This is a genomic window from Lactobacillus taiwanensis, assembly GCF_017894345.1.
Taxonomy (GTDB): domain Bacteria; phylum Bacillota; class Bacilli; order Lactobacillales; family Lactobacillaceae; genus Lactobacillus; species Lactobacillus taiwanensis.
This window is the reverse complement of the sequence record NZ_CP059276.1, coordinates 921,020-978,690: the sequence shown is the minus strand read 5'-3', so window position 1 is coordinate 978,690 and position 57,671 is coordinate 921,020. Positions and strand designations below refer to the sequence as shown.

The following is a 57,671-nucleotide window of genomic DNA, read 5'->3' as shown; positions in this document are numbered from 1 at the left end:
TTTTCCCATTAACACACCTGTAGGAAAGGACCCTATTAAGTATGCTAAAATAAAAATTAGTAAATAATTCAACGTAGACATTCACTTTTCAACCCCATTTAGAATCTAAAGCTATTTTAACAAAGATTATAATAGCTGTGGGGTTGATTTTGATTGTCTGTTAAAAATGGAGGCATTTATTTGGCTAAAACAAATAAAACTACCAGTTCATATGATGATTCTTCGATTCAGATTCTTCATGGACTAGAAGCAGTAAGAAAACGTCCAGGAATGTATATTGGTTCAACTGATCGTCATGGATTAAATCACTTGGTTTACGAAATCGTCGATAATTCAGTTGACGAAGCAATGGCTGGTTATGGTAAAGAAATCAATGTAACTATTCATAAAGACAATTCTGTTACAGTTCAAGATTTTGGACGTGGGATGCCAACAGGAATGCATGCATCAGGAATCCCCACTATTGAAGTTATTCTTACTGTTTTACACGCAGGTGGTAAATTTACTGAGAAAAATTATCAAACTTCAGGTGGATTACACGGCGTAGGCTCTTCTGTTGTAAATGCTTTATCCTCATATTTAAAAGTAAGAGTTGTTAGGGATGGTCAAGCATACGAAGAAGAATTTGAAAATGGTGGTCATCCAATTGGAACACTTAAGCATTTAGGCAAGACCAAAGATAAGAATGGGACAACCATTACGTTTAAACCTGATGCAACTATTTTTTCAACGACTACTTATAATTATGAAACAATTCAAGAAAGAATTCGTGAATCAGCATTTTTACTAAAGGGCGTTAAGTTTACTTTAACTGACGAACGTGATCCTGAACATCATGATGAATTTCTTTATGAAGATGGGATTAAGTCTTTTGTGTCCTACCTAAATGAAGATAAGGATACAATGGGGGATGTTTTCTACTTTTCTGGAAAACAAAATGGCATTGAAGTAGAATTTTCTGGTCAATATAATGATGGCTATTCAGAAAACTTTGTTTCATTTGTAAATAATGTTCGTACTGCTGACGGTGGTAGTCATGAGGCTGGTGCTAGAAGTGGATTTACCAAGGCTTTTAATGATTATGCTAAAAAGCAAGGACTTCTTAAGAATAAAGACAAAGGATTAGAAGGTAGCGACTATCGAGAAGGACTAAGTGCGGTTCTATCTGTTAAAATTCCTGAAGAATTACTAGAGTTTGAAGGACAGACTAAAGGTAAGCTAGGAACTCCTCAAGCTAGAAGTGTGGTAGATAGTATTGTTTATGAACAACTTTCTTACTACTTAATGGAAAACGGAGAATTTGCACAAAGTCTAGTTCAAAAAGCACAAAAAGCTAGGGATGCACGGGAGGCTGCTAAAAAAGCAAGAGATGAGAGTAGAACTGGAAAGAAGAGACGTAAGAAGGAAATCCTTTCTGGAAAATTAACTCCTGCTCAGTCACGTAATCCAAAGAAAAACGAATTATTCTTAGTCGAAGGGGACTCAGCCGGTGGTTCTGCCAAGCAAGGAAGAGATAGAAAATTCCAAGCTATCTTACCTTTACGTGGTAAAGTTTTGAATACGCAAAAAGCTAAGTTGCAGGACATCTTCAAAAATGAAGAAATTAATACTATGATTCATACAATTGGCGCTGGTGTTGGTTCAGATTTTCAAATTAAAGATGCCAATTATGACAAGATTATCATTATGACAGACGCAGATACCGATGGTGCCCATATCCAAATTTTACTTTTAACTTTCTTTTATAGATATATGCGTCCAATGGTTGAAGCAGGTCGGGTATATATTGCTCTACCTCCTTTATACAAATTACAAAAGGGTAATGGAGCAAAAGCTAAGATTAAGTATGCTTGGACTGATGAAGAATTGAGCGAAGACTCTAAAGACATGGGTAAAGGTTTTGCTCTGCAGCGTTTCAAAGGTTTGGGTGAAATGAATGCTGATCAATTGTGGGAAACAACCATGAATCCAGAAACTCGTACTTTAATTAGAGTTAAGATTGACGATGCTCAACTTGCTGAAAAGCGTGTAACAACCTTAATGGGAGATAAAGTGGCTCCTAGAAGAAAATGGATTGATGAAAATGTTAAGTTCCGTATGGGTGAAGACGGCTCCATTCTAGAAACAAGTAGAGATTAAGAGGTTAGATTTTTAAATGGCAAAAACAACAGAAAGAATTAGGGAATTACCTCTTGAAGAAGTTATGGGAGAACGTTTTGGACGATATTCGAAATATATCATTCAAGAACGTGCCCTTCCTGATATTCGAGACGGTTTAAAACCGGTTCAGCGTCGTATTCTTTATGCGATGTATAAAGATAATAATACATATGATAAACCATATAAAAAAGCTGCTAAAGCTGTCGGAAATGTCATGGGTAATTTTCACCCTCATGGTGATAGTTCTATTTATGGTGCTTTAGTTCACTTGTCTCAAGATTGGAAGATGCGTGAACCATTAATTGAAATGCATGGTAATAATGGATCAATGGATGGGGATGGTCCAGCAGCTATGCGTTATACAGAATCTCGATTAAGCAAAATTTCTAATTTGCTACTTCAAGATATTGATAAAGAAACAGTTCAAATGATCTTGAATTTCGATGATACTGAATACGAACCTACTGTTTTACCAGCGCATTTTCCTAATTTATTAGTTAATGGTTCAACTGGTATTTCCGCAGGATATGCTACTGAAATTCCGCCACATAATCTGGCTGAAGTAATTGATGCAGCAGTTTATTTGTTAAAGCATCCCGATGCTACAACAGATGAGCTAATGAAGTTTGTTAAGGGACCTGATTTTCCAACAGGTGGTATCGTCTTAGGAACTAAGGGTATTAAAGAGGCCTATGAAACTGGTCGTGGAAGAATTCAAGTTAGATCTAAGACTACAATTCAAGAAATTAAAGGTCATCGTCAGCAAATCGTTGTAACTGAAGTACCTTTCGGTGTAAACAAAGCAATGATGGTTAAGAAAATTGACGAAATTCGTTTAAATAAAGAAATTGACGGTATTTCAGAAGTAAGAGATGAAACTGATCGTCACGGTCTTTCAATTGTAATTGAACTTAAAAAGGGTGCAGATAGTCAAAACATTTTAAACTATCTATTTAAAAACACCGACTTACAGGTTTCATACAATTTCAATATGGTGGCTATTGACCGTATGACCCCCGTACAAGTTGGATTAAAGCGTATCTTATCTTCTTACTTAGCACATAAGAAAGATGTTGTAACTAAGAGAACAGAATTTGATCTAAAAAAGGCTAAACAACGTCTAGAAATAGTTGAAGGTCTTATTCATGCATTAGATATCCTAGACCAAGTAATTAAGACTATTAGATCTTCTAAAGATAAAAAAGATGCTAAAAAGAATTTAATTGCTAAGTATGATTTCACTCCTAACCAAGCGGAAGCTATAGTTTCTTTACAGTTATATCGCTTAACTAATACTGACGTTAACCAACTTAAAAAGGAACAAGCAGATTTAAATAAAAAAATCGAAAAGTTCAATGAAATATTAAGTGATAACAAGGTTCTTGAAAGAGTTGTAGTTAAAGAATTAAATGCGGTAAAGAAAGAATTTGGTTCACCAAGAAGAACAGAAATCACTGCTAAAGCAGCTAAAATTGAAATTAATAAAAAAGCTCTTGTAGCTGATGAAGATGTACGAGTACTAGTAAGCAAGGACGGGTATTTGAAGCGCTCATCTCTTCGCTCATTCCAATCAACTGATGATGAAGATAATGGATTGCCTGCTGGTGATAAGGTTGTTTTTGAAAAAACAATGTCTACTTTGGATAATCTTTATATTTTTACTAATAAAGGAAATCTAATTTATCGTCCCGTGCATGAATTAATCGAAACAAAATGGAAAGAAACAGGCCAGCACCTTTCTCAAGAAATTGGACTTGATAGTGATGAAGAAATTATTCGTGTATTTGAAGTTAATGATTTAAATGCAAGTTTGAACTTCTTGATTGCTACAAATGATGGATATATTAAACAAGTTACATTAGCTGATTTACAGCCTACGAGAACATATAAGTCTCGTGCCATTACTGCTATTAAGCTTAAGAGTAATGACAGTAAAGTTGTCCGTATTGATCAAGTTCAACCTGATAGTAAGCAAGAAATCACTTTAATTACTAACCAAGCATATGCAGTAAGATTTGATATTAATGAAATTCCTACTTCTGGTTCAAAAGCTGCAGGTGTTAGATCAGTTAATTTAAAAGATGATGACTATATCGTAAATTATGTGCTTGCTGATCCTAAATTTGTTGATTTAATTAATATTGGGATTATTACTCAACGTGGTGCATTTAAACAGCTAAAGCTTAAATTAATTAATAAAGTCACACGTGCGAAACGTGGAGTTTTAGTATTACGTGAACTTAAATCTAAACCTCATCGAATTATGGCAATTAGTAGTTATGGTGAAAATCATATTCTCAATCTAACTACGTCAAGTGATCGTCATATTGAAATTAATACTTCTGAATTTCCATTAGGGGATCGCTATTCAAATGGATCATTTGTATTAGACCCAATGACAGATGGAACACCAGTAACACTAAGTCTTGGTAGACCATTAGCAGATGGAAGAGATAAAACTGAAGAATTGTTTTAGATAACAAAACTATAAATAGTATTTTTAAGCTATTTATAGTTTTTTTGATAATACAAATAATTATAGGAAAATAGTTTGTGTTTTATGTAAATATTTTCATTATGTAGATACAGGTGTTATTATAAGAAGTATAGGATGAATAGTAAGCTTTTATACAGGGCTATCAGAGAATAATTATATACATTTTAAATTCTATTTATTAAATATTATTCCAAATTTATATAAGAGGCATTCAATCATGAAAACAAATACTGATGCAGTTTTATCCGCAAAATCATTACGTTATTTTCTACAATTAATTGATAGTATGAGCTATACTCAAGCTGCTCAAATATTAGGAATTACTCAGCCAGCTTTAACTCAACAAATTAAAAAACTAGAGCGAGCAGTTGGTTCACCCTTATTTGGTCAAATGGGAAAGAAATTATACTTAACTGATGCTGGACTAAAGATGGAAGAAACAGCCAAAGCATTATTTTCAACGGTAAATAATGCAGTTGATAGTATTCAGCAATATACTAAATCTGATACTGGCGCTATTTCTTTAGGTATATTATCAACTGTTGAAGCTAGAGTAATTGATCAGTTTTTAATTGAATTTAATCAAAAATATCCAGATATTACATTACATGTTGGCTTTTATAGTAGAACAGAACTTTGGGACAAGCTAGATAATAATCAGCTAGATTTAGCAGTTCTTTATCTGCCAGATCACAATGCGACAGTTAAGAATATGAAACAATATATGGCTAAACAAATCTATTCTGAATCGGTTGTCTTTTTAACACATGATCCTGAAGATAAATTCGATAAGATGACTCATCATAGATGGGTAGCATATCCTAAAGACTACTATTTACCACAAATTGTTCATCGTTTCTATGCTGGTCAGTTTGTAGATGGTAAGTTGAGCACGCCAGTAACGTTTACTTCTCCTTACCAATTAATAAAATTTGCTGAACAAACAGATTATGATACTTATGTTTCAAAGAGCTTCTACAAGGCTCATCAAGCTGAAATAGCGCTTTCACCGGTAGATATCAAAGATGAAACCAATTTTGAAAGTTGCTTCATTTATCGTAAAAACAAGAGTGAAATACCTCGATTAGCTAATTTCTTGAAAGAATGGGATAAATTTATTGACGAAAGAGACTACGATAGTCGTTTAAAAAATGTTAAAGTAAGTATCTAAATTAAGAAGCATTGCTTTTGTTAAAAAGGCAATGCTTTTAATGTGAGATTGATTTGCTTAAGTGTAACATTTAATCTAAAATATTAGATAGATATAATTTTTAAAGGAGCTCAATGTAAATGGCAAAAGAGTTAATTTTCGGTCATCAAAATCCAGATACCGATGCAATCGGAACTGCAATTGCATATTCATACTTACAAAACAAATTAGGCTACGATACTGAAGCAGTTGCTTTAGGTGAGGCTAATGATGAAACTAAATATGCTTTGAATAAATTTGGTTTTACAGCACCTCGTGTAATTAAAACTGCTTCTAATGAAGTTAATGCAGTTATGCTTGTTGACCACAACGAACCACAACAAAGTGTTTCTGATATTGACAAGGTTAAAGTTACTCACGTTGTGGATCATCACCGTATTATGAATTTTAATACTGCTGATCCTTTATACTACCGTGCTGCTCCAGTTGGTTGTACTAGCACAATTATGTGGCAAATGTACAACGAAAAAGAAATTGAAATTCCTCAAGATATTGCTGGAATTATGCTATCTGCTATTATTTCAGATACTTTGCTTTTAAAGTCACCAACTACTACTGACCAAGATAAAGAAGCTGTAGAAGCTTTGGCTAACATTGCTGGAGTAGACTACAAGGAATACGGTCTTAAGATGCTCAAAGCTGGTACTAACATTGCTGATAAGTCAGAAGAAGATTTAATTGACTTAGATGCTAAGAGTTTTGAATTAAATGGTAGTAATGTTCGCGTAGCTCAAATTAACGTTGTTGATTTACCAGAAGCTCTAGAACGTAAAGATGCTTTCTTAAAGGCTATGGATACTGCTTCTAAGAGTGAAGGCTATGACATGTTTATGCTTTTGATTACAAATATTCTTGATTCAGATTCTGAAGCTTTAGTAGTTGGTAGTGATGAATCAAAAGCTAAATTTGAAAAAGCATTCAATACTAAATTATCAGATTCAGAAGTTAAATTGCCAGGTGTTGTTTCAAGAAAGAAACAAGTTGTTCCGCCTTTAACTAACGCTTTTGAAGCTTAATAGCTATTAGTTGTGTTTTTAGAGAAGACAGGTATGATCTTTCATACTTGTTTTTTTATTTAGTAGGAAAAAATGAAATCATCACTAGAAGTATTAAAAGATGTATTTGGTTATACTTCATTTCGACCAGGGCAAGAAGAAGTTATTAATCAGGTTCTTAACAGAAAAAACATTCTAGCCGTAATGCCAACTGGTGCCGGGAAGTCAATGTGCTATCAAATCCCAGCTTTAGTTAATCCAGGTTTAACTTTAGTAATTTCACCTTTAATTTCGTTAATGAAGGATCAAATTGATTCATTAAAGCAAAATGGAATCAGCGCTGCTGCTCTAAATTCGGCTACACCTCAAGATGAGGTTAATCCTATCTTAAGACAAGCTTACGAAGGAAAAATAAAACTTTTATATGTTACTCCTGAACGTTTAGCTATGGAATATTTTCGCTACCAACTGAACTTTTTAGATATTTCATTAGTGGCAGTTGATGAAGCACACTGTATTTCTCAATGGGGACACGATTTTAGACCTGCCTATCGTCAAATAATGGAGGGCGTTAACTCCATTAAAAGTAAGCCTAATATTTTGGCTTTAACTGCGACAGCTACACCTTCAGTACAAAAAGACATTGCTGAACAACTACACATCCCACCAGAAAACTATGTTATTACTTCTTTTGCCAGACCAAATTTGAGTTTTAAAGTAGTTGATAATCCGGTAAATACAGAGCTATATCTCTTAGACTATATCAAAAAGCATTCCAAGCAGTCTGGGATTATTTATGCTAGTACAAGGAAAAAAGTAGAAGAATTAACAGATTATCTTGCACAAAATGGAATTTTAACTGCTAGTTATCATGCAGGTTTATCAAATAAAGAAAGGGCCGATGTACAAGATGCTTTTCAATTTGATAAAGTTCAAATAATCGTTGCTACAAATGCCTTTGGAATGGGAATTGATAAAAGTAATGTTCGTTTTGTTATTCATGCTAATAGTACACCAAACTTAGAATCATACTATCAAGAAGCGGGAAGAGCCGGGCGAGATGGAGAACCTTGTGAAGGAATACTGATTTATCATCCAAAGGATATTCGACTATATCGCTGGTTCATTGAACAATCTGATTTAGATGATGAATATAAGAAAATTCAATATCAGAAATTAGCTATGATAACTAGATATGTTAATACAACAGAATGCTTGCAACAGTTTATTGTTAGCTATTTTGGTCAAAATTGTAATCCGTGTGGTAAATGTTCAAACTGTTTAGGAACATTCATAGAGAAAGATATTACCAATGACAGTAAGAATATAATTTCAGCCATTTATGAACTAGATAGTCGCTTTGGTAAAACAGTGATTGCTGACGTAGTTACTGGGGCGAAGAATCAAAAAATGAATGAAATTCATGCTCAAAATTTGAAGCATTATGATAGTTTGAAGAGGAGTAAAAAGTCAGTAATTGATCTTATTAATTTTCTAATCAGTCATAATTATCTTACTCTAACTGATAGCCAATATCCTGTAGTACATGTAACTAATTCAGGCTGGGACGTACTAGATGATAAAAAGAAAGTAATACAAAAAACATCTAAGAATACTAAGACACCTAAAAGAATTACTAATTCCGCTGAAAAAGAAAATGACTTATTCATGCGCCTGAAAGAGATTCGTTTATCTCTTGCTAAAAAGCAAGGAATCCCAGCATTTTATATTTTTTCAGATAAATCTTTAAGGGAGATGTCACTACAGAAGCCACAAACACAATCAGAATTTTTAAATATTTCAGGAGTAGGTCAGGCCAAATTAAAAGCATATGGTCAAGTAATGATTATGGCTATAAGAAATTACTTAAAAGAAAAGATAGATTAATGAAGTATAGACAAATAAAGGGTAAAATAGATAAGGTAATATGGAATTAGGAGGATAAAAATGGAATATCCACAATTAAATTTAGAAAATGTACAAGATCCCAAAGCTCTTATTCAAACTAATCATGGAGATATTGAAGTCCAATTATTTGAAAAAGAAACTCCAATGACTGTTGAAAATTTCGTTCGTTTAGCAAAAAAGGGCTACTATAATGACACTACTTTTCATCGTGTAATCAGTGACTTCATGATCCAGGGTGGAGATCCTAAAGGTAATGGTACTGGTGGTGAAAGTATTTGGGGTCATCCATTTGAAGATGAATTTTCAAATAAATTATTCAACATGCGTGGAGCACTTTCAATGGCCAACTCTGGTCCAAATACTAATGGAAGTCAATTTTTTATTGTTCAAAATAAGAATGTACCTAAAAGAATGATCAAAGAAATGGATACAGCAGGCTATCAAAAAGAAGTCGTTAAAGCATATAAACAAGGCGGAACACCTTGGCTTGATGGCCGTCACACTGTTTTTGGACAAGTAATTAAAGGTATGGATGTTGTTGATGAAATTGCAAAAGTTCCGCGTGATAAGGCAACCGATAAGCCAAAGGAAGATGTGATTATTAAAGATATTCATATTGAAGATTAATTTAGATTCATTAACGTGGGAGAATTTAATTTTATGAATCTATTTTTTAATGATAAATATTGTCCATCCGAATCAAGAATTTTAGCAACTGCTTTAACCTTTTCAGCTGGATTTATTGATGCTTACACATATATTCAAAGGGGACATACTCTATCTGCGGGTCAGACAGGAAACGTTATCTTTTTTGCGTCAGCATTGGCTGATCATAATATCGCTGGCATGTTAAACCGTGCTACAACATTTATTGCATTTACGTTAGGTCTTTTATTAGTAGGTCTTTTCCATAAATACGTAAAAAGTAATTATTGGCGAGTATTTTGTCTATTTCCAATATTACTTATTTGTTTAGGAGTAGGATTTGTACCTAAAAGTGTTCCAAACTACTATGTGGTTCCAGTAATTGCTTTTGGCTTAGCTGTTCAAAATGCATCCTTTAGTAAAATTGAAGGTATGGGCTATAATAATGCATTTACAACCGGTAATTTAAAAAAATCTGTAGTTGCTTGGAGCGCATATTTCTTTGGTGAGGATAAATCTCAGCATAACGCAGCCGTTAACTATATGTTCTTAGTAATTGCTTTCGCCTTTGGAGCAATTGTATCTGCATTACTACAGAAGATTTTTGTTTTAAAAACGATTTGGTTTGCAGTTTTACTTTTGGGAGTAATTAATATTATTTATACATTTTCATTAAGTAAACGAAAGAAATTTAAATTTTTAGAAAATAAATAAATTTAATGAAGTTTTGAGTGAAAGTTTAACTCTCAAAACTTTTTTTATTATGAGCGAAGTATTATGAATTGAGAGGTTATGACTTCGCATATACTTCGTGTAATATATATTATGTAAAGTAATGTGCAAAAATGAAGAGAATAAACTACCAAGATACTTAACCATCATCAGTTTAACTTAAATACCGATATTATTAATTTTATTTCTTACAAACGGTTTGATCTATATTTATTTTTTAATACACTGAAGTATTTTTATAAATCATAATTTAAAATTTTGATTTTGTTCAGTCTAATTATTATAGATTATTTTTTAAATTTATTTTTACCGAGTATGATAATTTCTCTATCAATAATTACATGCTGAGACGGCCATTCTACAGCTTCCAAATCATTTATTGATTAATAATAGTTAATAATTAAACGACAATATCACATAATATTCCATAAGTTTATTATCACTAAATTTAGTTATCTAAATAGCTTATATAATTCCTGGACGTATTAAATCCATTTAACTTAACTAAAGTCAAAAAGCACAATAGCTAACAATTAATTACCTAGATTGATGATAAAATATCTTAGTAAACATCAGATAATCCTATTTTAGATAAAGGGTAAATGCTGATATTAATAAACCACCAATACAAACAAAGTCCATAAAATCTACATTTTACTACTAGAAATAAGAGTAATTCCATTAATAGTACCTTTCATTAAAACAATAATTTTACTGATAGGTATACACTTATACTATTGAAATTATAGCTTTTTAAGCTATATGTCTTTTACTTTTAAAAGTTAAATTTCATAAATAATTATATAAAATCAGAAATTTTACGTAAGCTATGATCTATCCTGAATAAATTTTTACCAATCTATTATTGCAATTTGCGAATTAATTTATTACAGCAAATTATTGTCAAATTGAAAAAATACACTTTTATTATGGCTCTCCTTCTCTGATAAGAGAATAAAAACAAGCTAAAGTCTTGTGTATAACCAAAACTAAACTAATTTTACTTTTTATATTCGCACAGTACATAAAAAAGTATTAAATCATCAATGATTATTATATATTGTTTAATTATATAGTTATTTAATACTTTTAAACTTATTTTTGAGAAATTTATCTTAAAATCTTCATAGACCAATGATAAAACCTTACTAAGAATCATTTTTCAGTATTTATCTACCGACGACACATACTCCGTCCCCCTCTCTCCTACTTTGCCAAGATTAGGGGATAATAGCAAAGAATTGGCAAATAAGATATAATATATACAAACCTACGTTCGAGGAGACCGAAAAATTGGAAACTAATAGATACCTATCTCTTATTAATCAAGAATTAGAAAATATGCCAAAATTTGTAAAAGAATATAATCTTGGTACTACTCATTCGTTAACTACAACATATCAATATTTAACTGAACTTCGACGTTTTTTTGATTGGTTAAGAGAAAGTAGGATTTCTACAGTTTCTTCCAACAAGGAAATAAGTGTGTCCACTTTAGAAAATTTACAGCGAAACGATGTTATGCTTTATATTCATCACCTAAAGCATATGAAAAATCAACAAGGAAGACTAAACTCTCCTACTACTATTAATAGATCTATCAATGCGTTGCGTTCTCTCTATAAGTTTTTGACAATTACGTCTGATAATAACCAGGGCGAGCCATATTTTGATCGTAATGTAATGTTAAAAATAAACTCACTAAATGATACTAAAACTCTAAACTATCGAGCTCATGTTCTAGAATCACATATGTATATGGGGGATTTAAAGTTTAAGTTTTTAGACTTTATCGAAAATGAGTATGAACACAAATGTAATAAACAATCATTACCTTCTTTTAAAAAAAATCATGAACGTGATATGGCAATAATTGCACTGATTCTAGGAACAGGTATTAGAGTTTCTGAATGTGTTGGCGTAAATATACGTAATATCAATCTTAAAGATGCTATGCTTGACGTAATACGAAAAGGCGGCCAAAAAGATAGTGTTCCTATTGCTGATTGGACTATTCCTTATTTGAAAAAATATAAAGAAATACGTGCTGATCGTTACCGCGCTGAAAAAGCGGATGTAGCTTTCTTTTTAACTAGATGGCATGGAAAAACTAGACGGATGACAACGAATGCCGTTGAAAAGATGGTCAATAAGTATTCAGCTGCTTTTGGAAAACCTCTTACTCCGCATAAACTGCGACACACACTAGCTAGTGAATTATACGAAGTAACCAAAGACCAAGTTTTAGTAGCACAGCAATTGGGGCAAAAAGGAACAACGGCTACCGACCTATATACTCATGTCGATCAGAAAAAACAGAAAGCTGCTCTAAATAAAATTAATAAGTATAACCTATCTGATTAATTTAACTATAATAATAGAAATAAATAGTTTAATTGAACGAAATCGAATATTGCTAATCTTTTCCTTAAATTAATGCGAAATTCTATAAAAAAAGAAAATTAAAAAAGCTTTGAAATTATCCAAAATGTAGTAACCCACAAAAATTGGAATTTCAAAGCCTTTTTATTACTAAATACTAATGACTCTGACTAGATGAAGCTTGTTGATTATTCTGTGCTTGTCCTTGGTGTTGGTTGTTATTGGTATGTGACTCATTATGTTGTGGTTGTTGGTTAGATTCTTTATTGTCTGATGACTGCGCTGGTGTACTACTTTGACTTTGACTCTGACTCTGAGATTCTTGTTTTTCATCTTTATGTTCTTCAGATTTACTGCTCTGCGTCGAACTAGATTGCTGACTACTTGAGCTTGAACTAGATGATTGACTAGACTGACTATTCTCTTTTGCTGTGTCAATATTAATATCAAAACTATCATCAGCTTTTGGATGATATACTCGATGACTCTTCTTTGAAGTCTTAGATTTTAATGCACTTGGGGTACTTACCTTTATAGCATTAATTTGAGTGTATGTACCTTCTTGAGAAATGTCGTAACCAGCGTAAGCAAAGTGAAGATAGAATGTAAAGCTGGTTAAGACTAAATGTCCACCTTTCTCTTTTAAGGTATACTCAACCTTTAATTGTTTAAGAGCACCTTCATTGTCTAAACCTGAAGCATTACCTTTAAGCTTTTTGATCAACTTACTATGTGTTTTATTCCAAAAGCGTAAACTATTGCCGCTGTAACTTACTTTGTAAATAGAGCCTGATTTTTTAAGCTTCATATCACTTTTAATAGCCTTACTACCGCTTAGAATAATAGCAGGATCAAACTGACTCACAACCTTATTAGGAGTCATAGTAGATGAAGCTTTCCATTTAGGACTACCAGTATTATCCCACATCTTTTGATATACTTTGTCATCATTAAGCCACATAGAGGTTTTATCAACTTTAGCTTGAGCTTTTAAGGGATCATTTTGATATTCTCCTGTCCAAGTTCGAGTTGCTTGAATACCAGGTGAGTTTTTAACTTTAAACCTATAGCTTTTAAAGTCTGTATTCAATGCTTCAGCAATTATCTCTTTATCACTACTATTACTTGTTGCTGAATTAACAGTTGCTGGACTTGAGTTTTTTATTGTATTTGTATTCATTGTTAGAATTACTTGAAAAACAATTACTAATCCCAATCCTACAGCTGCAACTAAGCCTAAAATTCTTAAAAATTTACTTTTCATTTATTTACAGTTCACTCTCATCTTTAACATTTTTTAGTGTATATCTTTATAAAAAAATAGGAAAGCAACTTTAGCCTTCCTATTTTTGATATGATTATTTTTTACTAAAGTCCATTTTATCTATATCTGCCATCCAAGTAATGCCTAGAGATTTTTCTCCTAAATATGTGGCAATTACAGAACTAAAGTTGAACATCTTAATGGTCATATTAGGAAAAGCGGCTTGGAAGTCATCTTTAACTTTAGTAGCTTGATCTAAATCGTTTGAATTGTAAACTGTTAATGCTAAGTTATCTTTAATTGGTGAATTGTTAATCCGTTCAATAGTTATATTTTCAGCCTTTTTAACAGCTCGCTTCATTGAACGAACCTTATCAAAACTTACAATTTGATAATCATCTTTTTTAAAGGTTAACAAAGGTTTAATTTGAAGCATGGTACCAATAAACGCACTAGCGTTACTCAAGCGACCACCGCGAACTAGATTATTTAAATCATCTACAACAAATAGAACATCAATTGTATCTCTAATTTTGTCTAATTTGGCTAAGATTTCCTTAGGTTCCCATCCATTTTTGATCATTTTAGCAGCTGCAAGTACTAAATTTCCCATAGAACGAACTGTCATTGCAGGATCATAAGGATATAAATTAAATTCAGGATGATTATGAGCCAAAGTAACTAAACTATTATAAAAACCAGAAATTCCAGATGTTAATGGAATAGCAATAATAGCTTCATATCCTTCATCTTTTAATTTTTGGCATAACTCAAGCATAGTACCTGGGCTAGGTTGAGAAGTCTTAGGAAAAGGTGCTCCATCGCGCTCCAACTCAAAAAGTTTCTCTGCAGTCATATCTACCCCATCCATATACTGTTTATCACCAATAATAACTGGAATAGGTACTACAGTAATATCGTTGGCCTTGGCTTCTTCTGGGCTTATATCACTAGTACTATCTGTAATAAGTGCTATCTTCACGTGTGAAAACCTACCTTAAAATTTAAAATGGCAGCATTAAGTTGCATGCTGCAATACTACTTATCAAAATGAAATTATATCATAAAAACGAATGATTTTTAAATATAATCGATGATTTATACTTCTTCTGCCGAAAGATTATTTACAATAACTTGCAATTTATTATCAAAATCCTGAATATCTTCATCGCTCCACGTAGAAAATATTTGTTCTTCGATCTGTTTTAAAACTTTTTTCAGTTCTTGTGCCTTAGCCAATCCATCATTATTTAAATTTAAAGACTTGCTAGAATCTTTTTTTGATCGTTCTACTGTAATCAAAGCTGCAGTTTTTTTCTGTTTAATTTGTCTACTAAGGGTAGAAAGCGATATACTTAATGCCTGTGCTAATTCTCCCATTGTTAAAGTTTCATTCTTATGACGATCGAAGAAGAGTAATAAACGAGTTTGCGATAGATTTAACCCACACTTTTTATTAATAACTCGCTTAATATTCTCACGAACGCTATTAAATATTAAGACATTCATGTTATTTACCACCTATACTTATTTTCCCAATTTTTCTAATTCAACAATAATTCTAAGACATAATTTAAATTTTCACAAGATTTGTGAAGATTTAACAATATTAGTGAAAAAATCACATTGTTGAATGAAACAATTCTTTACATTAAAGAGTATAATATATGTACTATTTTTAAGGAGGATACTTATGGCTTTTGATGGCTTATTTATTCGTAGTCTTTTACAAGACCTCTCTCCTACCCTAGTTGGAGGAAAGCTTACTAAAATATACCAGCCTTTTGATCAAGATTTAGTTCTGAATTTTCGAAAAGACCGTAAAAATCAACGCTTACTTATTTCAGCAAATGCTCAAACACCTCGTTTTTATCTTACAAATGATTCTATTGCTAACCCTGATGTTGCACCTACATTTGTAATGGTATTAAGAAAGTATTTAGAGGGTTCAATTCTTAAAAAGATTGAACAAGTTGGTGTAGAACGAATCGTTAATTTTCATTTTTCCAATCGTAATGAACTTGGCGATGAAATGAAACTTGTTTTATCAGTCGAATTAATGGGTAGGCATAGCAATGTTATCTTGTATAATAGTGAAGATAATAAGATTATTGATTTACTGAAAAGAATTAATCCTGATGAGAATCGTGCTCGGTTGTTATTACCACATGCACCTTATGAATTACCACCACTTTTGCCAGGAATTAATGGATTTGAACTATCTGCTGATCAATTTAATGATCTAAAAAATAAATATCCTGAAGCCATGGACTTTGTAAAACAATTCAATGGACTAGATGGGGATGATAAAAAAGAATTTACTGGCTATTTAGAAGATGATTTTTCTTATAGTTCATTGCAGACATTTTTTAATCAATTTGCACGTCCTAAGGGCTATGTTTTACAAACTATTAAACATAAAGATCGTGTATACACCTATTTACCATATCATCTTGACTTAAAATTGATTTACTCAAATGATGACGTTAACAAAGTTCTTGATGATTTTTATCGTGAACAAGCTAATCGAGAATGGGTAAAACAAAAATCTAAACGAATTGAAAATATTGTTAATAATGAAATTAAAAAACTTAAGAAAAAGATTACTAAGCTTCGTAAACAATTGGATCAAGCAGAAAATTCAGAAGAATATCGCATTAAGGGCGAATTACTTAATGCTTATTTACATGAAGTAAAGGCAGGTATGACTAGTATTGATTTACCTAATTATTACGAAAATAATCAGCCTTTAAGTATCAAACTTAATCCTGCCCTCTCTCCTGCTAGAAATGCGCAAAAATATTTTACTCGCTATCAAAAGTTAAGAAATTCTATTAAGCATGTTAATGGACAAATTAAACTTGCAAATGAAAACCTAGACTATTTTGATTCAATTCAAACTGCTATTGATAATGCGGATCCACAAGATATTGATGCTATAAACGACGAATTAATTAATCAAGGCTACTTAAGATCTCAAAATCATAATCGTCGTCGTAAGAAGAAAATTAATGAAAAGAATTTAAATACCTTTAAATTAAGTGATGGTAAAAAAATTCTTGTTGGTAAAAATAATTATCAAAACGATTGGTTAACTTTAAAGAAAGCCGATAAGCGAGATTACTGGTTCCACGTTAAAAATATGCCTGGTTCACACGTTATCTTACAAGACAGGGATCCAAGCGATAAAGATATTGCTGAAGCCGCTGAAATTGCTGCTTATTTCTCAAAGGGTAAAAACTCTAGTCATGTTCCTGTTGACTATGTTCAAGTTAAAAAGATTAAGAAACCTAATGGTGCTAAACCTGGTTTTGTAATTTATACTGGTCAAAATTCAATTGAAGTTACACCAAATGAACAAGATGTTTTAAATAAAAAAATATAAAATTAAAAATGCTCAAGTGATAGAAGTTGATATAGTCCTACTTTAGTAGACAGTACAAATATATAAAGTACTATCTATGAAAGTAGGACTTTTTATATGTCTAGAAAAAGTAGATTTAGCTTTGAGGTGAAGCTTAAAGCAGTTAAGCAATATTTAAACGGTGAAGAAAACTATCCATCTATTGCAAATGCTTTAGACGTTCCAGATAGCACGATACGTATGTGGGTAAAAGCATACCAAGTGGATGGTGAGGACGCATTAAAACCTCATAATCGTAATAAAAGGTATTCAAAAGAATTTAAGCTTAAGTGTGTAGCTGCTTATTTAGCAGGTGAAGGTTCCTATTTAAATCTGGCAAATAAGTTTGGTCTAAGAAGTCCTCATCAACTAAGACAATGGGTTATCAAGTATAATAGTCATCAAGAATTGCAGGATTACGATCCTACCCCGGAGGCTTATATGACTAGTAGAAGAAAGACAACCCTAGAAGAACGACAAAGTATTGTTAAATACTGCAAGAAACATAATTGGAATTATAAAGAGACGGCAATTAAGTATGACTGTAGTTATGCTCAGGTATATAACTGGTGCAAGAAGTATCAAACTAAAGGATCAAAAGGACTTAAAGACAAACGAGGCCATCGTCTAAAAGAGTCGGACCTAACTGAAACAGAAAGGCTTAAGCGTGAAGTTGAACGCCTTAAGATGCAAAACCAAATCAAAGATAGAGAAATAGCTTTCTTAAAAAAAGTGAAGGATTTAGAGAGGATGTGGTTATTGGACAACCAAAGCAAAGGCAAATAGCTCTTAGACACAGTCAAAAACAAATTCTTTATGAATTAATCAAGCAGTGCCATCAAGAATACAACTGGCCTATTGATTGGATGTGCAAACAAATTAATATTGCTCGATCGGCTTATTACAAGTGGTTGAAGCATACGCCGAGCAAACGTGAATTAAGAGATCAAAAGATTCTTGAGCGTATTAAAGCAATCGCTAAGAGCAATAATAGTCTTTTTGGTTCACCTAAGATGACATTAGCCTTAAACAATGAACTTGAAGAAGGCGAACCTAAAATCTATCGGCGAACTGTTGCACGCTTAATGTGCGTTAACTATATCTACACAAGCAAAGCTAGATTTAATAAGAAGTATCGCTACAAAGCATCTGGACCTGAGGAAACGTCTGCTAATGTGTTAAATCGTAATTTTAATGCTTCTAAGCCTAATGAAAAATGGTGTACTGACATTACTGAAGAAAAGATCCCTGGCACAGGTAAAAAGATCTATCTTTGCACTATTTTTGATCTTTATGATAGATATCCGGTTGGTTATGCTTTAAGCCAGCGTAATGATACTGCATTAGTTAATGCGGCCCTAATAGCTGCTTGGAAAAAAGAACCTGATAGTCATGCAATGCTTCACAGTGATCGTGGATTTCAGTTTACCCGTGTTCCATTTACAAACGAATTGAAAGAACATGGCATGTCACAATCAATGTCTAGGGTTGGTCGCTGTATTGATAATGGTCCTATGGAGGGGTGGCAAGGAATAATCAAAGAAATGAGATTGGTCTTATATCCAGAAATAAATAGTTACGAAGAAATGGTGCACGCTTTTAATAAGACTATTGATTATTACATAAATTACGATCCACAAGAACGGTTTGAAGGTAAAACCGCAGGAGAAGTACGAGCAGAAGCAAAACGTAATCCAAGTAAAGCCAGAGAATATAAAATCAAACAGGATAAGCGTTACAAAGATTATTGGGAAGAAATAGAAGCAAAGAAAAACCAGCCTGCATAAACAGGTTGGTTCATCAATCATTTTATATATTTTAACTGTCTACTTGACACGGTACGGATCAAGTTGCCTCTGTTACTTGAGCATTTTTTATATCTATATTACATAATAAAAAATATTTAAATATTACAACGGCTGTGTAGTCATAGCTAAAGTTTCTAGAACCGCTAAGATATCTTGTGCTGATTGTAAACTAGAAAAGACAGGAATATGTGTACTCAAGGCGGCATCTTTAATCATAATGGCATCATGACTAGCTGAATCCGAGAGACTTGTGACGTTAATTACGAGATTAATTCGATGTTGTCTAATCTTTTCAAGCAAACTATTACTTCCTTCTTGTACCTTCCCAATAATTCCCGTTGTAATACCTTCTTCAGCTAATACATTTGCTGTTCCTTCAGTTGCTAAAAGTTTAAATCCTAATCTATGAAATCTAGCAGCGATTTTAATCGCGTTATGTTTTTCTGAATCTTTAACTGAAATAAAGACCGTTCCATAAGTTGAAATCATCAAATCACTGCCTGCGTAACCTTTAAATAAAGCTGTAGGTAAATGTTTAGCACGTCCCATTACACTACCAGATGTTTTCATTTTAGAATCAAATGTATTTTCACTCTGATAGGATAAATATGAAAGGACAGGCATCTTTACATGAATTAAATCATTCGAAGGCCAAATATCACTTGATAATTCTAATTCAGATAATTTTTTACCAAGTAAAACTTGCATAGAAATTGACGTAATATCTCGTTTTAATGCCTTAGTTAGAAAAGCAACATTATGACCAGAATAGCTTTTTATTTGTAGCAAATATATTTGATTATTGGCAAGTAAAAAGTGTAAATTAACTGGTCCTTTTAAATGTAAATTAGTAGCAATACTAATTGCACTATCCCTCAATCTACGTTGATCATTAGTAGATAGATTTTGCGGACGATAAACAGCAATTGAATCACTGGCATGAGATCCAGTTTGTTCAAAGTGTTCAATAATTCCAGGAATAGTAACATTTTCTCCATCAGAAATAGCAGTCACTTCATATTTTTTACCTTCAATAAACTTAGAAATAGTCATGTGCTCTAATGCATTTTCAGCAATGTATCTTTGTAGTGCAGGTAAATCAAAAACAACTGCGGATTTTTGCTTCTTACCATTGCTTGAACCGCCAATTAAAACAGGAAATCCAATTTGCTTTACAAAATCAAAAATTTTATCTTCATTATCACATTGAAGTGCAGGAACTGGTTTAACGCCTGCTTGATATACTTCATTAGAATGATCCTCTTTTAAGATCTCATTCAAGTTATTTTGTGCCAAAATTGCTAATCCATGTTCTAGTAATTGAAGTCGATACTCATTAATTTGTTTACCAGAAAATTGAGTTACAATTTCTTTAATATTTTCCTTATTAGCTACATCTAAGATATTTTCTAGCGTAATCGGTTCAAAATATACTCGATCACATACATTGTATGCTGCACTAATACTTTCAGGATTGTTACTAATAATAACTGGGCTTATTCCTTGCTCTTTTAGAGTCTCGGCAGCATGATAAAGCATATAATCAAACTCATCTGTTAATGATACCTGAAATGGCTTTAATCCCAAGAGAAGGCACTTCTTTGCATTAGAAAGTGGTTTTATTTCATCCTCAATTCCATAACTACTATAGACAGCTTGAATATTAGGATGAATTAAACCAGCTGTCCCATCAATTTCAATATAACTTGGTTTAATTGACCATTTTTTACATAGGTTAGAAATGTCTTTTTCGTCTTGATGCGTTACTTCAGCAATTAATCGATTAGAAAAGCCATTTTTTTTCACCTTAAGTAGTAAATCGGCAGTAAGTTCATCATTTTGCAATTTCTTAAGTAAAATCAAAATATGATTAAACTTTTGCAAAAATACTAGGTGCACATGCAAAACCTTATGCAAAGTATGATAACTAATTCCTTTAGCAATAGCTGCCAAAAGAATAATTAAATGTAGTTCAGTAGGTTTACTTAGATCTTGCAATAATTGCTTTTCACTTTTTTTACACTCTTTTTCAAAGGTTTTTATATTATTTGAAAAACCTGTAGTAGCTTGCAAAGCTTTTAAAAATGCACTTTCAAAGTTGCGTCCTACTCCTAATGCTTGACCTCCAGAAGTAGTTTTATTATTGAGGAAATAGTGATTATAACCAGCTTCAGTAAATGACCAATATGGTAGTTTTACAAAACAAGCATCTTGAATCGGATCAACTGCTGCTGATATCCCAGACTGTGGATCAGTAATTTCATTTAAGTTATATCCAAGCGCAACCTTAGCAGTTACATACCCAATTGAATATACGCCACTTCGATACGAAAGTAAGCTAGTTTGTGTTAAACGTGGTTTTACGCTTAATACCTTAAAATTAAAGTCCTCACCTGCTTGTTTAACTGCAAAATGAATACTCAGTGCTCCATGTAAATTAAGGCAATTAGCAATCTTACGACAGCAATTTCTTAATCGCTGAATTTGATTATTATTTCTGGTTAAAATCGGCGTTACTAATAACGAGTCAGATGAATTGATACCAACAGGCTCCAAGCTTCCAGTATTTCCAACAAAGCAAAAATTACCATTATTATCTCGAATAATATCAAAGATCAATTCTTCCCAATTTGATAGATCTTCGCTTATACGATAATCTTTCCACTGAAAATGATCGTCATTTTCTTCATCCAAAAAATATTGTTCTAATTGCTTTAAATTCTCTAATGAAATCGTATTATCAGGACGATAGTGTTGTTTTTTTGCCAAAAGTAATGGAAAGTGTGCATGTTCAATTACACGCTTTAAATCGTCTTCTTTTTCAAGAAGCCATTGATTAGCAACCGAAATCTTATTAGCCTTAAGAAAAGTATAAAAGTTATGTGGGCTTGATAAGCTAAGAGCTAAACTATTGATTGTTAACAACTCAATATTCATTTGAGTTAAAATACCAGACTCTAATAGTTCTTTAGTCAGTTTTAAAGCTGGCTTTCCCCCAAAAGCAGGAATAATTGCATCTGGTTTTTCCATTCTAATAATCCGCTTAACAAAAGGTAGCGTCATTGGCTCAAGATATACATTTACATTAGCTCGAGGATCTGTAGTAACAGTTGCTGGATTAGGATTAATTAAGACTACTTGAACATTACTCTCTGCAAATGCTGTTAAGGCTTGTTTAGCAAGAATATCAAGTTCTGAAACTTCTCCAACAATACTTGGCCCAGCTCCAATGACAAGTACTTTATTAATTTCGTTATGTAAAGGCATATTTTACTCCATCATATTCATAAACTGATCATAGATACTAGCAGCATCAAAATTTCCGGGTGAGCCTTCCGGATTAAACGCAGCCGCTAATACTTTATCTTCCTTAATACAATAGCCAGCTAAAAGATCTGATCTTAGGTCAAAATACTTACGAGATAAATTTAATGACAAACTATCAGGAACAACTAACTGATCGATATTCATGGCTGTTTGCCAAATACGATTATTAGTTTGTTCAATAACTGGGAAATTACTGCCATTATAAGCGGGAATTAAATCTAATAATTCTAAATTCAAATAATTACTAATAGCTAAAAAGCCTAACCCAATTCCTAAAATAGGTAATTTACCATAAAATTTATCAAATACTGGCTTTAAGAAAGGTGCTATCTCTTCTACTCTGCTTGGTCCATTAGAAATAACAATAGCGTCTGCACGAAGACTAATAATGTCATAAATTGATGCATTATACGGCAAAACAACACTGTTAATTTTGCGCAAAGAAAGCGAGCGTAATAATGAGTGCTTTAATCCTAGATCAATAACTGCTACGGTTTTTCCAACATTTGGTGCCGCATATGGATGAGTTGTCGAAATTTGTGCCGTTTTATTTTTGGGTAAGACAAGAGCCTTAATTTGATCGAATGCATGTGCATCGTCAGTATCCATAATTGAGGCCTTAATTACTCTTTTATTTTTTAACTTTTGGACTAAAGCTCGGGTATCAACTCCATAAATTGCTGGTATCCTCTTTTCTTTTAAAAAATCGTCTAGATCTTGAAAAGTTGGATTTGCAGAAATATGAAATGCAATGTCATTAGCAATTATTCCTCTAACACTTGGATCAATCGATTCATAATCAATTGCATTTATTCCACTACCGCCAATCATTGGAGTTGTAAAAGCTAAAATTTTACCAAAGTTTGCTGGATCTGAAATTGCTTCTTGGTAACCAAAGTTACTGGTTTGAATGGCTAATTCACCCGTTGCAGTAATTGGTGCACCAAATCCATGTCCCGAAAAAGCTGTTCCATCTTCAAGAATCAAATATCGTTTCATAAATTAATGCTTCATTTCTTGTCGTAAATTTTCTAATTGTTTTTCAAAAATTGTTGGTAATGGTGCAGTAAATTCAAGCCAATCGTTAGTTGATGGTTGATAAAAACCTAAAGTTTTAGCATGTAAAAATTGTCCATGACCAGCTAACGTCTTCTTAGGACCATACAGTGGATCTCCTGCTAGAGGGTGCCCAATATATTTCATATGAACTCTAATTTGATGAGTTCTTCCTGTTTCAAGAATACACTTAACTAGACTATAGTTTTTAAATTGTTCTAGTACTGTGAAATGCGTTACTGCAGCTTTTCCTTTAGGATTAACCGCCATTTGCTTTCTATTGTTAGGATTTCTACCAATAGGCGCATCAATAACTCCATTTTTAGTTTCAAAATTACCATGTACAATTGCTAAATATTCTCTTTTATTAATCTTTTTAGCCAATTGCTTTTCTAAACTTTCGCGAGCACGATCGTTTTTAGCAACCATTAATAAGCCAGAAGTATCTTTGTCAATTCGATGTACAATTCCTGGGCGAAAGCTTTCAGAACTGTCAGCTAAATTTTTGGTATGGTAGAGCAAACCATTTACAAGAGTATGATCAGGGTGACCTGCTGAGGGATGAACAACCATCCCTTGAGGCTTATTAACAACTATTACATCTTCATCTTCATATACAATATCAAGATGCAAATTTTGGGGTTCTAAAGTCAATGGCTTAACCGGAGGAACTGTAATCTTAATTACATCCCCAGACTGAACTTTATAAGATACCTTTTCAGCTTTATCATTAACTAAAATATTTTGATCATTTACCAATTCTTTAATTTTAGTTCGACTCAAATCGGTGACTTTATCCGCAATAATTTTATCTAAACGTCCCTTTTCTCCGTTAATTACTAACCTATAATCTTTAGTCATTTAATTCTTGTCCTCTAGTCCTTTTCACTAATAAATATTAAATAGATAAAAACTAGGATAATTCCAATGGTAATCGCACTATCCGCAACGTTAAAAATATTAAAATTAATAAAATCTAACTGCAGCATATCAATTACATATTTGAGATGTAAGCGATCAATAAAATTACCAATAATTCCGCCTAAGACTAAAGCTAAACCAGTATCAAAGAGACCATTTTTATACCTGGGATTAAAAAGATAATAAATTACAACTGCAATTGCAGCGATACTAATCAAATAGAATAAAACTATTTGACCGTTAAAGATATTCCAGGCAGCCCCATCATTTTGTAAGTAAGTAAATGATAAAATACCCGGAATAACTGTTTTTTCTTCACCGATTTTAAAATTTGAGACGATATAACTTTTTAAAACCTGATCAGCTATAACTACTAATAAAGAAATTATTAAATATAAGGCTTGTTTAGCTTTATTCATTAGAACAATCCTGAAATCTTTCCATCATTATCTACATCAATATCTAAGGCAGCAGGATGTTTCGGTAATCCTGGCATATCTAAAATTGAACCAGTTGCAACAACGATAAAACCAGCACCATTTTTTAATGCCAGATCTTTAACATGCAAAGTAAAGTCTTCTGGTGCTCCTAAAATCTTCTTTTTATCAGTAAAGCTATATTGTGTCTTAGCAATAATTACTGGTAAGTGATTTTTATCAATTTTCTTAATTTCAGCTAATTGCGTCTTAGCCTTATCTGAATATTCAATATCCTTAGCATGATAGATATTATGAGCAATTTTACTAATTTTCTCTTCAACAGAATCTTCTGACTGATAAACGGAGGTAAAGTCACCAACTTTATTAGTTAACTCTACTACCTTCTCAGCTGCCTTAATTCCGCCTTTAGAGCCTTCATCATGATAAGAAACAACTTCACATTCAAACCCGTCCTTTTGAACAAGTTCTTTTAGCTTAGACAGTTCTTGATCAGTATCGCTAGCAAATTTATTAATTAACACCATTACCGGTACACCATAGTGTGCCATATTTTCCATATGACGCTTTAAGTTAGCAAATCCCTTCTCTAGTGCTGGGATATTTTCTTCATCTAAGTGATCAGTTGTTCCTTCAGCTTGATACTTCAATGCTCTAACAGTTGCAACAACGACAACTGCATCTGGACGCTTATCTAGGTGATTTGAAACGAAATCCATAAATTTCTGTCCACCAAGATCTGCGCCAAAGCCAGCCTCAGTTAAAACATAGTCACTTAAATGTAAAGCTGTATTAGTAGCAATAACTGAATTTGCACCATGTGCAATATTTGCAAATGGTCCACCGTGAACAATTGCAGGAGTGTGTTCAAGCGTTTGAACTAAATTAGGCTTTAATGCAGTTGCTAAAAGAGCAGCAATAGCTCCCTCAAACCCTAAGTCTTTAACATAAACAGGTTCATCTTTAACAGAAAAGCCAACTAAAATATTTCCAATTCGTTTCTTTAGGTCATTAATGTCAGTTGCTAAACATAAAATAGCCATCAATTCATTAGCTACTGTAATTGCAAAGCTGGCTTCATGTTCAATTCCATTAAAACGTGATCCTTGTCCAATAGTGATTTTCCTTAAAGTACGATCATTAACGTCAATTCCACGTTTTAACAAAATTCGATTTGGATCTAGCTCTAAGCTATTATCCTGATAAATATAGTTATCAACTAAAGCAGCTAAAGTATCAATAGCACTAGTTAGAGCATGCATATCTCCTGTAAAGTGCAAGTTAATATCTTCCATGGGGATGATTTGCGCATAACCACCACCAGTAGCTCCACCCTTTAACCCAAAAACAGGTCCCATTGAGGGTTCTCTTAATGCAATTAAGGTATCTTTGTGAAGTTGGTTGCTAATCGCATCCCCTAACCCAATAGTAATGGTTGACTTCCCTTCACCAGCAGGAGTTGGACTAATTGAAGTGACTAAGATTAGCTTACCAAGCTTATTATTTTTTTTAATTCGTTTAATACCACTCCAGCTAATCTTAGCCTTATCGCTGCCATAAAGTTCAATTTCTTCAGGCTTAAGGCCAATTTTTTTTGCAATTTCTGTAATTGGTAATTCCTTAGTACTTTGTGCGATCTCGATATCTGACTTCAAATTCATTTCTTCTTTCTTTTAAGTGCTAAAAACAAATAAGTATTAATTTTACTTTTTGCTTTATAGATTACGAATGCCTTCCATTGACATTTAATTTCTAAACTTTGAAGCTTAAATTTTTGACGGTACGGTAGTTTTACCCAAAAATCATCTGTTTCTTTTTGAAAGTAAGAATTAAGCCAAGTATAGATAACAATAACCACAAAAATAGCTCCTAAAATAATTGCAGGATAGCTAATTGATTTATTGCTTTCATATCCAATGATAAAGGCTACAAAAATCAGTGCTAAGAGCCAAGAGTAATAAATTACTCCAGGAGCTCCTAAAAAAATAAAATGTTTTTTCATGATTTAGAATTTAGGTCACACCCTATTTATTGATTACCTCTATTGTAACAAAAATAACGCAAATTTACGTTTTTGTTTAAATAGGCTTTCTAGACTATAATGTTAAGCAAACATATGGAGGTAAATAACTTTATGAAGATTGGCGTTTTAACTGACAGTTCATCCTATTTAACTAAAGAACAATGTGAAAAATACGGTATTAATGTATTACCGATTCCAATCATCTGGAACAAAAAAGAATATCTAGACTTAATTGATATTGGTTTTCATGAATTTTATGAGAAGCTAAATACATCTACTACTCTTCCTACTACGTCTCAACCTTCAGTCGGAACAGTTAAAAAGTATGTTGATAAATATGTTGATGAGAGTTACACAGATTTAATTATTATTACGCTCTCAAGTGGAATCTCTAGTTTTTACAATAATGTATTAAGCGTAGCAAATGAAGAAACACGGATTAAGATTCATCCCTTTGACTGTAAAATCACCTGTGCGGGTGAAGCAGATGCTGCTATTTTAGCTGGGCGACTAGTAAAAGCTGGTGCTGATATTGACTTAATCATGCATGACCTAAAAGACTTAAGAAACACTACAGATGTAAGATTTATGGTAGACAACTTAAATCATTTGAAGAGAACAGGTCGTTTATCTAATGCGGCTAGCTTTGTCGGTTCTATTCTAAAAATCAAGCCCATTCTATCAATGGATGTACAAAACGAAGGTAAAATTTCTGCAATTGCTAAAGAAAGGCAATACAAGCGTGCCTACAATCATATTAAAAAGGACTTTGATAAGCTAACGTCGAATATGCCTTATCCAATTCAATTAACAATTTTCCATGCAGATGATGCAGAAAGAGAAGCTGAATGGATTAACGATTATCAAACAAGTTTTCCTAAAGTTAAGGTTGATCAAAGTATTATCGGTCCAGTAGTTGGAGTTCATGTTGGTCAACACACAATGGCAATGATTTGGTGTCGAGACTTAGATTCCTATTTTGATGAAAATGGTAAACCACTTCTAAATGTTAATTCTCAGGCAGTTAAAGATTAAAAAGGCGAACACTACAAATTTCATGTAGTATTCGCCTTTTTTAATATCTAATTTTCACATGTAAATTATCATGCGTAGACGTATCGTAGAGAGTCGGTAAATAGAGTTCATACTGTGGATTTTCTGCAATTAATCGTTGATAAATTGCAGACTTTTTAAGTTTTTGCAGTTCCTCTAAGTCAATATGATTCTTCCCGGTAAAGAAATGATAATTCATCTCGCCAAAAAGACGTCCCATTTGTCGAACGGTCATTAAATCATCGTGATTTCGATACAATTCATTCTGCATGAGTTCAGCTGAAATAGTTCCCAACTGAATATTTTCTAAATAATCATGAAAATGAGTTAAAGTCCAGTTCTGCTTTTCTTTATCAGTTAAATAGCCATCCATTTTAAAATGATGGCAAGTGTAGCTAATTTCTTTAGGAGAAACCTTAACTACACCATAACCTTGATCATTAGAACAAAAGCTAGCTGTGACAATTTCAGTAGCCGGACACGAATTTTGTGGTGGCATAATATTTTGAGCATGAATATGACCAGAAAAAACTAGCTTTACATTATATTGAGCCAATAATTTACGTAGTTCTCGATAATCGTCAACTACATATCCCTTATTTACCGCTGGATTATGAGCATAAAGATTGTGATGCATACAAAAAATCACGCGTAAATTATTTTGACTCGCATATTGAAGTTGTTCTTTAATCCATTTTCTTTGTTCCTTACCTAAAAAACCTGCTGTAGCTGGTGCAGTAGATGATTCTTCTTTTCCGTAATCATTAGAATCGGCCAAGATCAGCAAATAATCAGGATTAAGCTGGACACTATAAGCTAACGAATTGCGATCTATACTAAGTGCATTTTCATATGATTTCTTAAAAATGTTGCGCCACATTCTAGGACTTATTTGACCAGCATAATATTGTTTCTTACCACGAAACTCTCTAGCCCAACTATCATAAATATCGTGATTTCCAGGAACAACTAGTAATTTTGTCTTAGTCAGTGGTTTAAAAAGTTCAGCGAATTTTTCAGCAGAAACTCTTTCTCCATTAAAGGTTACATCCCCAGTAACAATAATTGCTGCTGGCTTCTTTTCTTCTGCCATTCTTGCAAAAGCGCTGAGTGCTATTTCTTGATAATAAAGATCTTTACCCTGACTAGTTTTTTGCATTTGTGAAAAAGCTTGCCCATGGTCATGTAGACTATCGGCAATTAAATGCGTATCGCTAATGACCCAAAAGCTTGTCTTTTTATCTTGCGTTAACATTCTTATCTCTTATTTGCCCAATATTGATAATAATCCGTTCTTAAATTACCATTATAGAATTTTCTCTTTTTAGTGGCCTTAGCACCAAAATACTTTTCAAATTGCGGATCAGAAGTTAAATAGTATTGGCTAAACGAAGAAAGTCGTCGTAAAGTTTGTCCCATCTCTTCATAAATTTTTTCAGCTGCTTCACGATCTTTAAGTCGTTTACCGTAAGGAGGGTTAGCAATAATAACGCCATTTTCTAAGTCAGTTGAAAAGTCCTTTACAGCAACTTGTTTAAATTTAATGTCTTGTAATACTCCAGCATTATGAGCGTTAACCTTTGCAATTTCTAAAATTGATTGATCAATATCGCTTGCTAAAATTGGTGCATGATCTTGCTTTTCTTGAGCTTTTGCTTTTTCTACTAATTCAGGATGAAGTTTTTTATCAAACCAATCAAAATTATCAAAAGCAAATTTTCTCCAAATGCCTGGGGCTATATTCTTAGCTTTTAAAGCAGCTTCAATGGCAATTGTTCCTGATCCAGTCATTGGATCAATAAAGGTATGCGTACCATCAAATGGTGTTAATTCAATTAATCCTGCAGCAAAATTTTCTTTTAAAGGTGCACCACCATGTTCAACACGATACCCACGTTTAAACAAACTTTGTCCAGTAGTATCTAAGCTTAGACGTGCCACATCTTTATAAATATGTATATCTAATGGATATTCGGCACCACTTTCTGGTAAAAAGCCACGTCTACGATATTGATCTGTTAGCTTATCTACGATGGCTTTTTTTACAATTGATTGTACATCTGGCTCAGAATGTAATTTACTACGTACACTTCTTCCTTTTACCGGGAATTGGGCATCTACCGGTAATAATTCTGCCCAATCATAACTATAGACTTCATCATATAGTTGATCAAAACTAGTAGCTTTAAATTCTTTTAACAAAATTTTTACTCGATCAGCACTTCGAAGCCACAAGTTTGTTTTAACAATATCTTCCTGTGTTCCTTTGAAAAAGACACGTCCATTCTCTGTACTTGTTTTATAGCCTAAATTATTTAACTCTTTAGCAACAACGCTCTCAAAACCAGCTCCCATTGTTGCATATAATGTATATTCTTTCATCGTTATTTTCTCTATCTTCTTAAATTTTTCTATAAAAAAAGGTTGAGCCAAAGCTCAACCCTAACCTACAAATTTCTATAAGCCACGTTCTGTTCCAACAGGATCCGGTTAAATCCTATCTTCAGCGACCATCTATCTTCATAAAAATGACTTTGTCTTTAGTTCATTTGCTTAGACAAAAGCGCCCCTACCAAATTTGGGTTGCCCGCTTGCAGGGTTTACCTCGTTCCACCAGTAAAGTTTCCTTTACTGCTTCGTCACTGTGGCACTTTTCAGGATAGCCACACATGTCAAAAAATGATTTAGTGCTTTTTCCGCCGTAACTTGTTAAAAACAAGTCCCCCAGCTTATTGGGCTGAGTACAAAAACTACAAGCATCTCAGCTTGTGCGTGCGTGGACTTTCCTCAGCTAACATAAGTTAACCGCGATCGCTCGAAATTTGCAATAACTATTATATCATAGTTTTAATTAGCTTGGTAAGTTCTATCTTGTTGATTCATTCTTTGTTCAAGATTGTAAACTTTACGCTCTAAAGTAGAAATACGTTGAATCATAGCAACATTGGTAGTTAATTCTGGTGTTTCCTTGTCATCAGTATTACTACTGATAGCAGGCTTTTGTACAGTGTGAGGCGTATAAGTTTTAACGTCATCTTCAATTTCTTCATTTTTAAAGTCTAATTTTGGCGCTGTACTTTGACTTGATGCTTGATTATTCTTATTTTGTTCTTTTAACTCACTAATTTGAGTTTGTAAATCTTCGATAATTGTAGCAAAGGTACTATAATCAGAAATAATTGTATCAAGATATGAATCAACTTCGTCCGAATCATAGCCCTTCATCTTAGTTCTAAATTGTTTTTTTAAAATACTTTGTGGATTTAATTGAATATCATTTAAACTTGCCATTTGTTTCGTCAAACTCCTTATTTGCAGACAATTGTCTGTTTTTTATTTAGGCGATAAAGTGTTAACTAGTTTATAGCTCAATGGCACTCACTTTATCGTATACAACTAGTATAAGTTATAAGCTTTCTTCAAGCAATAATAGTGAGATTTTCTAAAAGATTTTTTATTATATTAGATTTATATTTTTAAGTATCGATAAATAATCAATAAAAATCATTTTCTTGTCGATGATTTTCTTCATATTCCTCTGCAGCTTCTTGCAAATCATAAAAATCAATTATATCAACTGGATAATCATGTTGTTCTTGATATTTTTCTATAACATCATAATCGTACTTAGGCTTACCAGGATGCTCTGGGTCATAGATTAAAACCGCACGATCAGTATGCCCCAGCATAAAATTCTGATAATTTTTTAATTGAGATGGACTCATATAAGGATAATTCGACGTAGAAGCTGTAAAATCAACTTGTTCGAGTAAATTTTGATATTTCGTTTGGTTATTTTCATTCCATCTTTTAGAAAATTCAAGATATGGCGTCATTAAGGCTGTATGAATATCGTATTCATCTTGTAGTTGAACTGCTGTTTCTAAAGCCCACTGTTCAATTCCAAGATTTGCCCCGCTAATTACCCAATCTATTTTTCCTTCTTCAAGTAATCTTTTAAAATAATTATTTAGTGCATATTTAATTACAGCTAATTTTGGATCTTTATCACTAAATATACTTAATTCATAAGAACGATATCCAGTAACCCACAAACGCTTCATTACTGATTCCTCTTTCTCTAAAAATGATTTAAAATCTTTGCTATAATTCTAAACAGGAGTGATGTTGATGGTAAAATATCCAACAGGCAGTTTAACACATTATACTAAAGATCAAACTGACCTTTTGCATCCAAGAAAACAAAAACATCGCAAAGATGTAGTATTCTCTGATCGTGGAATGAACCTTGAACAGCAAATAAATGAATCAAATAAATATTATCTTCTTGAAGATATTGCTGTAGTTCACAAAAAGCCAACTCCGGTTCAGATTGTTAAAGTTGATTATCCTAAACGCTCCCGTGCAGTTATTAAAGAAGCATACTTTCGGCAAGCCTCTACAACGGATTATAATGGCGTATATCAAGGAAAATATTTAGACTTTGAAGCAAAGGAAACCAGAAATAAAAGATCGTTTCCTTTAAAGAACTTCCATGAACATCAAATTATTCATCTTGAAAGATGTTTAAAGCAAAAAGGAATCTGCTTTACAATTATTCGTTTTGTAACTCTTAATCGCTACTTTGTAACTCCTGCCAGCTTCGTAATTGAGGCTTGGAGAACACCGCATAAGAGTTCAATGACCCTTCAAGAATTGATTGATAATTCTGTTGAAATTGAGAGTGGATTTCAACCAACGCTTCCATACTTGGATGCAATAGATAATTTTATAGATAGATAGGAACAAAAAAGAATGGCAGATAATAATCAAAGGCCAACTAATTCTAGAATGGCAAACCTTCACCCTAATAAAGGTAAGTCTCGCAAACGAATTTGGCTACAAGTAATTAAGTGGTTCTTTATTGTAGCAATGTTAGTTGTTGTTTCTGGCATAGGTTTATTTGCATACTACGCTAAAGATGCGCCAAGCATTTCGCAAGCTCAACTTCAAAGTGGAGGGACAAGTAGTCTGTACACCAGAGATGGTAAGTTTCTTCTTTCTTTAGGATCTGAAAAACGAACTTATGTTAATAATGAAGAGATTCCTAAAGAACTTAAAAATGCCATCATTTCCGTCGAAGATAGACGTTTTTATAAAGAAGGCATTGGACTTGATCCCATCAGAATTATCGGTTCAGTTTTAGTTAATGCTAGAAGTAAAGGCGTAGCCGCTGGTGGATCTACTATTACTCAGCAATTAGTTAAACTCTCAGTCTTCTCTACAGCTGCTTCTCAAAGAACCCTTCGAAGAAAGGCTCAAGAAGCTTGGCTTTCAATGAAGGTTGAACGAGAATTTAGCAAAGAACAAATTTTAGAATTCTATATTAATAAAGTATATATGAACTATGGTAATTACGGTATGGGAACTGCCGCAGATTATTACTATGGTAAAGATCTAAAAGATCTTGATTTAGCACAAACTGCTCTTCTTGCAGGCATGCCTAATGCTCCTGTTACTTATGATCCATATGTATATCCTGAAAAAGCTAAATATAGACGTGACATTGTTTTAAAATCAATGCTTAGAAATGATAAGATTTCTAAAGCCCAATACCAAGAGGCAATTAATGAACCCATCACTCAAGGATTACAACCTAGAAAAAATAATGCTACTTCAGAATTAAGAAAAGTAGATGATCCATATATTAAAGAAGTGATTAGTGAGGTTAAGAGTAAAGGATTTAATCCTTATAACGATAACTTAAAGATTACTGTCAATATTGATCAAGATGCTCAACAAAAACTCTACGATCTAGTAAATGATGGTTCTGTACCATTTACAAACGATAAGATGCAAGTTGGTGCTACAATTGTTGATCCAAGAACAGGACATGTTATTGCTATTATTGGTGAACGTAAACTTCCATCAGTTCAATTAGGTTTAAATCGTGCGGTTCAAACCGGGCGTTCTACCGGTTCTACTATTAAGCCTGTCTTAGATTATGGTCCAGCGATTGAATATTTAAATTGGCCAACATCTCACATGTTAGACGATTCTAAATATGTCTACCCTGGTACTAATATTCAGCTATATGACTGGGATAACAAATACGAGGGAAAAATAACCATGCGTCACGCCCTAGAACAATCTAGAAACGTACCTGCAGTTAAAACTTTAAGTAAAGTTGGTGTTGCACGTGCCTCACTATTTGCGAGAAAAATGGGTGTTAATGTTCCCTCTGATTCAGGCTTATCAGTTGCGATCGGTGCAAATGCTTCTTCTCTGCAAATGGCTGGTGCATTTGCAGCATTTGCTAATAATGGTATTTACCATAAACCACAATTTGTTTCTAAAATTGAAACACCTGATGGCTTGACTAGAAATTATGATAGCAATGGTACTAAGGTTATGAAAGAATCAACAGCTTACATAATGACTGACATGCTGAAAGGCGTTTTAACTAAAGGTTCAGGAACACAGGCACGAATTAAAAATCTTTATGAAGCTGGTAAAACAGGTACAGTTAAATATTCTGATGAAGAATTAGTGAGATATCCTCAATATAAGAATTCTCCAAAAGATTCTTGGTTTGTTGGCTATACTAAACTTTATTCAATAGGAATTTGGACTGGTTACGATAATTTGAAAGATGGTACACCATCTGGCGTTGGTGCCTCATCGGCTCAACTTTTATATAAACAAATGATGTCCTATCTAATGAAAGATAAAGCTAATAAAGATTGGAACAAACCAAGTACAGTTGTTAGACGCAGAATTGCTAATGGTACACAGGATAAAGTTGTTTCTCCAAATGCAAGTAACTCTAGTTGGCAATTATTTGTTAAGGGACATGCGCCAAGTAATCCATACAGCGAAGTAACTGTTGACAAACGTAAAGATGAAGAAGACGATGACATTGATACAAGAATTGATACTGAAGATGATACTTCTTCTAAGGGACAATCTCATTCCCAAAGTAGCTCTTCATCATCAAGTAGATCTCAACAATCTTCTAGTCAAAAACAATCATCTACTTCTGAAAATCGTACTTCTAATAATCAACAAAACGAAAACAGATCTGACAATCGACAAAATAACAACAATTCGCAACAACAAAACCAAAACAATCAAAACCAACAACAGAATCAGCAAAACAACTCCAATAATCACTAAAATATAGCAAAAGAAATACCACAGAAGCGATAATAAACTTCTGTGGTATTTTCTTATTTTGTACTTAAAATTAAGCTATTTTAATGGTGGCAAAAAAGAATATGGATCTTGATTTTTAGTTCTAGCTGGCATTGTATACCGACCAAATAAAATCATGGCATGGTGTGTTCTAATCCATTCATCTTCTGGCAACAATTCTTCTAGTCTTTTTTCTACTTCATGTGGCGTAGCCTTCTCATCCACTATTTTAAATCGCCTAGAGATACGGGAAACATGTGTATCAACTGCAATTGCAGGTACTTTAAAACCCTCAGCTAAAACAACATTTGCAGTTTTCTCTCCTACCCCAGGGAGAGTCATTAAAACTTTTTTATCCTTGGGAATTTTACCATTAAATTTTTCTGTAATAATTTGTGCTGTCTCTTTTAAATGCTTAGCTTTAGTACGATATAAGCCGATTGTTCGAATATGATCTTCAATATCTTTAATATCCGCTTGAGCCAAGCTTGCACTATCTGGATAATCGCTAAAGAACTTAGGCGTTGCTTTGTTAACCATTTTATCAGTTGTCTGTGCACTCATTAAAACAGCACATAACAAATGAAACTTTGTATCCCAGTGTAATTCACCTTTTGCGTCTGGATAAAGTGCAAGAATTCTTTTTAAAACTAATCGTGCCTCTTCATCAGATAAAAGCTTTTCCATCTAATCACCTAGTTTCGTTGAAGAAAGTTCTTAATTTGATCTGGTGTATTAAGACCATGACGTTGCCAATTCAATAAAATTCGATCAACATATTTAAAATTATACACTTGAGCCAAAATAGCCTCTCTAAGTGCTAATTTTACAATTTCGGGATTATAGTGGTCGATATTAAGCCACGCTGCGATTTCTTGCTTTTCTATTGGGCTTAAAAGTCGTCCAAATTCAATTTCAAATTGTCTAACCAATTCTTGAAGAGGATTTACTTTTCTTTTTTCTTCCACGTCAGAAGTTAGATTAAATTGATCGTCATTATTTGCGTCATTTTCATCAATAATTTTATCTAATTTTTGATACAAGAGATTTAAATCATAAAAATTAGTAATCCTACCCTCTTTATCCCTTTTTTGCCCTAGTTCAATTATTTCCTTATCGATTAAATCTTGAATTATTTGAGAAATCTCAACAGGAGATAAGTTCATTCGTTCAGACAATTCATTATCACTAGGAAAAAAATTATTTGCCTGTTTAAAAGCTTCTAATTGCAATAAAAGCATAGCTTCGATTTCAGATAATTTTAAAGTCGGGTAATATCGTAAAAGACTATTAGAAATAACTGTAAAGCCTTCTTTTTGAATAGTGGCAAAAGATGCCATATGATTTTCCTTTCAAAAAAAGCTGAACTAACTTAGTTCAACTTTTTAAATTATATTAAATTATGGTTGCATTCTGTTAATTAGCCTTGGGAATGGAATTGCTTCACGAATATGATCAAGGTGACATACCCAGGCAATAGTACGTTCAAATCCCATACCAAATCCTGAATGAGGAACACCACCGAACTTACGAAGATCAAGATACCATTGATAATCTTTAAGATCTAAGCCAGCTTCTTCAATTTGTTGCTTCAAGATTTCGTAGTTACCTTCACGTTCAGAACCACCGAAAATTTCACCGTATCCTTCTGGTGCAATTACATCAGCACATAAGTATTCTTTAGGATTATCAGGATTCTTCTTCATGTAGAAAGGCTTAATTGTGGTTGGGTAGTTAACGATGAAGACTGGACGATCAAATTGTTCTGAAATGTATCCTTCATCAGGTGCACCGAAGTCATCGCCCCATTTAATATCACGGCCAGCTTCTTGAAGCATTTTAATAGCATCATCATATGAAAGACGAGTAAAGTTACCTTCTGTTGTTGGACGTAATTTTTCAGGATCTCTACCTAAAATCTTTAATTCGTATTCATTATTTTCAAGGACTTGTTTAACCATATAAGCCAAGTATCTTTCTTGGATATCTAAAGATTCATCTTGATGCATCCATGCCATTTCTGGTTCCATCATCCAGAATTCTGTCATATGACGACGTCCCTTAGATTCTTCTGCCCTGAATGTTGGTCCAAAAGTAAAGATCTTTCCATACGCCATAGCACCAGCTTCACCATATAATTGACCGGATTGTGACAAGTAAGCGTCGTTGTTGAAGTACTCAACATGGAATAATTGAGTGGTGCCTTCTGGAGCAGAGTGCATAAAGATAGGAGCATCAAACTTAATGAATCCTTCTTTTTCGAAGAAATCAATAGTTGCTTTAAACATAGTATTTCTAATTTGCATAATAGCAAATGGACGCTTAGATCTTAACCATAAATGACGATTATCAAGTAAAAAGTCAACCCCATGTTCCTTATTACCAATTGGGTAACCTTCATTGTTAGAAACAATTTCTAAATCTGAAATTTGAATTTCATAGCCGAAGTGTGAACGCTTATCTTCGTGAACAGTACCAGTGATATAAAAACTAGCTTCTTGACGCAAAGATTTAGCAGCTTCGAAAACTTCTTCAGAAACATCATTCTTACGAATAACGCCTTGGAAAAATGCTGTTCCATCACGTAATTGTAAGAAGATAATCTTACCACTTGAGCGTTTATCAGTTAACCAAACATGCATTTTAACTTCTTGGTCTACATGTTTAGAAGAATCTTTAATTGAGATTAATTCTGTCATTACTTACCAACCTTTTTAATTAAATTTAATTTTATTATACTAAAAAATCACTCTTTAGTTTAACAAATTTATAAATTGTCTGCATAGACTAATTCTTTTCCAGTTTTGAAGTCGTAAATAACATACCCATAATTTCCATTTTCCTTTTGATATGTTATTTCCCATACAGGTACTCCTTTATACCAGCCTAGTTCACACTTAACTTTACTGTGCCCTGGATGAGCGTCATTAAAAATTTCCTTTATTTGTTCTTCACTTTTACCTTTACTTGCTTGGTAAAGATAGGCTTTTTTGCTATGAGGAAGATAGATAAAGTAATACTTTTTACCTTTTTTACTAGTACCGACTAAGCTATTACTTTCAACGCTGCGACTTAGATGATAATTTTTAGTGATTGTTGTAATTGGCGTTTTTTGAAGGGCAATATCATTTGTTTGCTTAATACTATCGCTCATAGGTTTAGTTGCAAAGTAAAAAATAATACAGATAAATAAATAAATTACTGCAGCTACTCCGACTACAATTCCTGTAATTTTAAGACTCTTTTTCACATATTTATTCATTTTGTTTGCTATTCCTTAAAATATTTAGTAATTGCTGCTGGCTTACCTTTTTAGCACTTACAGGAAGACCTGCTAAAAATTGTTCACCATATGACTTATTCCAAACACGTTGATCTAAAACCACAAAGGTCCCATGATCACGTTCATTTCTAATCAATCTACCACATCCCTGTCTAAATCGTAAAATGGCACGCGGAAGAGTGTCAGCATCAAAAATTTTATCGGCTCCTATCTTTTTTTTCAACGACTCAGTTCGTAATTTTACTTCTGGCTGATCAGGCGATTCAAATGGAAGACGCGTAACAATAGCTAAATCAACACCATTGTGCTTAAAGTCTATTCCCTCCCAAAAACTATTTGCTCCAAGTAATATCGCTTTTTCTGCTATTCCGAATCGTTTAGCTATTTTTTCGTTAGAACCAGTTAATCCTTGGACTAAAATTTCATAATCTTTCAAAGTATCATTATCTTCACTTAATCTACTAAAGACGTCTCTAATCACATCTAAGTTTGTAAATAATACTAAAATATGATCATAATTTTTAATTTTAGTCAGCAAATTACTTACAAATTCTTCATATTCAGGACTATTTGGATTTTCAGGAGCATTAATATCAGAAAGAGCATAAATTTTTAAATGCTTTTCTACTTTAAAAGAGGGTTTTGCTCGATAAGTTAGTGTCTTTTTAGGATCTAAATATAAATTTTTAATTGTGTAAGAAAAATCATCTTGTTCTGCTAAAGTAGCTGAAATAAATAATTTTTTGTTGAAATAATGATATAGTTGTTGAACTTCCTCTTCAGGATCAAGCATTAACCAAGTTAAATTTGTAGACAAAGGATCGTCTTTATTACTTATTTCCAAGACAAAGCCCTTATGATCTAGTTGTTTAGGTTCACTTAGTTGATCTAGCAATAAGTAATTCTGTTCTGAATAATAATCGAGATGATCAACTTCATCTTGCAAATCTTTTATTAAAACATCATCGCTAGTCAATAAATTCTTTTGTTGATGATAAAGTAAAAATAAAATTTGGTTTGTTTCTTGGCGTACTAATTCGATATTATCCTGCATTTGATTTAACGAATGCCTAAATTGAGGGATGTCCCTGAATAAATCTTTACCTTGAAAACCTAAGCTGATAGCATTTTGGCGTTTTTTTTCCCTACTTGTCGCAAAACGTCGATTGTCATAAAGTGCATTCTGAACATTATTTATGGCATGAATTAAATCGGTAGTATGATCTTCCAGTTTATCTAGAATTAACTTGAATTCTAATTTATTTCCAAACCTAACCTTAGCACTATCATCAGCATAAAAAAGTAAATTACGTAAGTGACTGCACATACCCCAAAAACTTTCAAATTGCAGCGAATCATTTCTAGAACTTGCAACATTTTCTACAAATCGGTGGGCTTCATCAACTACTAGAAATGGATTTTGTCCCCAAATTGAATCCATATAATGATTAGCAAGATAAGCATGATTGGTAATTAAAATATCTGCTTGTTCTTGACGACTGCGAGCTAAATTCCAAAAATCATAGTCTGCAAAAGCTGTTCCAATTCTTGCATCTCCAGGATGTTCAATTGACGTAAATAATGGAGCTTGATAATTAGTTAATTGTAATTCGTCTAAGTCACCAGTTTCAGTCTCAGTTAGCCAAATTAATATCCCCATTTGCAGGATTAATGTTTGCTGAATAGGATTATCAGTTTGATAAAGAGAATTATAGAAACCATCTAAATCTAGATAATGACTACTTGATTTAACAATTTGAGCATCTAAATCTAGATGCGTAATTCTTAAAAGTTGCGGAACTTCTTGCTTTAAAATTTGTTCTTGTAAAACCTTAGTTGGGGGAGCTACTACTAATTTTCGACCAGAATAAAGCTCATAGGCATATGCCATCAAATAACTAAAAGTTTTTCCACTCCCATTAGGCGCTTCAACAACTAATGAATCATCAGAATCGCTATATACAAAGTCATGTAGTCTATTAATTAAACTAACTTGACCACGCCTAAAACGTAGGTGCTTCTTGAACAACTCCTTCTTTTCATCGTCACTTTGAGGAAATGAGCCCTTAGTTACAGCTTCATTATTACGAACAGCTATATTTTGCCGTTTTAAAATCAAATGCTTTACCTGAATCAGATCTTTGTCTAATGGCCTTTTTGTTTGACGAGCAACCTGACCTATTTCATAAAAAATATAATCTGTGTCTCTTAAAAGTCCTTTTGATAATGACGTTAAAGTATTAAGAGTCGCCTGAGGAAGATTTTCCAACTTTTTAATTACTTTTAATAATAATTTAGCCGTCACTAAGGCATCTGAGTCAGCGCGGTGAGGATCCAAATGTTTAATTTTTAAGCGACTAGTCAGGTCTCTTAATTTATACGAAGGAAAAGTTGGAAAAGCAATTTGGGCTAATTCAACTGTATCAATTGCTTTTCCAGTGAAAGGCTCTAATCCTGCACTAACTAGTTCATAGTTTAGAAATGGAAGATCGAAATTTACATTATGAGCAACAAAAATCGTGTTTTCTAAAATTTTACGAATTCTAGGCGCATAATAACGAAAATCATGAGCGTCAGCTACATCTTCATTACTAATATGAGTTAAATTTTCAACAGCAGGAGGGATCTCACGATGAGGATTGATTAAGAATGAATATGTTTTTACTACCTTACGCTTTTTGATGATCGCACAACCAAATTGAATAATATGATCGCCTTGGTTACGTTGCGTGCCTGTAGTTTCTAAATCGACCACAGCAAAAACATCATCTGTAAAGGCTTTTTTCATAATAATCTCCCTTCTATTCTGTCTCTAGTCTACTGGGACTACTTTCTTTGCGTCAAGCAAAATTAAATATTTTCCTATAACCTTTTTACTATCCGTCATTTCATTTAAGGCTTGTTCATATAAACGCAATTGACCAGTATATTTTTGCTTAATTTTTTTGATTGCTTGTTCTTCATGCTTTTTATCAACAAAGTCAGTCTTGTAATCAAACAAAATCAGTCCTTCATCTGTTTCAAAATATCCATCTACTGTCCCGTGGACTAAAATTTTTGCCGCAGGATCGGAGAAGTTATTAAATAATTCACTCGCATTAACTAAACTAGAAAACTGACTTTCTCGATGTAGGTTAGCTGGTTTTTTCCAAAAATCTTTAGCGAACTCACTCATTACAAACCAATTTAAAGCGTCTTTAGATAAATAAGGTACCATTAGTGGATTTAGCTTACCTAGTTCAACAAGCTTTTTGATCTCTTCTTCTAGATTTTTCTCGTTTTTACTGCCTTCATAATTATAATATTGTAAAACCAAGTGCATTGCGGTACCAATTTCTGCTCCAGTAAACTTCTGTTCTTCTAAAAAAGTAGGCGTTTCATCAATTGGTTGTAGATAGCGATTACTTGAGGAAATCAATCTTGAGTTTTCAAGTTCGGTGTCCATCGGATCATTGAAAACCTTTTTAATTTCAGAAACTGATTGATAAGCCGTCGTTTTTGTTGCATCCCCAAATGGATAATGAAAGTCATAAAGATCTTTAACTACCGTGTTTATTTTAGAACTTAACTCTTGAGTATCCTCATTATGGGCCCTTATCTCTTCTAACTTAAAATCAAGATTAAATTTCAAATAATATAATCTATCTTGTTCTTCTAATGCCAAAGTCATATCATCAATTTTTTGATCAAATTCATGCTTTTGTTCTAATTTTGGTCCTAAAAAGTCTAAAGGAGATTGAGCATTAATTTTTTTAACCAAAGGCAGAGTATTAGTGCGTTGATCAATTTCACTTAACCATTTCTTCTGTTTGCTTTCAAGATCATTAACACTTGCAACCAAAATTAATTTCTGCTGCGCTCTAGTTAAACCAACGTACAGAATTCTTGCTTCTTCTTCCAGCATTTGTTGTCGCTTCTCTACATCGACAACAGACTTAACCAAAGAATCAATGCGATAATCTTTTTCCTTTACTGTCAGGCCTAGCGAATCTTTACCGATAGTAAAATTACCACTTAAATCCCTAGTTTGATATTTATGGCCTAAACCCATAACAAAAACAACTGGAAATTCTAATCCTTTAGATGCATGTATTGTCATTAATTTTACAGCGTTATCTGCCTTATCACTTAAAAGTGGTTGAGCTAAGTCTTTCTGATTTTTTCTCATTCTTTCAATAAAGCTAATAAACTGATATAACCCTTTAAACCCTGCACTTTCATAAGAAGTTGCTCTTTCATACAAAGATTCCAGATTAACTCTACGTTGTTGCCCATTTGGCAATCCTGTAACGATCTCTAATAGATGTGTTTTTTCATAAATACTCCAAATTAATTCAGAAATTCTATGCGTTGCCGCAAAATTTCTTAAAGTTTCAAGCTGTTGTAAAAATCCTTTACATTTTTTACCAAGATCAGAATTAACTGAAGCAAAACTTGCTAACGCAGTATAGAAATTACCATTTCTGCTTTTAACTCGAATTTGGGCGAGTTCAGGTTCTTTAAAATTAAAAAGCGGTGATCTTAAAACTGCTACTAGAGGAATATCTTGTTGAGGATTATCAATTAATCTTAAATAATTCATAATCATGATTAACTCAAAAGTTTGAAAATAGTTTTGAGCATCAGTAACAAATAATGGTAAATCAGCTTTTGCAAACTCCTGCATTACTTGTAAGTTCTCGCTTCTAGTTCGTGTAATAATAGCAATGTCAGAGTACTCCAGAGGACGCTTAAGCTGAGTTCTTCGATCCCAAATTTGAAAATTTTCTTTCTTTAATTGTTTGATTCTAGCAATAACCATCTGAATTTCGCTAAAATCTATTTCATCCCCATATTTCTCCTCATAAGCAGATTGTGTACGCTTCTTATCACTAAAAATATACTCACTTGCTGTTGGTAAATCATCAGGATAATAATCAGCACCAAATTGCAATTGACCCTCTTTTTTATAATCTATTCCACCAAAATTCGTTGTTAAAATTGGATCAAATAGTACATTAACTGTCTCGGTTACTCTCTTTGTTGACCTGAAATTATCTGCTAAAACAATTCGTTCACTATTTTCATCTTGTCCGTAAGCATGGTATTTACTCAAAAATAGATCAGGACGTGCTTGTCTAAAACTATATATTGACTGCTTCACATCCCCAACCATAAATAAAGTGTTCTGTCCTTTTTTCTTGATAGCCCTAATGATATTTTCTTGCAGAGCATTCACATCCTGATATTCATCAATCAAAATCTCATTGAATTTTTCTTGATAATATTCTCGCGCAAGATGTGCATTAGAGGTATCAGTAGTTAGAATATTAAAAGCAAACTGTTCCATATCACTATAATCGATTAAATTCTGCTCTCTTTTTAATTGACTAAATTTTTTAATAAGTTTCTTCTCTACTCCTATAATCGTTTCAACTAGCTTTTCAGACTTCTTGAGAACTTTTATTTGCTCTTTTTCCTCTACTACAAAAAAACTAGCAAAAATCTTCTTTAATTGATCATTCAAATCTGATTTTAGATCTTGACTTTCTTGATAAACGGCAATACTATCTTCTGACCATTTTTTTGATTTTCGAACAGTTTTTTCAAATTTACAGTTCATCAGGCTAGCACGAATTTCATTATAAGAACAATCATCTTTTAAAGCTTTTAAAAATTCATCTAATCTATTAGCAAATATATCATAATTTTCTTTTACCTTACTTAAATCGGCTCCATCTATTTCTGGAAAAGTAAATAACTTTTTAACCTCATCTTTCAAATCACTGACTTCTTTGATCAGCAACGGTTTTATTTGTGTTTGCCATAATGAAGATTCAACTAACTTATCTTCTACATGGTAATAATTCGCTAAGTTATTAAGAAAATTCTCGTAGTTGGGTTCAGAAGTGGCAGTGTTATAAAGTTGCAACAATAAGTTTCTAGCACCTTCTGCGTCTCGATCGCCTGAAAAATTATCATAGAAGTCTTGAAAGTCCTGATTATCCTCTTCCAAATATTCACTTTCTAGCTCACGCAATGCACGCTCTTTTAAAAGTTCAGCTTGTGTTTCATCGGTCAAAACACTAAATTGTGGATCAAGATCAATAACATAATAAAAGCGTCTAATTATGTCTAAACAAAAAGAATCAATCGTTGAAATATTAGCGGTATCAATGTCTAATAATTGATTTCTTAAAAACTGATTGTCAGGTTCTATTTCAAGCTGATCACTTATTTTTTGTTTAATACGCTCCTTCATCTCACGAGCAGCAGCTTTTGTAAACGTAATGATTAAAAGCGATGAAACTGGCGTACCTGAAAGAATACGTCTCAAAACTCGTTCAACCAAAACTGTAGTTTTACCAGATCCAGCAGATGCAGAAACTAAGATATCTCTTCCATGATCATTAATGGCTTGATTTTGTTCTCTAGTAAAATTTGTCACCTATTCATCACCATCCAAATTTAGTTTTTCTTTAATTAAGTTCAATAAGGTCTTTTTATCAATTGCTTTAATTTTATGGTAATTATTTTCTTTTAACATGGCATCAAAAAAGAAGATATCTTTAAAGTCAGAATAAGTAAGGGATGTCTGTTGACCATAAGCGTAAGGATCAAGTTTAATCTTACCTGATAAAATCTCACTACCTGCATTTTTAATTAGGTAAGAATTATAAGCTAACAATAATTCAAGTTGATCAGGAGTAAAGCTTTGATTTCGTGGCCAACTAATATCACCGTTTGCTTTTCGCTTAACACTATTATATAGCTCAGAAGTTGCTCGATCCTTTTCCATTCCTGGTTCAATCAAATCAAGCATTTCTTCATCTGCGATTAAAATTCCGTTATACATTAATTTCTTAGTGCTTTCTTTGATTAAGTCCTTAATTTGATAGTTACTTAAGATCATTTTGTCGCTACTTAAACGATCTAAGCTACTAGTTATATTCTGGTAAAAGGCACCTAAAACGTCTAAATCTTTACCTTGAGCAAAAAACTTATTATTCTTTTTTAAAACTTCAAGATAAGAAATCATCTGCATTGAAATTCCATTTGCAAATAAACCTAAATCAAATTTCTTAGCAGAAGATTTATAATCAATTACCTCTCCTAAAACGCGGTTATTTACTTTAGCTAAATCAACACGATCCATCTTTCCACGAAGATCGACAACCTTCTTTTCATTATTATCATCTTTCCAGTCATAAGAGAGACCGTCTACTCTTTGATTTTTACCAAAACTTAACTCCGAATATTGCGGTCTAAAGGCTGTTTTATTTGCATTACTGTGCCAATAATACGCAACATTAGAAGTTGTTTGGTCAAGCTTATGGAACAGATATTTATTAAAAGGATCATTCAAAAGTTGCCGATATCTTCCCTTTTCTTTTAACTCCTCTCTTACCTCAATTAATAGTTCTGCTAGCTTTTCTTCGGTTAAATCAGCAAAATTTAAATCTTTTTCTTTTATCTTTTTAACCAGATAATCAAAAGTTTCATGATAATAATTTCCAGCTTGAATTACATCCAGCTCATTTTCAAAACGTTTCTTTAGATGCAAGCCATAATTCAAGAAATATTCAAAAGAATTTTGATAATAAGTTTCTAACTGAGAAACTGAAGTTTCAATTCTATTTCCATATAATTCTTGAGCTAACTCTGGAGATAAATCTTCAGGAACATTTTTAAAATTGCTGCCTTCAACTACATTTTGTGTCACTTTGCCTATTTTTTTCTCAGTCAAATCTAACAGAGAATCTACATTTACATCCTCTTTGCCCTTTAAATAGGTTAGATAACCTAGACTTGCCTCAGGATTAGTCATAAACGTTAGCACATCATCACTATTAGTTGGTAAATCATGCTGTGCAAATTCTTCCGCCTTCGTTAATCTTAAGAGCTGTCTATAAAAAATAGAAGGTTCCAATTGTTCGTTAGCTGTATTAATTACGGGATAGGAAATATAAATTTTATCGCTAGCTAAACTTAAAGCATTTCCAAATTGATAATTCTGATCTAAATTATTAATTTTCTGCTGATCTTCTAAATAACCACTAGCATTAATTCCATCGTTTAATTGTTCTAAGTTTTCTGAACTAAAGAAACCAGGTATTTTTTCAATTTGCGGTAAATTACTACTAGTTGCACCAATAATAAAGACTTGTTTATAATCTTGCCCTTGAACCATTCCTAATTCAGAAATATTAACTGCATCAAGCGTAGATGGAATTTGTGAGAAGTTTGCTTCGCTAAAACCACTAATTAGCAATTCAAAGAACTGATCTAATGAAAATTCTTTTGCTACTAATAGATAATCTTTCAATAAATCATTTAAAGTTGACCAAACTTGTTCTGGCTGCTGAGCAAGTTGCAAATCTCCAGCATCGTTTGCTTCTTTTCGCCAAGCTTCTAGTCTTTTAGCTACTCGATTTTTTATTAAAAAGTTCCAAAAGATTGTAACTGCTGTCTGAGGATCTTTTTCGTCTTCTAAATTTTTAAAGAAAGTACTTAAAATATCAACGAAATATTTTCTTAAGTGATCTAGTTCCTCTACTTCTTGTTCAGATTTATCTAAGGCAATTACATTGGCATCAACAAAGTTCTTTAGTGGTTTTGTCCAGAGAGTACCTTTAATTCCATGTGCTAAAACAAAATTTTCAAGTAAGTCAACATCATTTTGAAAGCGCGCAGAACTTTTATACCATTCAGGGATGAAAAGCTGCGTTTTCATTAAAGCAATTACATTATCAGTTTGAAATCCACGGTTAAAGATTTGCTGTAAATTTTCAACAGCAACCACTAAGGGATGATATTTCATCTCTTTTTGTAAGTCATTAAAGAATGGAATATTATTCTGACGTAAAATTGGTGTTAGATATGTTTCATATTCACTTAAGTTAGGTGCCAAAACTAAAAAATCCTGATAGCGATAATTATTTAAAGCTACTTGTTGATAGATTGTTCGAGCCACAAAATAAGCTTCTGCATAACGTGAATCTGCCTTAACTGGCTGTAAAAACTTACTTACTTGTTCATCAAAATTACCGGTTTTAGTCCAAATTTCGTTTAATAAAGAACTTGGACTAGATGAAGATAATGGGAATTCTTGACATTGATAATCTAATTCCTGATTTTGCCAAAAATGTTCTAATTGTTTAATTGTCCGTTGAACTACGTAATCATAATCTCCTGGTTCAGCATTTGTATTTATTTTTCCAATTTTTGTTTTAAAAGCTAAAGTAGTACTATTAGCCTTTTTTGAAATTAACCGCACTGAGGTTAATTCCTGTAGAGAAAAGTGTGAAAAGTCAGAAAAATAGAAATCCATCTTACTTAAATTATTACTTTTAGCTAAAAATTCGTTAAGTAATAACTGCATTTCATCTTTTGTAGCAAATTTTTCTGATAATCGTTCGATAAATTCATCATAAACAATTTGAAGATCATGAATTTTGTAACGCGTTTCTTCATTTAATTTTTCATTATCAATATTCTCTAGTTCAATATTTCCGGCTCTAACAGATAGAATAGCCTCATACATTTGTTTTAATGCACCAGATGTAATTTGTGTTTTATTCTGGAACAACTTTAATTCATCTTGATAGTCAGTAACAATTTGTTCTAAAAGCATTACACTAGCGGCATCATCAAGAATTTGAGGCAATCTAATTGCTTCATCTTTTAAGAAATACCAAGCTAATCGTGAAAATGAAAGAATATGCAATTTATTAACTGCTACTTGTTTTTTATTTGTTAAAACAGAGAGCTTGCTAAGTGCGCGTACTTCTGTGGTAAACTTAATATGGTTTGGCACGATAATAAATACATCGTGCGTTTTATCTTGGTAATATGACCTAACAGCTTGATCAATTATTTCATTTTGCAAGTTGTCTACTTGTCTACCAGTAATTACATTAATCATAAGTCTCGTGTCTCCTTAGCAAATATTTTAGCATATGGAGCAAAACAAAATAGACTAATGAAATTTATAATATAGGAAAGATAATTGTGAATAAAAAAACAGAAATTAAAGCACATGGAAAAGTAATTCTTATTGGCGAACATTCAGTAGTTTATGGATATAATGCATTGGCTCTTCCAATTCAAGCCTTAAATATTACCACTACTGTTGAACAAACTGATGGAGCTACTTGGATGGACACAAATCATTACCATGGTGCTTTTTTTGATGCTCCAAGTGAATATGATGGTATTAAATACATCGTTAAAACGCTACTTGAAAAAGTAGAAGATGCACCTAACGTTAAAATTACTTATACCGGTGAAATTCCTATGGAACGCGGATTAGGTTCTAGTGCTGTGGTAGCTTTAAGCACTACAAAAGCTCTATCACAATTTTTAGAATTAAATCTCACGCAAGATGAGGTTATGGAAATCACAAATCATGCAGAAATGATCAATCATGGTAAGGCTTCCGGACTGGATGCTGCTACAGTAAATTCCAACTATTTAGTTTTCTTCAATAAACAAGATGGACCGAAACAATTATCACAAAAATTAGGTGCTACTCTTCTAATTATGGATACCGGTGAACTTGGCAACACCAAAATTGCAGTTCAATCAGTAAAAAAGCAGATGGATGAAAGTGAATCTAAAAAGAAGCAAATTGCCCGTCTTGGTGAACTTGCTACTGCAACTCAAACAAATTGGCTTAAACAAAATGCTGAAGAAGTAGGAAAAATATTCGATGAAGCTCAAAGTATATTAGTCTCATTTAACCTTTCTACTGAAAGAATTGATAATATTTGTAAAATTGCTAATGAAAATGGCGCTTTAGGTGCTAAATTATCAGGTGGTGGTCTTGGCGGAATTGTTATTGCATTATGTCCTGACCAAAAAGCTGCCCAAGAAATTGCTAAAAAGGCTAGTGCTAATTTTGATAACTACTGGATTGAGGAAATTTAGAGGATTATTTAATGAAAAAAACTGCACGTGCGCACACAAACATTGCATTAATTAAATATTGGGGTAAAGCAAATTCTGCACTTAAAACGCCATTGATGTCTAGTCTATCAATGACTCTAAATGCTTTTTATACTGATACTACTTTTAACCACGATTCATCTCTTATTGAAGATACTTTTATTTTGAATGGCAAAAAGCAGACACCAGAAGCTAGTAAACGAGTTTTTAATTATATTCATTTACTGCAAGATCGCTTTGGTTTTAATGATCATTTTACAATTGAATCTACCAACCACGTCCCTACTTCTGCAGGTCTTGCCTCATCTGCTTCCGCCTTTTCAGCTCTAGCTACAAGCTTTGCAGCAAGTTATGATTTAGATCTTTCAAAAAAAGAACTTTCAAGATTAGCTCGACTCGGTTCTGGTTCAGCAACTAGATCAATTTATGGAGGCTTTGTTGAATGGCAAAAAGGAAATGATGATGCAAGTTCTTATGCTATTCCAATTGATGAACATCCTGATCTTGATCTTTCACTTTTAGCTCTTGAAGTTGATACTAAACAAAAGAAAATTTCTTCAACAGAAGGAATGAAATTAGCACAAACTTCCCCTTTCTATGAGCCTTGGATTAAAAGAAATAAGCAAGAAATTGCTGAAATTAAACAAGCTATTTCTGACAAAGACTTTACCAAAATTGGAGAACTAAGTGAGCTAAGCGCCAATGAAATGCATGCTTGCAATTTAACAGCAAAAGAACCCTTCACTTATTTTGAACCAGAAACAATTAAAGCTATTAAGCTAGTTGAAGATTTAAGAAAAAAAGGTATCGAATGTTATTACACAATTGATGCTGGTCCGAATGTCAAAATTCTCTGTACCTTAAGAAATAGAAAAGAAATCATTTCAGCTGTTCAGAAAACATTGTCTAATGTTAAAATAGTCGTTGCGAGTTTCGGCCCAGGCGTTACTCTGCTTTAGTAATTTGAAAATAAAAAGATTAGAGGAATATTCGTTGATTACAGAACAAGCACCAGGAAAGTTGTATATTGCGGGAGAATATGCAGTTCTTGAGCAAAACTGCCCTGCCATTTTAGTTGCAGTAAATGAATTTGTACGTGTTTCTATTGCAAAAAGCACAGGTTCGCGTGGCTTAATTCACTCTAAGCAATACTCTCAAGATTCTATTCACTGGATTCGTAAAGGCAATCAAATGGTTATTGATAATCGTGATAATCCATTTGAATATATTTTGTCAGCTATTAAATTTACTGAACGTTTTTGCTTAGAACAAAAAGTTCCGATGTCTTTATATGACTTACATGTTAATTCTGACCTTGATTCAGCAGATGGTAAAAAATATGGTCTTGGTTCTTCAGCAGCAGTTACTGTAGCTACTGTTAAAGCTATTCTTAATTTCTATGGTTTAAATTGTACTAAAGACCTTATTTTTAAACTTTCTGCAATCTCACACTATAGTGTTCAAGGAAACGGGTCTGCTGGCGATATTGCAGCAAGCGTTTATGGTGGTTGGTTAGCTTACCAGACTTTTGATAAAGCATGGCTTAAGCAAGAATTAGCTACTAAATCTCTTAGCGAGGTATTAAATGAGGCATGGCCTGGTCTTAAGATTCAATTATTAACACCACCTGAAGGCTTGAACTTAGTAATTGGTTGGAGTCAAAAACCCGCTTCTACTTCTCAATTAGTTGATAAAACTAACGCTAAGAAAAAGTTTATCAAAAATCAATATGATACCTTCTTAGAGGAATCGCGAGCATGCGTTCTTGACATGATCAGAGGATTTAATGAGAAGAATATTGCTTTAATTCAAAAGCAAATTCGTTTAAATCGTCAATTACTGAAAGAATTTGCTAGTCTCAATCATATTGCTATCGAAATTCCACGCCTAACAAAACTAATTAATATTGCTGAGCAATTCAATGGTGCAGCTAAAACTTCTGGCGCCGGAAATGGTGATTGTGGAATTGTAATTGCTGATGAACAAACAGACATTGAAGAAATGAAAAATAACTGGCGTAAAAATGGAATTATGCCTTTAAACTTTTTAGTGCACTCAATTGCCTAATAAATTTAAATACTAGGAAACAATCTATGTCACAACGATCTCAAAGAAAAGAAGAACATCTAGCATTAGCTAAGATGTTTTTTAATAGTAATAAAACCAATGATTTTAATCATATCCACCTTATTCGTCCTGCTCTTCCAGAAAGTGCAGTAAGCGAAAATAGTATTGTAACTGAAATGTTTGGCAAAAAATTTAGTGCTCCATTCTTTATTAATGCTATGACTGGAGGTTCAGATTCTTCTTATACAATCAATAAACGTTTAGCTCAAGCTGCTGCTAAAGAAAATATTCCGATGGCTCTAGGTTCTGCTAGCATCCTTGAAAAAGAAGTTGATCAAATAAAGAGTTTCAAAATTGCACGTCAAGAAAATCCAGATGGATTAATTTTTGCTAACGTAAATCCAACTACAAATCCTAAAACAGCTAAGGAAATTGTTGGTGCATTAGATGCCAATGCACTGCAAATTCACCTGAATAGCGTTCAAGAAGCTGTAATGCCTGAAGGAGATCGTGATTTTCACTGGCTTGATAATCTAAAAGCAATTCGTGAAGTAGTTGATGTTCCAATTATCATTAAAGAAGTTGGAATGGGTATTGATCCAGAATCTTTACGTACCCTTCTTATTAATGACTTTTCAATTATTGATTTAGGTGGAAGTGGCGGAACAAATTTTGCTCAGATTGAAAATGAGAGACGTAAAAATCAAAAACTAATGTTTTTAGAAGATATTGGACTCTCTACAGTAAAAACTCTCCTTGCGGCTCGAACTATTCCAGTTAATAAAACCATTATTGCAGCCGGTGGAATTACGAATGCTCTCGATGTTTTTAAATCTTTAGTTCTAGGTGCTAAATATGTTGGTATAGCAAATTACTTCTTGCAATTTGCTAGCCAAGATTCAGACTCATTAATTGTCGCTATTCAAAATCTAAAATATGAATTAAGTCTTCTAACTGCTCTTTTTGGTATAGATAATATTGCTGAGGTTGATGAAATTAAATATTATTTAGATACTGACCTATACAATTTTACTAAACAAATTTATAATTAGTGCTGTTTCTAGGATGGCTGCGTATGCAGCCATCCTTTTTTGGTTTATTTTAGTATTAATGTTAAAGTAACAATTACATTACTATATTTTTTGTAACAAAAAAGCTTTCGCAAAGTGCAAAAGCTTTTTTCGTTTATTCCTTAACTAAATGAATTTCTCGATCAAATAGTCCTCTCATTTTGGTATTAAAGTTATGAGCTATAAATACAATAGTTGCTTTACTCTTCAATAAGTTACGTAGGATATCCATTGTCGCCTTTTGATCAATTGCACTGGTTCCTTCGTCAATCAAAATAATGTCGCTATCATGAACTTTAGCACGAGCTAAAACAATCTTCTGTCTTTGACCTCCTGAAATATTTAACTTATCCAAATCAATTTTCTTCTTTAGACCTTCATCAAACTTTTCAAGATCCGAAGCTAAATTCACTTCTTCAACTGCCTTACCTACTCTACTATCTAGTTTTTCATTAAACATTGTGACGTTATCTAAAATTGAAGCTGGGAAAACTACCGGATCTTGAGGAAGATATCCTATCTTTCTTAAATCAGGAACAATTTCATTTCCATCTTTATCTTCAAATATTATTTCCCCTTTGCTTGGTTTTATGTCTCCAAGAATTAACTTAAACAATGTTGATTTTCCAGCACCCGAATCACCAGTTAATAGTATTTTTTCACCTTGATTAATTTGTAGATCAGGATAAGATAGACTCTCCCCATTTGAAAACTGCAGACCTAAACCTTTTGTTTTTATTGTTGCAGGAGTAGTAAAACCACTTTTACGCAAATTTTGTACAGGCTTTGTAGATTCATCTATTTCTGTAATTAAATTTTTAACTCCTTTCATCTGACCTCGAGCATTAGAAATCTGATTAATAGCTTGATTTAGATAAAATCTAAAATTACCAACAACCATAAGTGCACTGATCTCTAATAAACCATTCTTAACTAAAACACCTGACAATAAAAAGATAATTAAGCCAAAAATTGCGGAGGCAATCCCAGTAATTGCATTAAGTAATTTAGTATAAGTAGTCTGTTTAACATTTGCATCTTCAAGTTTTTTACTTGCTAACTGAGAAACTGAAAATAACTTTGCTCCAGCAGCAAATTGTCTTAATTGTTCTAACCCCTGAAGCCAATTATTCAAAGTATCTAGATAAACTTGATTGCTATCAGAAATAAGTTGATTTGCTTTTTGTAGTGGTTTCTCAATTAGTTTTGGAAGAATTAAAGTAATTGCCACAATTAAACAAATCGTAAGTAACAAAATCCAATTTAACATAATTAAATATATGATAATTGAAATGATCATGACACTACCATATAGTAAATTAAAAATAGCACCAATATAGTTTTCATTAACCATTTGTAAATCATTAGTTAGTCTATTTTGCATTTCAGGAACTTGATGTTTTTTGCCATCGTAAAAATAGTGCTTAACAATCTTATCTCTAACTGAATTATTTAAGTCTTGTGCTTGATAAGTAATCAAATATTGACTGATATTTATAAATACATAGCCTAAACCAAAAACTACTAAGCTTACTGCTGAGATAATCAAAAAATTACGTAAATTACGTGAAAGAAGAATTGCTGTTTCGACTTGAATTAGAGCTGTACTACTAATTACTGTAATAGGAGTTAAAATAGTAATAATTACAAAAAGCCAAAACTTAACTGGATTAGTTTTTATAAGTTCTTTTAAACTCATTTTCTTGGTACTCCTTTCTTTTCTAGTTTTATTTCATGATCAAATTTAGCCTTTAATTCTGGCGTGAAATTATGCGCAATCATTAAAACTGTTTGATCAGTCTTTAGTAATTCATCAATAATTTTTTCAGTAGCCTTTTGATCGATCGCACTCGTTACCTCATCCATTAAAACAAATGGCTGACGATGTATCTCGCTTCTAGCTAAAACTACTTTTTGTCTTTGTCCGCCTGATAAATTTTCATTCTTTAAATCAACAATTGTATTAACACCAGCTGGCATTTTGGCCAAATCAGTGCTCAGTTGAACTTTATTAACTACATTAAGTACTTGTTGTTCAAGCTTCTCAGTAAACATCGTAATATTGTCTTTAATTGAAACTGGAAAAACTATTGGATCTTGTGGCAAATAACCTACTGTAGCATTTTCAAGTGGTTGATTATTTTTATCTAAGTAAGTAACAATTCCATTTTGTGCCTTCAACTTTCCAAGCAAAACTTTAAATAATGTAGATTTACCAGTTCCTGAATCACCAGTCAGTAACACTTTTTCTCCAGCCTTAATTGTAAAGTCAGGATAAGAAATGGTTTCACCTTGGTCATATGAAGTCTTCAGATCTTTTACTGAAACACCATATGCGCTTGCTTTGACTGGCCGCTTTTCGTTGCGACGTAATTCAGAAATTTCTTGACGTAATTCTTTTGTTGACTTAATTTGTGTGATTGCACTAGTAATTTCCCAAATAGCTGAAAAAACTGTAAATCCAAATGATCCTGCAACCGCAAATTCACCAAAAGAAAGTGCACGATTTATAAACAAAATTCCAGCAAAGAAAACCAAACCAGCTTGTGCCAGAGCATTTGCCCAGCCATTTAAAAGATACGAAATCGTATTATACTTACAGCTTTCCTTACTTGCTTTAACATAATCATCACTCGCTTGACGAAGTTGTTTTCTTAATCGACCATAAGCACTAAAGCGTCTTAATTCTTGCAAGCCGCCAAGCCAATGCTCGATCGCATTGAGTAATTTCTCATTTTTAACGTTAACTTTCTTAGCAGCCTGTGCAGTTTTCTTTTCCATAATCTTAGGAATTAGAAAATTAATCCCTAACAATATTGCACTAACTAACACCAAACTCCAATTCATCTTAAGTAAAATTCCTATTGAAATAAACATTTCAAGAACTCCACTTAAAATAGACACCCAAGGAGTAGCAAAATCAGTTGTTAACATTTTTAAGTTTCCTGTTAACTGATTCTGCATTTCAGAAACCTTTTCATCATTACCAGTATTATAGTAATGCTGCATAATATCTTCTCTAATATGATGTAAATAGCTCTGTGTTTGTTTAGTAAAAGCAATTGTTGCAATTGGCAGTAAAATTGCTGCTCCTATTTCCATCCCTGCTTGAATAAAAGTCCAATAAATATACCCATTCAAATTTCCCTTAAGTATATTATTCAATGAATTTTTAAATAGATATTCTCCTAATGCACCTGCAATGGCATAAAGAATATATAAAGCAATGATTAAGATTGAACGTGGAATATTACTTTTTATTAATTCTTTAAATGTCATTATTTTCCCTCCTCCACTTTAGTTATTATTAATTTTACTAATACTTTTTTAATTTTCAATCATATTTTTTTAAGTGGTAATATTTTTTAACTAAGCGGTAATTTTAAGCTACTTTGTACTATGGTATACTAACTTTATCTAAAAAAATCGAGGTGAAAACTAGGTGTTTATTCTAAATAACTTAGGATTAAGCTTAAAACTGAATTATTTTCTTTCAGTTATTAAGCTGTATTTAATAAACATCCCCAAATTTGATGAAGGTTTGGGGGGATTATTAACTAAATAGCTAATTTTTCCCTGAACTTTCAAAATACAAAAAAATAAGTATTCAAAAGGAAATGGAAAATGTTTAAAAAACTTAACTAAGAAAAATGATTTTACGATTGTTAATTTACTTATTGGCCGAATTGGAACAAATATTGTAGATTCACTTTTTTACATGGCAATTCTTTGGTATTTCAAAAGTCATTTTCATTCACCAATGTTGCTCTCAATAATTTTCATTGCGGGATCAACAATTGATATGTTTTCATTTACTCTGGTCCGATAATTGATCGAGTAGATATTAAAAAATCACTTCAGATAATAACTATTATTCAAGTAGGACTTAGTCTGGCAATTGTTCCTTTATTAAACGATCAAAAATTACATACTTTTGCAATTTTTCTTTTAATTGTTGTCTACATTTTATCTACTATTGGCCCAACCTTAATCTATTCAGCTGAAGATAAAATATTACCTATTATTGTAAAAAAATAAAAATTAACTAAAGTTAGCAGTATTGTTAATTGCATGATTCCCGTGGGATCTTTTTTAGATGGGATTATCATCAAGGACTTTGGTGCACGACCATCTATTATTCTTGAAGGAATTGCTCAAGTAATAACGGCATTTTTCTATTTGGTTCTCTTTATAAAACAAAAAAATAAATCATAATTCTTCTCTAAACACTTAAATTGAATAATATATGGAGTTAAAAATGAGTAATAAGAAAAATAAAACAAATAATGCGGAAATTAAAACAAGAGTAGTTACATATTGTCCTAGTCAATAATTAATTAAATTTAAGAAAAGAGAAAATCATGACTCAAGATATAATTACTACTATTACAACAAAACATGACTTTAAAAATGCCTTGATTGCTGCTAATATTAGCTCAACTGACAAGGTTATCGTCCATACTGCTTTAAGTAAGTTTTACTATGTGCCTGGTGGCCCTGAAAGCTTAGTTCAGGCACTAAAAGAAGTAATAAATCAAGGCACAATTATGATGCCATCAGAAGTTAGTACTAACTGTGATCCTGCAGGTTGGGAATATCCTCCTGTTAGAAAAGATTTAATTCAAGTAGTTCGTGACAATATGCCTCCATATAACCCTGATACTTCTCCAAGTGAAGGTTTAGGCATTACGCCAGAATATTTTCGAAAATTACCCGATGTGGTTCGCAGTTCTCATCCCTATCTACCTATCGCTATTTGGGGTAAGGATAAAGATAAAATTGCTAAAAAACAGCCACTTGACTTACCTTATGGTATTAATAGTCCGTTAGATTATCTGTACCAAAATAATGGTAAAATCCTCTTTCTGGGAACTAATTATGAAACTTGTACAATGCTCCATTATGCTGAATCAATAATTGAAAGAAAAACAGAAACGTATACTGCAGCAACGGGAATAGACCAAGATGGTAAAACAATTTGGACAAGCTATCAAAATATTGATATGGATATATATGATGACTTTAATGATTTAGGTTTAGCTTTTGAAACACATAATTCTAGTGAATTTAGACAAGTCAATTTAAATAATGGCTTTATTAAAGCTATTAATGTAAAACCATTAGTAGATTTTGCTAAAACTTGGTTTAGACGAAAAGATAATAATTTATAGCAAAAAAGCAGGAGCCCTCCTGCTTTTTTCATATTATGTATTTACTATTGCTTTTAGCTGTTGTTATAGGGACAATAATTAGCAAAATTTATATAATACTTATCTCCTTCTATTGTCCATTCATGCACACAGGCATCCCCACTTCCAAATTTAATTTTAGAATCTATGGGAAGTTTTAATAATGCATGATATAGCTGCG

43 protein-coding genes, 1 other RNA gene and 1 pseudogene (2 of these 45 running past the window's edge) are annotated in these 57,671 nt (G+C 32.6%); 20 read left to right on the top strand and 25 right to left on the bottom strand.

Annotated features, from left to right (window positions below; all coding sequences use genetic code 11):
* On the bottom strand, positions 1-81 hold the beginning of the coding sequence (gene plsY, locus H1A07_RS04665) for a glycerol-3-phosphate 1-O-acyltransferase PlsY (protein ID WP_094498341.1). 576 nt of this gene lie to the left of the window's left edge; 81 of the gene's 657 nt are visible here — the first part of the coding sequence; the start codon lies at positions 79-81; its stop codon lies off the left edge, out of view.
* Positions 82-180: 99 nt separating this feature from the next.
* Between plsY and parE the strand changes: the two genes are divergently transcribed.
* The 8 genes from parE to xerS all read left to right on the top strand — a co-directional run bounded on the left by parE (position 181) and on the right by xerS (position 12,511).
* On the top strand, positions 181-2,139 hold the full coding sequence (gene parE, locus H1A07_RS04660; RefSeq protein ID WP_210144439.1) for a DNA topoisomerase IV subunit B: 1,959 nt from the start codon (positions 181-183) through the stop codon (positions 2,137-2,139).
* Positions 2,140-2,155: 16 nt separating this feature from the next.
* The gene (gene parC, locus H1A07_RS04655) at positions 2,156-4,636 is read left to right on the top strand and encodes a DNA topoisomerase IV subunit A (RefSeq protein ID WP_210144437.1); all 2,481 of its coding nucleotides are present in this window, start codon (positions 2,156-2,158) and stop codon (positions 4,634-4,636) included.
* A 238-nt stretch (positions 4,637-4,874) separates the two neighbouring features.
* Positions 4,875-5,828, top strand: a complete 954-nt coding sequence (locus H1A07_RS04650; RefSeq protein ID WP_210144435.1) for a LysR family transcriptional regulator — start codon at positions 4,875-4,877, stop codon at positions 5,826-5,828.
* Between the two features lie 119 nt (positions 5,829-5,947).
* Positions 5,948-6,883 carry a manganese-dependent inorganic pyrophosphatase gene (locus H1A07_RS04645; RefSeq protein WP_057719215.1) on the top strand — a complete coding sequence of 312 codons (936 nt, stop codon included), beginning with the start codon at positions 5,948-5,950 and terminating at the stop codon, positions 6,881-6,883.
* Between the two features lie 72 nt (positions 6,884-6,955).
* Positions 6,956-8,749, top strand: a complete 1,794-nt coding sequence (gene recQ, locus H1A07_RS04640) for a DNA helicase RecQ (protein ID WP_210144433.1) — start codon at positions 6,956-6,958, stop codon at positions 8,747-8,749.
* A 60-nt stretch (positions 8,750-8,809) separates the two neighbouring features.
* A complete protein-coding gene (locus tag H1A07_RS04635) occupies positions 8,810-9,397 on the top strand; it encodes a peptidylprolyl isomerase (protein WP_210144431.1) in 588 nt (195 codons plus the stop codon).
* Positions 9,398-9,430: 33 nt separating this feature from the next.
* On the top strand, positions 9,431-10,129 hold the full coding sequence (locus tag H1A07_RS04630) for a YoaK family protein (protein WP_210144429.1): 699 nt from the start codon (positions 9,431-9,433) through the stop codon (positions 10,127-10,129).
* A gap of 1,311 nt (positions 10,130-11,440) precedes the next feature.
* Positions 11,441-12,511 carry a tyrosine recombinase XerS gene (gene xerS, locus H1A07_RS04625; RefSeq protein WP_210144427.1) on the top strand — a complete coding sequence of 357 codons (1,071 nt, stop codon included), beginning with the start codon at positions 11,441-11,443 and terminating at the stop codon, positions 12,509-12,511.
* Positions 12,512-12,686: 175 nt separating this feature from the next.
* On the opposite strand, the gene H1A07_RS04620 is transcribed toward xerS, so the two are convergent.
* The 3 genes from H1A07_RS04620 to H1A07_RS04610 all read right to left on the bottom strand — a co-directional run bounded on the left by H1A07_RS04620 (position 12,687) and on the right by H1A07_RS04610 (position 15,302).
* Complete coding sequence (locus H1A07_RS04620; RefSeq protein WP_210144425.1) at positions 12,687-13,793, bottom strand: hypothetical protein; 1,107 nt, start codon at positions 13,791-13,793, stop codon at positions 12,687-12,689.
* 94 nt (positions 13,794-13,887) lie between these two features.
* Complete coding sequence (locus H1A07_RS04615; RefSeq protein WP_094502815.1) at positions 13,888-14,775, bottom strand: DegV family protein; 888 nt, start codon at positions 14,773-14,775, stop codon at positions 13,888-13,890.
* A gap of 116 nt (positions 14,776-14,891) precedes the next feature.
* A complete protein-coding gene (locus H1A07_RS04610; protein ID WP_057719208.1) occupies positions 14,892-15,302 on the bottom strand; it encodes a MarR family winged helix-turn-helix transcriptional regulator in 411 nt (136 codons plus the stop codon).
* 184 nt (positions 15,303-15,486) lie between these two features.
* Between H1A07_RS04610 and H1A07_RS04605 the strand changes: the two genes are divergently transcribed.
* The 3 genes from H1A07_RS04605 (at position 15,487) to H1A07_RS04595 (ending at position 18,983) form a co-directional block, all read left to right on the top strand.
* Positions 15,487-17,178, top strand: a complete 1,692-nt coding sequence (locus H1A07_RS04605; RefSeq protein ID WP_210144423.1) for an Rqc2 family fibronectin-binding protein — start codon at positions 15,487-15,489, stop codon at positions 17,176-17,178.
* A gap of 96 nt (positions 17,179-17,274) precedes the next feature.
* Positions 17,275-17,982 (top strand): helix-turn-helix domain-containing protein, encoded by a 708-nt coding sequence (locus H1A07_RS04600; RefSeq protein WP_057718875.1) that lies wholly within the window; start codon positions 17,275-17,277, stop codon positions 17,980-17,982.
* Positions 17,949-18,983, top strand: a complete 1,035-nt coding sequence (locus tag H1A07_RS04595; protein ID WP_210144421.1) for an IS3 family transposase — start codon at positions 17,949-17,951, stop codon at positions 18,981-18,983. Before H1A07_RS04600 ends, H1A07_RS04595 begins: the two co-directional genes overlap by 34 nt.
* Before the next feature lie 123 nt (positions 18,984-19,106).
* Here H1A07_RS04595 and H1A07_RS04590 read toward each other — a convergent pair whose 3' ends face one another.
* The 6 genes from H1A07_RS04590 to H1A07_RS04565 are packed head-to-tail and all read right to left on the bottom strand — an operon-like array spanning position 19,107 to position 26,747.
* Positions 19,107-22,271, bottom strand: a complete 3,165-nt coding sequence (locus tag H1A07_RS04590; protein ID WP_210144419.1) for a carbamoyl phosphate synthase large subunit — start codon at positions 22,269-22,271, stop codon at positions 19,107-19,109.
* A gap of 3 nt (positions 22,272-22,274) precedes the next feature.
* Positions 22,275-23,330, bottom strand: coding sequence for a carbamoyl phosphate synthase small subunit (locus H1A07_RS04585; RefSeq protein ID WP_057719205.1), 1,056 nt, complete (start codon positions 23,328-23,330; stop codon positions 22,275-22,277).
* A 3-nt stretch (positions 23,331-23,333) separates the two neighbouring features.
* Positions 23,334-24,248 (bottom strand): RluA family pseudouridine synthase, encoded by a 915-nt coding sequence (locus tag H1A07_RS04580; RefSeq protein WP_210144417.1) that lies wholly within the window; start codon positions 24,246-24,248, stop codon positions 23,334-23,336.
* Positions 24,249-24,262: 14 nt separating this feature from the next.
* Positions 24,263-24,727, bottom strand: coding sequence for a signal peptidase II (gene lspA / locus H1A07_RS04575; protein WP_210144415.1), 465 nt, complete (start codon positions 24,725-24,727; stop codon positions 24,263-24,265).
* A complete protein-coding gene (locus H1A07_RS04570) occupies positions 24,727-26,406 on the bottom strand; it encodes a formate--tetrahydrofolate ligase (RefSeq protein ID WP_057719202.1) in 1,680 nt (559 codons plus the stop codon). Before H1A07_RS04570 ends, lspA begins: the two co-directional genes overlap by 1 nt.
* Positions 26,403-26,747 carry a hypothetical protein gene (locus H1A07_RS04565; RefSeq protein WP_057719201.1) on the bottom strand — a complete coding sequence of 115 codons (345 nt, stop codon included), beginning with the start codon at positions 26,745-26,747 and terminating at the stop codon, positions 26,403-26,405. Before H1A07_RS04565 ends, H1A07_RS04570 begins: the two co-directional genes overlap by 4 nt.
* Before the next feature lie 132 nt (positions 26,748-26,879).
* On the opposite strand from H1A07_RS04565, the gene H1A07_RS04560 reads away from it, so the two are divergent.
* On the top strand, positions 26,880-27,803 hold the full coding sequence (locus H1A07_RS04560) for a DegV family protein (protein ID WP_210144413.1): 924 nt from the start codon (positions 26,880-26,882) through the stop codon (positions 27,801-27,803).
* A 40-nt stretch (positions 27,804-27,843) separates the two neighbouring features.
* On the opposite strand, the gene H1A07_RS04555 is transcribed toward H1A07_RS04560, so the two are convergent.
* The 5 genes from H1A07_RS04555 to H1A07_RS04535 all read right to left on the bottom strand — a co-directional run bounded on the left by H1A07_RS04555 (position 27,844) and on the right by H1A07_RS04535 (position 31,885).
* A complete protein-coding gene (locus H1A07_RS04555) occupies positions 27,844-29,076 on the bottom strand; it encodes a metallophosphoesterase (RefSeq protein ID WP_210144411.1) in 1,233 nt (410 codons plus the stop codon).
* A 2-nt stretch (positions 29,077-29,078) separates the two neighbouring features.
* On the bottom strand, positions 29,079-30,203 hold the full coding sequence (locus tag H1A07_RS04550) for a THUMP domain-containing class I SAM-dependent RNA methyltransferase (protein WP_210144409.1): 1,125 nt from the start codon (positions 30,201-30,203) through the stop codon (positions 29,079-29,081).
* Between the two features lie 73 nt (positions 30,204-30,276).
* Positions 30,277-30,644, bottom strand: an RNA gene (gene rnpB, locus H1A07_RS04545) — RNase P RNA component class B.
* 24 nt (positions 30,645-30,668) lie between these two features.
* Positions 30,669-31,112, bottom strand: coding sequence for a DivIVA domain-containing protein (locus H1A07_RS04540; protein WP_057719197.1), 444 nt, complete (start codon positions 31,110-31,112; stop codon positions 30,669-30,671).
* 203 nt (positions 31,113-31,315) lie between these two features.
* Positions 31,316-31,885 carry an SLOG family protein gene (locus tag H1A07_RS04535; protein ID WP_057719196.1) on the bottom strand — a complete coding sequence of 190 codons (570 nt, stop codon included), beginning with the start codon at positions 31,883-31,885 and terminating at the stop codon, positions 31,316-31,318.
* Positions 31,886-31,952: 67 nt separating this feature from the next.
* Here H1A07_RS04535 and recU point away from each other — a divergent pair, with 67 nt between their 5' ends.
* Both recU and H1A07_RS04525 read left to right on the top strand, forming a co-directional pair.
* Positions 31,953-32,564: a Holliday junction resolvase RecU gene (gene recU / locus H1A07_RS04530; RefSeq protein WP_057719195.1), complete on the top strand. Its 612-nt coding sequence runs from the start codon at positions 31,953-31,955 to the stop codon at positions 32,562-32,564.
* A gap of 12 nt (positions 32,565-32,576) precedes the next feature.
* On the top strand, positions 32,577-34,937 hold the full coding sequence (locus tag H1A07_RS04525; protein ID WP_210145473.1) for a PBP1A family penicillin-binding protein: 2,361 nt from the start codon (positions 32,577-32,579) through the stop codon (positions 34,935-34,937).
* A gap of 75 nt (positions 34,938-35,012) precedes the next feature.
* Here the strand turns inward: H1A07_RS04525 and nth are convergent, their stop codons facing one another.
* The 7 genes from nth to H1A07_RS04490 all read right to left on the bottom strand — a co-directional run bounded on the left by nth (position 35,013) and on the right by H1A07_RS04490 (position 48,142).
* On the bottom strand, positions 35,013-35,642 hold the full coding sequence (gene nth / locus H1A07_RS04520) for an endonuclease III (protein ID WP_057719193.1): 630 nt from the start codon (positions 35,640-35,642) through the stop codon (positions 35,013-35,015).
* An 8-nt stretch (positions 35,643-35,650) separates the two neighbouring features.
* Positions 35,651-36,295, bottom strand: a complete 645-nt coding sequence (locus H1A07_RS04515) for a DnaD domain protein (RefSeq protein ID WP_057719192.1) — start codon at positions 36,293-36,295, stop codon at positions 35,651-35,653.
* Between the two features lie 60 nt (positions 36,296-36,355).
* Complete coding sequence (gene asnS, locus H1A07_RS04510) at positions 36,356-37,654, bottom strand: asparagine--tRNA ligase (protein ID WP_210145472.1); 1,299 nt, start codon at positions 37,652-37,654, stop codon at positions 36,356-36,358.
* A gap of 68 nt (positions 37,655-37,722) precedes the next feature.
* Positions 37,723-38,217 carry a PepSY domain-containing protein gene (locus H1A07_RS04505; RefSeq protein ID WP_210145471.1) on the bottom strand — a complete coding sequence of 165 codons (495 nt, stop codon included), beginning with the start codon at positions 38,215-38,217 and terminating at the stop codon, positions 37,723-37,725.
* Complete coding sequence (locus tag H1A07_RS04500; RefSeq protein ID WP_210145470.1) at positions 38,210-41,026, bottom strand: helicase C-terminal domain-containing protein; 2,817 nt, start codon at positions 41,024-41,026, stop codon at positions 38,210-38,212. Before H1A07_RS04500 ends, H1A07_RS04505 begins: the two co-directional genes overlap by 8 nt.
* A gap of 24 nt (positions 41,027-41,050) precedes the next feature.
* Positions 41,051-44,665, bottom strand: coding sequence for a helicase-exonuclease AddAB subunit AddA (addA, locus tag H1A07_RS04495; protein ID WP_210145469.1), 3,615 nt, complete (start codon positions 44,663-44,665; stop codon positions 41,051-41,053).
* Entirely contained in the window at positions 44,666-48,142 is a 3,477-nt protein-coding gene (locus H1A07_RS04490; RefSeq protein ID WP_210145468.1) for a PD-(D/E)XK nuclease family protein, read from the bottom strand.
* 86 nt (positions 48,143-48,228) lie between these two features.
* Here H1A07_RS04490 and mvk point away from each other — a divergent pair, with 86 nt between their 5' ends.
* From mvk to fni, 4 genes are read left to right on the top strand one after another with little or no spacing between them, the layout of a single operon-like run.
* Complete coding sequence (gene mvk, locus H1A07_RS04485) at positions 48,229-49,146, top strand: mevalonate kinase (RefSeq protein WP_210145467.1); 918 nt, start codon at positions 48,229-48,231, stop codon at positions 49,144-49,146.
* Positions 49,147-49,157: 11 nt separating this feature from the next.
* Complete coding sequence (gene mvaD, locus H1A07_RS04480) at positions 49,158-50,123, top strand: diphosphomevalonate decarboxylase (RefSeq protein ID WP_210145466.1); 966 nt, start codon at positions 49,158-49,160, stop codon at positions 50,121-50,123.
* A 34-nt stretch (positions 50,124-50,157) separates the two neighbouring features.
* Positions 50,158-51,231 carry a phosphomevalonate kinase gene (locus H1A07_RS04475; RefSeq protein ID WP_057719184.1) on the top strand — a complete coding sequence of 358 codons (1,074 nt, stop codon included), beginning with the start codon at positions 50,158-50,160 and terminating at the stop codon, positions 51,229-51,231.
* 26 nt (positions 51,232-51,257) lie between these two features.
* Positions 51,258-52,283 carry a type 2 isopentenyl-diphosphate Delta-isomerase gene (gene fni, locus H1A07_RS04470; RefSeq protein WP_210145465.1) on the top strand — a complete coding sequence of 342 codons (1,026 nt, stop codon included), beginning with the start codon at positions 51,258-51,260 and terminating at the stop codon, positions 52,281-52,283.
* 133 nt (positions 52,284-52,416) lie between these two features.
* On the opposite strand, the gene H1A07_RS04465 is transcribed toward fni, so the two are convergent.
* Positions 52,417-54,000, bottom strand: a complete 1,584-nt coding sequence (locus H1A07_RS04465; protein ID WP_210145464.1) for an ATP-binding cassette domain-containing protein — start codon at positions 53,998-54,000, stop codon at positions 52,417-52,419.
* Entirely contained in the window at positions 53,997-55,580 is a 1,584-nt protein-coding gene (locus tag H1A07_RS04460; RefSeq protein WP_210145463.1) for an ATP-binding cassette domain-containing protein, read from the bottom strand. Before H1A07_RS04460 ends, H1A07_RS04465 begins: the two co-directional genes overlap by 4 nt.
* Positions 55,581-55,962: 382 nt before the next feature.
* Here H1A07_RS04460 and H1A07_RS10540 point away from each other — a divergent pair.
* Positions 55,963-56,336 (top strand): annotated as a pseudogene (locus H1A07_RS10540) (MFS transporter); the annotation flags it as partial.
* Positions 56,337-56,662: 326 nt separating this feature from the next.
* Positions 56,663-57,472, top strand: a complete 810-nt coding sequence (locus H1A07_RS04455; protein ID WP_210145462.1) for an AAC(3) family N-acetyltransferase — start codon at positions 56,663-56,665, stop codon at positions 57,470-57,472.
* 53 nt (positions 57,473-57,525) lie between these two features.
* Here the strand turns inward: H1A07_RS04455 and H1A07_RS04450 are convergent, their stop codons facing one another.
* Positions 57,526-57,671, bottom strand: the final stretch of a protein-coding gene (locus H1A07_RS04450; RefSeq protein ID WP_210145461.1) for a histidine phosphatase family protein. It continues 451 nt past the right edge of the window; only the last 146 of its 597 coding nucleotides appear in the window; the start codon falls outside the window, past its right edge — the gene reads right to left on this strand; its stop codon occupies positions 57,526-57,528.

Coding starts and splice junctions, on each gene's coding strand:
- H1A07_RS04590 (WP_210144419.1), bottom strand. CDS start 22,271: ATGCCTTTACATAACGAAATTAATAAAGTACTTGTCATTGGAGCTGGG.
- asnS (WP_210145472.1), bottom strand. CDS start 37,654: ATGACAGAATTAATCTCAATTAAAGATTCTTCTAAACATGTAGACCAA.
- H1A07_RS04620 (WP_210144425.1), bottom strand. CDS start 13,793: ATGAAAAGTAAATTTTTAAGAATTTTAGGCTTAGTTGCAGCTGTAGGA.
- H1A07_RS04540 (WP_057719197.1), bottom strand. CDS start 31,112: ATGGCAAGTTTAAATGATATTCAATTAAATCCACAAAGTATTTTAAAA.
- H1A07_RS04460 (WP_210145463.1), bottom strand. CDS start 55,580: ATGACATTTAAAGAATTAATAAAAAGTAATATTCCACGTTCAATCTTA.
- H1A07_RS04465 (WP_210145464.1), bottom strand. CDS start 54,000: ATGAGTTTAAAAGAACTTATAAAAACTAATCCAGTTAAGTTTTGGCTT.
- H1A07_RS04515 (WP_057719192.1), bottom strand. CDS start 36,295: ATGGCATCTTTTGCCACTATTCAAAAAGAAGGCTTTACAGTTATTTCT.
- H1A07_RS04585 (WP_057719205.1), bottom strand. CDS start 23,330: ATGAAACGATATTTGATTCTTGAAGATGGAACAGCTTTTTCGGGACAT.
- H1A07_RS04455 (WP_210145462.1), top strand. CDS start 56,663: ATGACTCAAGATATAATTACTACTATTACAACAAAACATGACTTTAAA.
- lspA (WP_210144415.1), bottom strand. CDS start 24,727: ATGAATAAAGCTAAACAAGCCTTATATTTAATAATTTCTTTATTAGTA.
- H1A07_RS04635 (WP_210144431.1), top strand. CDS start 8,810: ATGGAATATCCACAATTAAATTTAGAAAATGTACAAGATCCCAAAGCT.
- recU (WP_057719195.1), top strand. CDS start 31,953: ATGGTAAAATATCCAACAGGCAGTTTAACACATTATACTAAAGATCAA.
- H1A07_RS04505 (WP_210145471.1), bottom strand. CDS start 38,217: ATGAATAAATATGTGAAAAAGAGTCTTAAAATTACAGGAATTGTAGTC.
- nth (WP_057719193.1), bottom strand. CDS start 35,642: ATGGAAAAGCTTTTATCTGATGAAGAGGCACGATTAGTTTTAAAAAGA.
- H1A07_RS04600 (WP_057718875.1), top strand. CDS start 17,275: ATGTCTAGAAAAAGTAGATTTAGCTTTGAGGTGAAGCTTAAAGCAGTT.
- H1A07_RS04525 (WP_210145473.1), top strand. CDS start 32,577: ATGGCAGATAATAATCAAAGGCCAACTAATTCTAGAATGGCAAACCTT.
- H1A07_RS04490 (WP_210145468.1), bottom strand. CDS start 48,142: ATGATTAATGTAATTACTGGTAGACAAGTAGACAACTTGCAAAATGAA.
- fni (WP_210145465.1), top strand. CDS start 51,258: ATGTCACAACGATCTCAAAGAAAAGAAGAACATCTAGCATTAGCTAAG.
- recQ (WP_210144433.1), top strand. CDS start 6,956: ATGAAATCATCACTAGAAGTATTAAAAGATGTATTTGGTTATACTTCA.
- H1A07_RS04550 (WP_210144409.1), bottom strand. CDS start 30,203: ATGAAAGAATATACATTATATGCAACAATGGGAGCTGGTTTTGAGAGC.
- parC (WP_210144437.1), top strand. CDS start 2,156: ATGGCAAAAACAACAGAAAGAATTAGGGAATTACCTCTTGAAGAAGTT.
- H1A07_RS04610 (WP_057719208.1), bottom strand. CDS start 15,302: ATGAATGTCTTAATATTTAATAGCGTTCGTGAGAATATTAAGCGAGTT.
- H1A07_RS04535 (WP_057719196.1), bottom strand. CDS start 31,885: ATGAAGCGTTTGTGGGTTACTGGATATCGTTCTTATGAATTAAGTATA.
- H1A07_RS04570 (WP_057719202.1), bottom strand. CDS start 26,406: ATGAATTTGAAGTCAGATATCGAGATCGCACAAAGTACTAAGGAATTA.
- H1A07_RS04645 (WP_057719215.1), top strand. CDS start 5,948: ATGGCAAAAGAGTTAATTTTCGGTCATCAAAATCCAGATACCGATGCA.
- H1A07_RS04605 (WP_210144423.1), top strand. CDS start 15,487: ATGGCTTTTGATGGCTTATTTATTCGTAGTCTTTTACAAGACCTCTCT.
- H1A07_RS04555 (WP_210144411.1), bottom strand. CDS start 29,076: ATGTTAACGCAAGATAAAAAGACAAGCTTTTGGGTCATTAGCGATACG.
- H1A07_RS04650 (WP_210144435.1), top strand. CDS start 4,875: ATGAAAACAAATACTGATGCAGTTTTATCCGCAAAATCATTACGTTAT.
- H1A07_RS04500 (WP_210145470.1), bottom strand. CDS start 41,026: ATGAAAAAAGCCTTTACAGATGATGTTTTTGCTGTGGTCGATTTAGAA.
- H1A07_RS04580 (WP_210144417.1), bottom strand. CDS start 24,248: ATGACTAAAGATTATAGGTTAGTAATTAACGGAGAAAAGGGACGTTTA.
- H1A07_RS04560 (WP_210144413.1), top strand. CDS start 26,880: ATGAAGATTGGCGTTTTAACTGACAGTTCATCCTATTTAACTAAAGAA.
- H1A07_RS04630 (WP_210144429.1), top strand. CDS start 9,431: ATGAATCTATTTTTTAATGATAAATATTGTCCATCCGAATCAAGAATT.
- H1A07_RS04565 (WP_057719201.1), bottom strand. CDS start 26,747: ATGAAAAAACATTTTATTTTTTTAGGAGCTCCTGGAGTAATTTATTAC.
- mvaD (WP_210145466.1), top strand. CDS start 49,158: ATGAAAAAAACTGCACGTGCGCACACAAACATTGCATTAATTAAATAT.